The sequence below is a fragment of the Serratia sp. HNCC26DJ244 genome, from assembly GCF_057180565.1.
This window is the reverse complement of sequence record NZ_JBXUGO010000017.1, coordinates 57,672-105,083: the sequence shown is the minus strand read 5'-3', so window position 1 is coordinate 105,083 and position 47,412 is coordinate 57,672. Positions and strand designations below refer to the sequence as shown.

Sequence of the window (47,412 nt, the reverse complement as noted above, 5' to 3'; positions counted from 1 at the left end):
GCTTTCTATCACTTTTCATGCTGAATATGGCTGAATTCCTGGGTAAAACGATCAACTTGCTGCCAGTCGGTATATTCTACTTCTTTACTAGTATCCGTTTCCCCACCCGTGATTTTCATAATAAGACGAATCATCACTCGATCTAACCAGCGGTAACGCGGATAACGCAAAGCACCGGCAAACACCGCGCACTGCTTAGGTTGCCACGGTGAGGAAAGCAAAAACTTGCGGGTATAGGCATTCGTTTGTGGTGACCGTTTCTCTGGCTTACGTGCTGTCAGATTAGTAGCAAAGAATGCACTGGGTATGTGGTTCAACTGCGTTGCATTGCGCTTAACAAACTTTTTCAGTGCCGGATGGAAACGCCCATAACGCACCGAAGCACCGATCAATATCTGTTGGTACTGCGTCAAATCAATATCGTCGGCCTGTTGCAGCGAGATAACGTCACAATTCAGCGTGTCCTGCAGTTTGTTAGCAATATAGAAAGCAATCGCTTGTGTTTGTCCATCACGGCTCGAATAAAGAATCAGTGCCTTCATGGCGATCCCCTTTGAATAATGTTAGTCACGCCAAAATGTCGGTGTGAAAAGAACCAGCAACGTAAAAACCTCTAAGCGGCCAAACAACATATTCAAAATCAAAATCCACTTTGAGGCTGGCGGCATAGTGGTAAAATTGTCAGCAACGACACCCAGTCCAGGCCCTAGGTTGTTAAGGGTAGCAGTAACAGCAGCAAAAGCTGAGAACTCATCCACCCCCGTTGCAATAATAGCCAACATGCTAACGATAAACACCAGCGCATAGGCCGAAAAGAACCCCCATATTGCTTCGAGGATACGTTCCGGCAACGCACGGTTACCTAACTTGATGGTATACACGGCATTCGGATGCACTAGCCGCTTCAGTTCGCGCGAGCCTTGTAGATATAACAATAAGATGCGGATCACTTTGAGCCCGCCCCCCGTTGACCCCGCACAACCCCCAATAAATGAGGCACACAATAGCAATATTGGCAAAAACAGCGGCCATTGTGAAAAGCTATCGGTGGTGAAGCCTGCGGTACCTGCCATGGAAACCACTTGAAAGAATGCCTGATTAATAGTTTCCATGCCGGTTTTATAGACGCCATGCCACCACAATATAACAATGCACAGAAAAATCAGCGTGAACTGCACCGCAATATACATGCGGAACTCCAAATCTCGCCAATAGATTTTCAAGCTACGTCCAGTTAACAGCGCAAAATGCAGGCCGAAGTTGCAGCCAGATATTAATAGGAAGATACCTATAATGGTATTAATGGTTGGGCTGGCGAAGTAGCCAATACTGGCATCGTGGGTAGAGAAACCACCAATTGCAATCGTCGAAAAGCTATGGCCGATGGCATCAAACGCTGACATGCCCGCCGCCCACAAGGCAAGGGCACAAACAACGGTCAGTAATAGATAGATCAGCCATAAGGTTTTAGCGGTTTCAGCAATCCGCGGCCGCATCTTGTTGTCTTTCAGTGGGCCCGGCATTTCAGCACGATATAGTTGCATACCACCAACCCCCAGAATAGGCAGTATGGCTACAGCCAGTACAATAATCCCCATCCCCCCCAGCCACTGCAGCATTTGGCGATAAAACAGAATCGCCTTAGGCAAGGAATCCAAGCCAACCAACGTTGTCGCTCCCGTGGTGGTTAAACCAGAGAAGGATTCAAAAAACGCATCAGTCAACGTTAAATTGGGATATTCAGAAAATAGAAATGGCAATGCTCCAACGCTACCTAGCACGGTCCAGAACAACACCACTATCAAAAAACCTTCACGCTGCTTGAGTTCGTGTTTCTGTTTACGATTTGGCCACCAGAGAACCAAGCCAATCGTCACTGCAACCACAAAGGTCTGGCTGAAAGCACGTCCTGCACCATCTCGGTATATCAATGACACCAAGCCCGGAATAAACATCGTTCCGGAAAACAGAATAACCAAGAGTCCCACGATACGGGTTATAGAGCGAAAATGCATTCCAGCACGATCCTTAACCATTTAGTTGACGGTAACTATTGCGAGATAGGGATTAAGTGCAAACTTCCGCGGCTAAGATCACGCAATTTATTCCCGAATATCTCAGTGACTGTGGCTGGTAATGTTATGTGTAGCACAACAGCAACACCATATTCCCCATGAATAATGTGTCCTTCACTGTGCTGAATAAGATTTTCAACCAATGCCAACTGGGCATAATCGCACTGCAAAGTATAGGCAATCTGTGGGATCTTGTAGCTGACAACCAGTTGTTTTAGTGCCTGTTGTACTCCACTGCCATAAGCTCTCACCAAGCCACCCGTACCTAATTTAACCCCACCGTAGTAGCGCACGACGACGGCGGTAATTTCACCAATACCGCTCCCCATCAATTGAGCCAGGATAGGTTTACCCGCCGTACCAGAAGGTTCGCCATCATCCGAAAAACCCAATTGCTGCGAATCATTGGGGGCACCAGCAACAAAAGCCCAGCAGTGATGCCGGGCGGTGGGGTGTTCTGCACGAACCTGCTGGATGAAAGCTTTCGCTGCATCTACCCCACAAGTTGGTGCCAGCAAGGTGATAAAGCGGCTCTTTTTTATCTCTTCACTGACGCTGATAGCCGCATCGGGGATCAAGTAAGGTTCCATCAAGACAGATGAAGGTCTCGTGTCATATTCTCGATACACTTGTCATGAATCACAATATTGTCCTCAATACGAATGCCACCAAAAGGTTTCAGGGCATCAATACGATCCCAAGCAAAATGTTTGCTAAATGCACCGTTACGCCATGGTGCCAACAGTGATTCAATAAAGTACAACCCGGGTTCGATAGTCAACACCATACCTGGCTGTAATACGCGCGTACAACGCAAGAAAGGATGTTTAGCCGGTGCTGCGAGTTGAGTGCCCTCCTCATCTTGCATAAATCCCGCCACATCATGTACCTGCAACCCAAGCGGATGGCCTAAGCCATGTGGCAGGAACGGGCTGGTAATCTCTTGCTCTACCATGGCCTCTTCACTAAGACCATTCACCAGCTTATGGTTTTTCAGTAGTTTGGCAATTCGCTGATGCATCTGCAGATGATAGTCGGTATAGCGTACCCCGGCTTTCATAGTATCAATTAAAGCCAATTGTTCACTATTAAGGTCTTTCACCAATCTGGCGAAAGCATTATCACTCTGCCCAGCATAAGTACGAGTCAGATCGGCAGCATAGCCGTTATATTCAGCACCCGCATCAATCAAAAAGCTGCGTAACTCGGCAGGGGGCTGTTGCTCCAGTTTGGTGTAATGCAACACGGCGGCATGCTCATTGAGAGCCACTATATTATCGTAGGGTACGTCGGTATCACGGTGCCCTGTTGCCGTCAGATAAGCCTGATTTATATCAAACTCACTCAGACCAGATTGAAATGCCTCATAAGCCGCACGATGGCCTATGACCGCCATCTTCTGCGCTTCACGCATACAGGCCAACTCATAAGCCGTTTTGCACGAACGATGAAAATCAAGGTAATTCAACACTGCTTGTGGATTGATATTTTCCTCGGCAATACCCAGGGAAAGTGCGCGCTGTGGTGCATAACCGATATAGCCTACACGCCCGCGCTGTGGTGGCAGTTGGCTGCCGATGTCATCCGCCTTAACCAGCGGCAGTAATTCAACGGATTGGGTCCAGAAACTGTTCGGTAATGGCTCAACGCTATGCCAATAATCCACTGGGGAATAAAACCAAAGCTTGGGTTTGTTAACACCATCAACCCATAACCAACAATTCGGTACGGAAGTCACTGGCACCCAGGCTTTAAAGTGGGCGTTCACTTTAAACGGATAGTATTGGTCATCCAGAAATACCCGTTGTAGTTCCCCGGAATGAATCAGCAACGCATCCAGCTTGTTACGTGCTAATACCTCACAAGCCCGTTTTTGCAGTGCTACCAGGTGGTCGTTATACAAAGCAGCCAGTGTTTCCATCGCAATACCTTTATCCCCTCAGAACGGAAGAGAGCATCTTAACATACTGATCCTGTGCGCCAACCCCATCACCTTGTGCCTATGGTATGTTCACCAAACCACCATCACCCCGTGACATAAGGCAATGAAAACCGCTCCGAAACCAACACAATTTCCAATGGCATTGCTTGCACAACCATAAAAAACACCATATATCAGTAAATTATACATTTTTCCTGTGATCAGGTTTGCAAATATCCACTCTGTAATTTGCATATTTTTAACATAAAAACCACACTTCTTATTATCTGGTCGTACCAGATAACACCTGCAGACTCAGGAGAAAGACATGCTCTACCAAGGCGAAACATTGCAAGTACAGTGGCTCGACAACGGCATTGCCGAGTTAGTATTCAACGCGCCAGGCTTGGTCAACAAGCTCGATACCGGCACGGTGGCCAGTCTCGGGGCTGCACTTGATGTGCTGGAACAACAGACCGAGCTGAAAGGGCTACTGCTGCGCTCCTCCAAAGCCGCCTTTATTGTTGGGGCTGATATCAACGAATTTCTCTCACTGTTTGCGGCTCCAGCTGAACAACTTCATCAGTGGCTGCGGTTTGCCAATGCCATCTTTAATCGCCTGGAAGACTTGCCGGTACCGACTATCGCTGCCATTAACGGCTACGCCTTGGGGGGCGGCTGTGAATGTGTTCTGGCGACAGATTTTCGTATCGCTTCGCCAGATGTGCGTATCGGTCTGCCGGAAACCAAGCTGGGTATTATGCCGGGATTTGGCGGTTCCGTGCGTTTACCTCGTCTGTTAGGCAATGACAGCGCACTGGAAATCATTACCGCCGGCAAAGATATTGATGCTCAAGAAGCCCTTAAAGTCGGTCTGATCGATGCGGTGGTCGCTAACGAGAGATTGCCTGAAGCGGCGCTAAAAATGCTACAACTGGCGATTAATGGTCAGCTTGACTGGCGTGCTCGCCGCCAACCGAAACTGGAACCGCTAAAACTTAATGCGACCGAAGCAGCAATGAGCTTCACCACAGCCAAAGGGCTGGTGTTGCAGCATGCGGGGACGCATTACCCAGCCCCCATGGTGGCCGTAAAAACGATTGAAGCCGCCGCCAAGCTGGGCCGTGATGAAGCACTAGAATTGGAAACCGCCAGCTTTGTGCCTTTAGCCGGCTCTAGCGAAGCCCGTGCTTTAGTGGGCATTTTCCTCAATGAGCAGTTCGTCAAAGGCAAAGCCAAGAAACTGGCGAAAAACATTGAAGCACCACAGCAAGCGGCGGTATTAGGGGCCGGGATTATGGGGGGCGGAATCGCCTATCAATCGGCACTGAAAGGTGTGCCGGTCATAATGAAAGACATCAATGACAAATCCTTGGCGCTTGGCATGAGTGAAGCCGCCAAGCTCCTGAACAAGCAACTGGCTCGTGGCAAATTGGATGGTCTGAAGATGGCGCAAGTGTTATCAACCATTCAGCCCCGTCTTGATTACGCCGGTATTGAACGTGCACAACTGATTGTTGAAGCTGTAGTCGAAAACCCGAAAGTGAAAGCCGCCGTGCTGTCAGAAGTAGAAGCGTTGGTTGGTGAAGAGACTATTCTGGCTTCTAACACCTCAACCATCCCGATTAGTCAGTTGGCAAAATCATTGCAGCGGCCACAGAATTTCTGCGGTATGCACTTTTTTAATCCCGTGCCTCGCATGCCTTTGGTAGAAATTATTCGTGGTGAACAGAGCAGTGACCACACGATTGCCGCCGTTGTCGCTTACGCCATCCGCATGGGCAAAACACCGATAGTGGTCAACGATTGCCCAGGGTTCTTCGTTAACCGCGTGTTGTTCCCCTATTTTTCCGGTTTTAGCCTGCTACTGCGCGATGGGGGGAATTTCCGCCAGATCGACAACGTGATGGAAAAACAGTTTGGCTGGCCAATGGGCCCGGCTTACCTGTTAGACGTTGTCGGCATTGATACCGCCCACCATGCGCAGGCCGTCATGGCCAGCGGTTTCCCTGAGCGTATGAGCAAGAATTACCGTGATGCCATCGACGTTATGTTTGATCACCAACGTTACGGTCAAAAAAACCAGTTGGGCTTCTACCGTTACAGCCAGGACAGCAAAGGAGCACCACGTAAAGAGTACGACCAGCAAACCGATACGCTGTTGGCTGCAACCAGCCAATCCGCTCAGGACTTCAGCAGTGACGAGATCATCGCTCGGATGATGATCCCCATGATTAACGAAGTGGTTCGTTGCCTGGAGGAAGGTATCGTCGCCAGCCCGGCTGAGGCAGATATGGCACTGGTTTATGGCATTGGGTTCCCTCCGTTTCATGGTGGTGCATTCCGCTATCTGGATACGATCGGTACCGCTAATTATGTCAAAATGGCACAGCATTACGCTTATCTGGGGCCTCAGTACCAGGTTCCAGCCGGTCTGCTCACCAAAGCAGAACGTAACGAAAGCTACTACCCGGTGGTGACAGCGGCGCTGTCTGACTTTTCCACTGGCCAACCGGCATAAGGTCATAACGATGGAAAATGTAGTCATTATTGATGCAGTGCGGACCCCAATGGGCCGCTCAAAAGGGGGCGCTTTCCGTCAGGTCCGTGCTGAAGCGCTTTCTGCTCACCTGATGCGTGCCCTGTTGAGCCGTAATCCTGCGGTTAACGCCGCTGAAATTGATGATATTTACTGGGGCTGTGTACAACAAACGTTGGAACAGGGCTTTAATATCGCCCGTAACGCCTCGCTGTTAGCGGAGATCCCGCATAGTGTCCCGGCTGTGACGGTGAACCGTTTATGCGGTTCCTCCATGCAAGCTTTACATGACGCAGCTCGCATGATCATGGTCGGTGACGCGCATATCAGTCTGATTGGCGGTGTAGAGCATATGGGCCATGTCCCCATGAACCATGGTGTGGATTTCAACCCAAATTTAAGCCGCAACGTAGCAAAAGCCGCCGGAATGATGGGCCTAACCGCAGAACTATTAGCCAAAATGCACCACATCAGCCGAGAGATGCAGGATCAATTTGCCGCTCGCTCCCACCAACGGGCTTATGCCGCAACGCAATCAGGCTATTTTAAACATGAAATTGTGCCCACCCTCGGCCACGATGCTAACGGTGTCATGATAGCTTATGACTATGATGAAGTTATCCGCCCGGAAACCACGGTTGCCAATCTAGCCGCGCTCCCCACTGTGTTCGATCCAGTAAACGGTACGGTAACGGCGGGGAGCTCTTCAGCCCTGTCTGATGGGGCGTCAGCCATGCTTGTCATGAGTGAGTCGCGCGCTAAAATGCTCGGTTTGAAAGCCCGTGCACGTATCCGCTCAATGGCGGTCGTTGGCTGCGATCCGTCAATGATGGGTTATGGCCCGGTCCCCGCCAGTAAGCTGGCATTAAAACGCGCGGGGCTGAATGTTCAGGATATTGATCTATTTGAATTGAATGAAGCTTTTGCTGCCCAGTCACTGCCCTGTATTAAAGATCTGGGGCTGCTGGAATGCCTAGACGACAAGGTTAACCTGAACGGCGGTGCCATTGCACTTGGCCATCCATTAGGCTGTTCTGGGGCTCGCATCTCGACCACCTTGCTGAACAATATGGAACGATGTGATGCACAGTTCGGGCTGGCCACGATGTGTATTGGTCTAGGTCAGGGCATTACCACGATATTTGAACGCGTCTGAGAGGAGCCCCAAGCGGGCATCTTGACGGTTTGCTTACCTTCCCCGCTAGTCAGCGGGGATTTTTCAGCCTGCAGTTTGAATGGTGCCGGGTATATACCCAAGTTCATTCAAGTTGCAGGTAGGCGGCAACTGAGTGAGTCCCCAGGAGCTTACTCAAGTAAGTGACTGGGGTGAGTGAAAGCAGCCAACAACCCTGCAGTTTGAATGGTGCCGGGTATATTAGATAAACGAAAAAGCATCACCATACATATGCGCTTCCAATGCACCACGTTCAGCGCAAAAAAGCTCACGGGCGATTTTCGCCATCTCAAAACGACCTGCGATATAGATGTCATGCTCCGCCAATGAACCGAAATCCTGCATGACAGCACTTAATACGGTACCACTGCGACCATGCCAGCCAGCATCTGACTGCTCGACCACCGGAATCACCTTCAGGTTCGGGTACTGTTGTGAGAGCGCTTCCAACTCACTCAGATCATAAAGATGCTTCAGCTCACGCCCTCCCCAATAAATGGAGATATCACGGTCAGGTTGCTGTTCAAGGGCGGTCAGTAGAATGGAGCGCACGTAAGAGAATCCGGTGCCACCAGCAATCAGCACCAACGGGCGTTGACTCTCTTCACGCAACCAGGCATCACCATGGGGAATATCAACCGTAATCGCTTGCTCTTTCAGCACCCGGTCCATGACCGCCATCGCATACAAATTAAGCTCTGAAGCACCAATGTGCAGCTCAATGTACTCTTGTTGCTGCGGAGTAGAGGCCACAGAGAACGGACGTTTGTCACGCTCGTCCATCACAACCATCAAGTATTGCCCGGCTTTGAACGAAAACGGGGTTTCTGGTACTAAACGTACCCGGTACACGGTATCAGTAATGGCCTCGACGGAGGTCACTTTGCAGTTCAATATTGTCATGAGTTCCCTCTGTGGGTCATCAATACCAGACAGCGAACAGAGCCTAATGCTAAAGCGTCGGTTCGTTGTCACTGAATATGGCAAGCTCATCCCAGATTTCATCAATGCGCGCACGCACTTTCTCATCCATCTGAATCGGACGGCCCCACTCACGCTGAGTTTCTCCCGGCCATTTATTGGTGGCATCCAGGCCCATCTTCGACCCCAGACCGGAAACCGGCGAGGCAAAATCCAGATAATCGATCGGTGTATTCTCTAGCAATACCGTATCTCTTGCAGGATCCATCCTCGTGGTGATCGCCCAAATCACATCATTCCAATCACGAGCATTTACGTCATCGTCACATACAATAACAAACTTGGTGTACATAAACTGACGCAGGAACGACCATACTCCCATCATGACGCGTTTAGCATGCCCGGCGTACTGTTTTTTGATGGTCACCACCGCCAAGCGATAGGAACAACCTTCCGGCGGCAGGTAAAAATCAACAATCTCCGGAAACTGTTTTTGCAGTATCGGCACAAACACTTCATTCAAGGCGACACCCATCACTGCGGGCTCATCCGGTGGGCGGCCGGTATAAGTTGAATGATAAATAGCATTACGCCGCTGGGTTATATGAGTCACGGTCAATACCGGGAAGTGATCGACTTCGTTATAGTAACCAGTATGGTCACCATAAGGGCCTTCTGCCGCCATTTCCCCGGGCTCGATATAACCTTCCAGCACAATTTCCGCACTGGCCGGGACTTCGAGATCATTAGAAAGGCATTTGACCACTTCCGTCCGATTACCGCGCAGTAAACCAGCGAACGCATATTCAGACAGATTATCTGGCACCGGTGTCACCGCCCCAAGAATCGTGGCGGGGTCAGCCCCCAGAGCAACCGCAACGGGGAAACGCTCCCCCGGGTGCGCTTGGCACCACTCCTGATAATCCAGTGCACCACCACGGTGGGAGAGCCAGCGCATAATCAGCTTATTCTTGCCTAGTACCTGCTGACGATAGATGCCCAGATTCTGGCGCTCTTTGTGCGGCCCACGCGTTACCGTCAGCCCCCAGGTGACCAAAGGTGCGACGTCTTCCGGCCAACAATGCATCACAGGAATACGGGCAAGATCAACTTCTTCACCCTGCCAAACCTGCTCCTGGCACGGGGCAGAACCCAGTACCTTGGTGGGCATATTCAACACTTGCTTGTATTTCGGCACTTTCTCGTAGAAGTCACGGAAACCTTTAGGTGGTTCTGGCTCTTTGAGAAACGCCAATAACTGGCCCACTTCACGCAGTGCGCTGACGTCTTCCTGTCCCATCCCCATCGCAACCCGCTTTGGCGTACCAAATAGATTGCACAATACTGGCATGTCGTAACCCTTCGGATTTTCAAACAACAATGCCGGGCCGCCCGCACGCAACGTGCGGTCAGCAATTTCTGTCATTTCCAGATAGGGATCAATCGGCTGGCTAATGCGTTTTAGCTCCCCTCTCTTTTCCAGCAATGAGAGGAAGTCGCGTAAATCTCGGTATTTCATGCTGAACTTTATCATGACCTGTGAGAGAGGCATTATAAGGCCTCTTCTCAGTTACTGCTGCAATTTTGTTAAACAAAAGTCAACATGTTAGTAGCAAGTGAATGGCACCAACGATCGCAAGGCCGAGGTATCGGCATATTCCTGCGTTTCTACCCCGTGACGGAAGACTTTGAAACCCTGCTCTCTGGCACTGAAATAATGCAAATCGTTACCACAAACCTGTAACAGGCTCCCTTCGCGCAGCGCTATCACCGACTCACTGGGGTTAATCGCACAAAACTCTGCCAGACGCTCATCTCGCGTCTCACCCAAATGGCCGCTGATATGGGCATCAATATAGTGTGGGTTAATCTGTACCGGGAACAACCCCAACGCCGGTAAAACCACACTGTTGCGCACCGGCATATCGTTGGTGGTACGGATACTCGGCGTCGCCACGTTACAACCCGCACTCCAACCCACATAAGGGACATGGCGTTCACGCACCGCTCGTTGGATTGGCACAATCAAACCATTTTCATGCAGCATCTGGTTGAGTATCCAGGTATTTCCCCCACTAACCAGAATACATTCAGCCTGGGCTATCGCCTCTGCCGGTGACTCAGCGTGATTAATGTTATCCACTTTGATACCCAGCGTATTGGCCAACTCTTGAGCACGCTGATGTTGGTCACCACGGACCATGGCATAAGGAATAAATACCGCAGAAGTGATATGACGGCGAGCAATCATTGCTAACAGTTGGTTTTTGGCATAACCGAGCAACTCCGCTTCAGCGGAAAGCTTGCCATTACTCAGCAAAAAAAGTTCCATATTCCCTCTCGATTCAAGAACGCGAATAACGTCACATTGGGCATCGGGTACGCTTGCCATACGGTGACAACCACAAATTTAAAGCCTAGTGTTATACCTGAACTGAGCAAACAAATATGTGACTTTCCGCTGACTCCCCCATAAACTCGCTATCCCCACCGTCATTCAAGCAACGACTATACTGTAGATATTGCACTTCGGTCATGAAATAAAAAAACAATAATATCAAATAGAAATGCTACAAGGCGGGGAGCCCTGTTTAAATCCGCTTATTTTTTCACCTACAAATCAGGTGAAATAAGGAGTTATCTGAATTTTCATCCGACCCTCAGGTTATTTAGGTATCCCGAGTGGATTTTGGTATGCTTAGCCGTTGGCAGAAAGGCGTGTGAAACTATGAAATCTTGGTATTTACTTTATTGTAAACGCGGCCAATTGTTACGGGCGCAGGAACATCTGGTACGACAACTCGTTGGCTGCTTTAGCCCGATTATCAAGTTGGAGAAAATTATTCGCGGCAAACGTACTGTTGTCAGCGAACCGTTATTTCCCAATTATCTGTTTGTGGAGTTCGATCCGGAAATCATTCACACCACCACCATCAGCGCCACCCGTGGCGTAAGCCATTTTGTGCGTTTTGGTGCCTTACCCGTTCAGATACCCGTGCAAGTGGTCGAGGAACTACAGGCATATAGCGGCGAACACTTTATTGACCCGCAGACACCACAGCCAGGCGACGCAGTGGTGATTACCAATGGTATGTTTGAGGGCCTATACGCCATTTATAGTGAACCCGATGGTGAGGCGCGCTCCATGCTGCTACTGAATCTGGTCAATAAGCAAATTAACCAGAGTATTGATAACCGGCAATTTCAAAAATTATAACGTTTCAAAAGCTATAACGTTTCAAAAACACTAACGCCTTCAAGCAAGAAAATCTCACCGGCGCCATCCACCCGGTAGCGGATGAATGACGGCCGAGATATTCCCTGCTTAACGTTAACGATTAACGACGCATCGCATCGTCATGCAACCATTGTGCGACACGTTTAGCAAAATAAGTGAGTACGCCATCGGCACCTGCCCGCTTGAAGCACAACAGCGACTCCATGATCGCCGGTTGCTCCTGTAGCCAACCATTCTGGATCGCGGCCATATGCATCGCGTATTCACCAGAAACCTGATAGGCAAAGGTCGGTACTCCGAAGGTCTCTTTTACCCGATGAACCACATCAAGATAAGGCATTCCAGGTTTTACCATCACCATGTCTGCGCCTTCTTGCAGATCCTGAGCAATTTCCTGTAGCGCTTCGTCACTGTTAGCCGGGTCCATCTGATAAGTCTTTTTATTACCGCCCTTGAGGTTACCACTCGAGCCCAGCGCATCACGGAAGGGGCCGTAATAGCATGAAGCATATTTGGCTGAATAGGCCATAATCTGGGTATTCACCAAACCTTGTAATTCCAGTTGGTCACGAATAGCCCCAATGCGGCCATCCATCATATCGCTCGGGGCAACAATCTCTGCGCCTGCCTCCGCATGCGAGAGTGCCTGGCGTACTAGAATGTCTTTACTGATATCGTTGATCACATAGCCATGTTCGTCGATCACCCCATCCTGCCCATGAGTGGTATAGGGATCGAGGGCAACATCGGTCAGTATGCCCAACTCAGGAACAGCCTCTTTCAATGCTCGCACTGTGCGCTGTACCAGACCTTGCGGGTTATAGGCTTCCTCTGCCTGCAGTGACTTCAAGCTCGGTTCAATCACTGGGAACAAGGAGAGTACCGGCACCCCCAGTTTAACCAAGGCTTCCGCTTCTTTGAGCAAGAGATCGATAGTCATGCGTGAAACACCTGGCATTGAGGCAACCGCCTCTTGGCGATTGGTCCCTTCCATCACGAATACCGGGTAAATCAGATCATTAACCGTTAACTGATTTTCTGCCATCAGGCGGCGGCTGAAATCATAACGGCGCATACGGCGCATACGGCGACCAGGAAAGGCACCCGGAAATGCATAACTCATACTTTTCTCCTCACTTAGCCCAGCCGGAATACTCGGCGGGCGTTCTCATCCGTTTTCTTGCCTAACCACGTTGGATCCTCACCACGCCAAGCAGCAACCTGCTGAACAATATGGGGTAAAAAACCCGGTTCGTTGCGGCGGGATGCGGGTTTAGGCTTTAGATCCCGCGGCAGTAAATAAGGTGCATCTGTTTCCAGTAACAAACATTCAGCGGGAATAAGCGGCAACAAGGCACGCAATTCAAGCCCTCGACGCTCATCACAGACCCACCCCGTAATGCCTATCGACAGACCCAACGCTAAACAGCTGCGCAATTCTTCGGCGCTACCAGTAAAGCAGTGCACCACTGCGGCAGGCAGTTTATCTAACCAAGGCTCCAGCAACGCAACAAAACGTGCGTGTGCCTCACGGCAATGCAGGAATACCGGTAAGTTGAGCTCGGCCGCCAATGCTAACTGGGCACTGAATGCCGCTTCCTGTTGCGCCGGGGTAGAAAAGTTGCGATTAAAATCCAGCCCACACTCGCCTATTGCCACAACTTCAGGCTGCTCGGCCAGTTGGCAAATTTGCCGTGCCACCTCAGGGTTCCATGTACTGGCATCATGGGGATGCACACCAGCAGTAGACCAACAATAGCCAGGGTATAGCTGCGCCATCAGGCTGGCTTTAGCACTTTGCGGTGCATTGGTCCCGGTAATCAGCATACCGGTAACCCCCGCACTGCGGGCATCTTCAACCACCTGTGGAGCATCTTTGGCAAATTGTGAACTGGTAAGATTAACACCAATATCAAACATGATTTTTCCAAAGCAAAACCGCCCATCAGGGCGGCTCAGATATCAGGCTGCTGGCGGTTCTTCGCCTTCATCTTCTTCTGCGGGGTTACGCCGTTTCCCGACATAAAAGCGGGCACAGAACACACCAACCTCAAATAGCAGATACATTGGGATAGCCAGCAAGGTTTGCGAAAACACATCCGGTGGCGTCAATAGCATACCAACGACGAAAGCACCGACCAGCACATACGGCCGTTTTTTTCTCAGGTCTTCAGGTGTGGTCACGCCACTCCAACACAGCAGAATAATCGCGACCGGCACTTCAAAGGCGATGCCAAAGGCCATAAACAGCGCCATGACAAAACTAAGGTAATTACTGATATCGGTGGCAATCAAAACGCCAGCGGGAGCGGTCTTGGCAAAGAAGCCAAACGCCAGCGGGAAGACGATAAAATAGGCGAATGCCATTCCCAAATAAAATAACAAGCTGCTGGATACCAATAACGGCATCATCATACGACGTTCATGCTGATACAAGGCGGGGGCTATAAACGCCCAGACCTGATACAGAATGATTGGCGCGGCGAAAATAACCGAAACCATCATCGTCAACTTGATTGGGGTAAAAAACGGTGACGCCACATCAGTGGCAATCATACTCGCCCCAGCAGGCATTTGCTTAATCAGGGGTGCAGACACCAACTGGTAAATGTCGTTGGCAAAAAACACCAACACCAGAAAGACCACCAGAACGCTGATGATCGAATTCAACAATCGCTTACGCAGTTCGATCAAATGACTGATCAACGGTTGAGTATCTTCAACGGTCATGTTTTAACGTTCGCCACGAGGTTGTTGAGAGGCAGGGGGGGTATCAGCCACCGGCTGCTGAATGGCCTGCATTGCAGGGCCTTCCGACGGAACGGCTGAGGGGGCTGTCTCTGTTGACGTCACTCCCTCCACCGGTGTTGCTGTCGAAGAGGCCTTGACCCCTTCGGCTAAATTCACACCATCATGGATGGCCTCAGGATCGACTGCCTGCGGGTTATGAATGGTATGCGGTGCTTCATTGTTATCAGTGTGGTAAGAGCGTTGAAGCGATTCTGCCGCCTCTTTCAATTCTTCCATCGACGCTTTAAGTTCCGGCGTCAAATTCTGCAAGCCTGCCTTCTCTACTTTCTTGAGACTGTCCTGCAACTCCTGCAGTTTCAATTCTTGCGAAAGCTCATTCTGCACTGAGGCGGCCAGAGAGCGTAACGCACGGATCCAACCCGCAACGGTTTTAACCGCCACAGGTAAGCGTTCAGGACCCAATACCACCAGACCAATGATCAGTACCAGCAGCAGTTCACTAAACCCAATGTCAAACACGGTTTATACCTGCTCTTTATTCTTCGACTCTTCAGCTTTCACTTCCGGCTGCTTATCAGTGATCGGCTTGGCCGTAAAGTCAGCATCATGGCTGTCTTTTTCAGTTGTATTGGCAGGCGGTGTTGTATCGTCACCAATCGCTTTTTTAAAGCCTTTGATTGATGCACCGAGGTCGGAACCGAGAGTCCGGAGTTTATTGGTACCAAACAACAGCACCACGATCACCGCGATGATCAACAATTGCCAAATACTAATACCACCCATCGTCATTACCTCAAGATAAAAAGAGTTATACCCGTCGCCATTCAAACCGCAGCGGTGTTGGCTGTTCTCGTTCACCCGAATCACTTACCCATGTAAGCTCATCGGGGCTCTCTCGTTTGCCGCCTACCTGCAACTTGAATGAACTTAGGGTATATACCCGTCGCCATTCAAACTGCAGCGGTGTTGGCTGCAACACTCATTACTGAGAGCGTAAAGCTATTTTCGTTAGGTTATCGGGTTCGTTTCCAACCGATAACCCAGGCGACAACACCCGAAGCCATCAGCCAGGGCGGAAAGACCTCAACGCCCCCCAACAATAAAATCGTACCACTGATTAGCAGTGTAGCGCCAACACCAAATAAATAACGTGATTGACCTTGGCGAACCCGATGAGCCTGCAACTGGCCTGCAAGCTGCTCAACACTTTGTTGTAACCGTTTATGTTGCTGTAGTCCATCATAGAACAATTCAGGTAGCTCCGGCAGTTTCTCAGCCCAGAATGGGGCCTTTTCTTTCAACGCCCGCAGTATGGCTGGAATACCGACCTGGTCCCGCATCCAACTTTCCAGAAATGGCTTGGCGGTGGTCCACAGGTCCAACTGAGGATAAAGCTGGCGACCCAGGCCCTCAACATACAACAGGGTCTTTTGTAACAACACCAGTTGCGGTTGCACTTCCATATTGAAGCGGCGCGCGGTATTGAATAAATTCAGCAGCACATTACCGAATGAGATCTCCGACAAAGGCTTTTCAAAAATCGGCTCGCAGACCGTACGGATAGCAAACTCAAAATCTTCCACATTGGTCTCATGGGGCACCCAACCGGAATCAACATGCAACTCGGCAACCTTGCGATAATCACGGTTAAAGAAGGCGATAAAGTTCTCTGCCAAATAACGTTTATCCTCCTTGTTCAAGGAACCGACAATGCCAAAGTCGATACCAATGTAGAGCGGATCTTCCGGATGTTCATGGCTGACAAAAATATTGCCCGGATGCATATCGGCATGAAAGAAACTGTCGCGAAATACTTGAGTAAAGAATACCTGCACCCCACGTTCTGCCAGCAGTTTCATATTGGTGTTCTGCTGTTCAAGGGCCGCAATATCTGACACTGGGATACCGTAAATCCGCTCCATCACCAAGACGCTTTCACGGCAGTAATCCGCGTAGACTTCGGGGATATACAGCATCGGGCTACCATCAAAATTACGGCGTAATTGAATGGCGTTTGCCGCTTCGCGCATCAGGTTCAATTCGTCCAGCAAAGTCTTTTCATATTCGCGTACCACCTCACGTGGGCGCAGGCGGCGACCATCGGACAGCAGTATCGGCACCCAATCCGCCAGTCGATACATCAGGCGCACATCGGCGTTGATAATCGGCCTGATATCAGGACGGATCACTTTCAACACCACCTCTTTCCCGGTACTTTTCAAGCGCGCGGTGTGCACTTGCGCAATGGAAGCAGAGGCCAACGCTTGTTGGTCAAAATCATCAAACCAGGTTTCCAGGGGGCCGCCCATCGCCTGTTCGATATATTGTCGCGCCAAATTGCCATCAAAAGGTGCGACGCGATCCTGCAATAGGGTCAGTTGATCAGCAATATGGGGTGGGAACAGATCACGACGCGTCGACATCATCTGACCAAACTTGATCCACACCGGGCCCAGCTCTTGTAAAGCCAAACGCAAGCGTTCACCCAACGTTTTATCTTTATGGCGGTTTGGCATCCAGAACAGCAGGCGGCGCCCTATACGCAACGGCAGTGTTAAACGTATTTTGGGGATCAACTCATCCAGACCATAGCTAAGAAAAACGCTGACGATCAGGTAAAGGCGGCAGATTTCGCCAGGCGTCATCGCTTACCCTCCAACTTATCTATACGAGCAATCAGTGCATCCACATGGCGGGCCACCGTATCAACCTCTTCATTAAACCACACCACTTCAAGTGCTCCTGGGGCAATGCGCCACTCTTCCGTCAGAGTTTGTGCCACATAGGCTTGCTGGTTATGCCAGCCTGATTTGAGTAAACCGGCCACTTTACTGACCGCTTGGCCAAGGCTCTCTGCTGCAATGTCCCCCACATAGGGTGCCAGCCACTCCGCTGGGTCCCATTCAGCCAGATCGAGCAACCCCACCAGTTGCTGCACCACCTGAATGTCACCGTCGACAATCAGTTCACCACTGCGTATCAGCGGGGAAAGTTGTTGGCGATCACGCAGTTTCATCAACACCGGTATGCTGGTTTTCAGCGTACAGTCAGCAACCTCTTCCGATTCGCCCAATACATCCACACACTGCTCGCTAAATACCAGCACCAAGGGTGAAGAGAGTTGTTGTAACTCAATACGTAATACTTTACCCACCAGCCGCTGGCGAGCCGCTTTCATGCTGCGGTCGCGAAACAACAAACTATTGAGCGACGTTTCCAATAGTCCGGTCAGTAGCGGGGTGAGCAACATCAGCATTTCCATATCAGAACTTGTATCCCCGATGTAACGCAACAATCCCACCGGTCAAGTTGAAATAGGTCACGTTGTCGAAACCGGCGTCGCTCATCATTCCCTTTAACGTTTCCTGATCCGGATGCATACGAATCGACTCTGCCAAATAACGGTAACTCTCTGGATCTTTCACCACCAGCTCACCAATTTTCGGCAGGATATGGAATGAATAGGCATCGTAGACTTTACTCAAGGGTTCCAACAGCGGCTTGGAGAACTCCAATACCAACAAGCGGCCACCCGGCTTGAGTACGCGAAACATGGAACGCAACGCCTTGTCTTTATCAGTGACATTACGCAAGCCAAAAGAGATGGTAATACAGTCGAAATAATTATCGGGGAAAGGGAGTGCTTCCGCATTGGCCTGTACATAGCTGATATTACCGACGATACCCTGGTCACGCAGTTTTTCGCGCCCCATCTTAAGCATCGAGTCGTTGATATCAGCCAGAATCACCTGCCCCTGTTCCCCCACCATGCGGGAAAACTTAGCGGCCAGATCACCGGTGCCCCCGGCCAGATCCAACACCCGCTGACCACGGCGTACGCCGCTACAATCAATGGTAAAACGCTTCCAGACACGGTGGATACCGAACGACATTAAGTCGTTCATCACATCATACTTTGCTGCTACCGAATGAAAAACCTTGGCCACCATGGCCTGTTTTTCAGCTCTGGCGACAGTATGAAAGCCAAAGTCGGTGGTTTCCTGCGTTTGATCTACCATTGTCTTGCCTGCTATTACGTCAATTTAGTGTCGAGAGTGTACCAGAAAGCCACGCAATACCCCACTTTCTCACCGCATCACCCTGCCGATGAGCCAGGTTGTTCTGCCCGGTGTTCACCCTCTTTAACCACCGATAATTCAGCCATATTCTCTTCTGACTCGGCGGGAGGATCCTCATACTGGGCATGGGCCCGTTGGGCCAATTGCGGGTTAATGGGCCGTTTGACCTCCACCCCCAGAGCTCGGAAGCTCTCTATCTGGCCGATAAGATTACCACGCCCCGAACTCAGTTTATTCATCGCCTGATGATAACTACTTTGCGCTTTATCCAGGCTTTGCCCCAGCGCCGACATATCATCAACAAACAGACGCATCTTGTCGTACAACCGAGCTGCGCGATCGGCGATACGCTGGGCATTCTGGCTTTGGTGTTCATAACGCCACAGGTTGGTAATGGTTCGCAATGCCACCAGCAACGTGGTTGGGCTAACCAACATAATATTGTGCTTCAAGGCTTCGCTAATCAATTCCGGTTCACGATCAATAGCCAACAGGAATGCGGGCTCCAATGGGATAAACATCAGCACATAATCCAGTGAGCGCAAGCCAGGTAGTTGCTGGTAGTCCTTGTGCCCCAATTGACGAATATGCCCGCGCAGAGAAGCAATATGTTCGCTCAATGCGACTTCCCGTTCGCTATCATCATCGCTATTGAAGTACCGCTCATAAGCCACCAGTGACATCTTGGCATCAATCACCACATCTTTACCTTGCGGCAAACGCACAATGACGTCGGGCTGCAGACGGCTTTGGTGATCCAAGCGCACATTGACCTGAGTTTGATACTCATGCCCTTCACGCAATCCGGAGGCTTCCAGCACCCGGCCCAAGACCACTTCCCCCCAGTTACCCTGAATTTTGTTATCCCCCTTCAGTGCCTTGGTCAGGTTGATCGCTTCACGCGCCATCTGCGCATTCAATTGCTGTAGATTACGTATTTCATGGGTCAATGTATGACGCTCGCGAGCTTCCTGGCCGAAACTATCTTGTACCTGGCGGCGAAAACCATCCAACTGTTCGCGTAACGGTAACAGCAGACGATCCAGACTTTGCCGGTTTTGTTCATCGACCTTACGACCACTGCTTTCAAAGATACGATTGGCCAGGTTTTCAAATTGCGTCGTCAACCGCTGTTCACTGCTGATTAATAACCGCTGTTTCTCTTCTGCAGCAATACGTGTCTCTTCCCAACGAACCGTCGCTTCACGCAGTTTCGCCTCTTGTGTACTATTGATTTCACGTTGGGCGCGCAACGCCTGATCTAATTGTTCACATTGATTACGCCAGTGATTGAGGTGCTGCAACCTTTCCTGCCCGGCGGCCAATTGGCTATGTAGTGCACGCAGTTCCAGATCATTTTGCCGTAATTGCTGTTCATAGCGCCGCACTGTCTCTTGGCTAGAGGTGGTTTCAAGCTGCGCTTGCTGCAAGGATTGCTCCAACAATCGCCTATCAGTTTCATGCAACGCTCGCTGCTGTTGCCCACGCCAACTCGCGATCACCCCCCCGATCAGTAGGCCAAAAACAACGCCACCCATAGCGTAAACCAACGTGATTTCCAACTTGCCCCCTTTTATATCGCGGGTGATACCCAGATTCATTCAAGCGGCGAAAGCACCTGGCTATAACTTAAATAAACCAAGGTATAGCGCCTTCGCACTGATTACCCGCCACGTTAAAGGGAGACTGTATGGATGTCCAGTCAGTTTTCATTAATCCTCGTCCCCACGCAAGTGAGGGTATTATTGACGGTTATTGAATGAGTTGCGGACACCTGCTTAGAGGAGCGCGCGGTAACCTGCTCAGTCACCGCGCTAATTAAGATGGGTTAGAACAGTTTGAAACGATACTCGGCGATAAATTGCGCCCCTAGTGAGTGGGATGTCTGATACTGACCATCGGATATCACCGGTGTTTTACTGCGATTTTTATAGGACCACCCCGGCCCCACCATCGCAAACACCGTCAAGTTCTTCAGCGTGGGATGAGAAGGATCCCAGCGACCAAAGACGTTGATTTCCCCGGTGCGCACCGCAACGCCTTGGTAGCTGAACTGAGCGGCGTTACCCGTCAAACCCGCCGTCAACTCCGGGGTGATTCGGTACTCAGCCCAGGCTGCCAGCATAGTTTCACCATCTCGCATATAGTCTTCACCAGAATAAGCCATGGAGGTAAAGTTTCCTCGTGAGTCCCTGGTCATATGTCGCGGATAAGACCCAAGCTCCCCCCCACCTTTAGGTGCACGGGTGTGAGAAACACCCAGCTTAAGACTCCAAAGTGGCTCCTGCCATTTAGCATCAAAGGCATAGTGGTTGGCATTATTGTCGAAATTACGCCGGTTCAGTGCCATAGATTTATAATCATCCAGCGCCTGAGTGGTATAAATCTGACTACCCAGGCTAAGTTTCTCAACCGGGTTAAAGGCGACTTTCAGGATCTGGCGGCGCAAATAATTCTGCGACTCACCATAAGCCAGTTGACCGTTAAACGGTTGACTCTTATAGCCCAATTCACCAGTGGCGAGATGATTGATATAGCGGCCCTCGTTGGTTTGTAACCGCAGACTATCAGGGGAATTACGCGCCATGGTGCGTTCCACATAAGCCCCGCGCAAGGAGAACCCGCCGCCTTCCATCCCACCCGACCACCCCAGATAGCTGGTAGGAGATAACCGGGTCGAGTTAGTGATAACGCCATAGTTACGTAGCGTTTGCCAGCCCCCTTGAGCATTCAGCGCCACACCAACGACGTCTCCTTTCAGCTTGATATAACGCTGACCAAATTTGCTAAAGCCCGTCGCATTATCTTTGTTATTACCTGAGCCATTGTTGTATAACACCCCTCGGGAATCAAAATAATCGCTAGCCCCCAGTTTTACCGCGCCGTAATAATCAACATTGATACCGATCATATCGGCCCAATAGCCGGATTGATAACCCAGTGCGAAACCTTGCCCCCAAGCACTATGGACTTTCTTCTGGTCGGTGGCATCTTCCTTGAGATATCTAAACTCATTTCTCAATGATAATTGCGCCTGACTATCAGTAAAAAATGGCGAAGTAAAAAGTGGTGATGTGAGGGCATTTTCATTTTTTGCCTGCACATGATTTGATAATAGTGATATAGCAATAGAACAACATAAAGTATATTTCTTCATTTTTTCATCCACTGAAATAGTATCGTTCCCCCTTCAGAGGGGGACTCTCATTTTCATTCAAACTGCGGTGGTGTTGGCGTTTTTTGGTTCTGCTCGTCATTATTCAAGTGGTTTGAATTATTTAGAGCATGAATAGTTCACCCTGAACTCCGCCGCTATCGGAGTCATTGTCAGTAGCATTCAAATTATTCCCCTGTAACCTGCAGATAAAGCCATTGAAAGTATAATTATTTTTTATTTATGATCTCTTTCCCTTTAGCGACATAACTCATATCACCAATATCAACCACAGTATATTTACCATCCTTATAGGTTATTTTTACTACTGCAGCATTTTTCAACGGTTTATTTTTGTTTGGACTGTCGGTCATATCAGAAAGCATCATCAGCATGGATAGCCCTGATGAGACCGAGAGAATATTTTTATCCTCATTCTTTAAAGCATTCTGTACCATGGTATCCATTGCACCTTTCATACGTGTTTTCACCTGCAATGCACTCTCTGCTTCTTTTTTTTCATCACTTTGGCTGATGACATTAACCATCGTGACAAGATCGACTTTCCCCTCAGCAATTTGTTTAAACAAAACCTCAGAGGAGGCCATACCGGCACGTTTAGCCGCAAAATCCCACATATATTTATTCGGCGTGCCCTCAAAACCACCAAAGAACATCTCACGCAAGCCGGGGAGTTCCGTGACCTTAACCGCTGACTTACCCGTCTCTTGCAGGATCACCTGCATCGTTTCCCGCTGGCGCCCTGCATCACTGGTGTAATAGCTGTCAAAGGGGATCCCTTTCAACCCGGCGCCCAAATAACGGGCAGTTTCAACACCGTCTGATGTCAACGGTGAGTCTGACCACCCTTGTACTTTATCGTAGGTATTCAGAATGGTTTTACCATGACGCGCAAAATAGATATTTATACTGTCATTTTCTGTTGCCAAAACAGGGAATGCCGAGAAAGAAGAGAGAGAAAGCATTGAAGCCAACAACCAGGTTTTAAATTTCATTTCATATTCCTTTTTGAAAGTTATCACGCAAAACAATAAGTTTCATATATACAAATACAAGAATTATATTTATGTCGATAATCTATTAATAACATCAAAACAATTCACCAGCGGTGGATTACCCCTTTTTTTGGGCAATAAAAAACCCAAACCCATAACAGTTAACTGCCATCGGGTTTGGGTTTTGCCTGTTTATACTCTGCATATTTCAAGTAGTCTGGGCGTTAGATGCATTTATTCGCACCCGTCACCTGCTGACACTTAAATAATGAGATGTAAAATAACAGTGACAATCCACTTATAAGAAAACTAACATCACCAAAGAAATAAATAAATAGAAATCAGCAAGGAAATACCAAAACGTGATCAAATCCGCACTCTATCGTCAATGATTACCGAATAGCTTAAAGTGCCCCTGTAATATAAAAGCTGACTTCTACTCAAAACAACTCAAATTGATTAAAAAGCACTCATTGAGAAAGAGAGCAGGCCTGTTAGACCCACTCTCTTTTTCTCGTTATTTCTGGTTGTTATTTCTGCTTGTTATTTCTGCTTGCTTAAATCTCTCTCTAGTTATTGTCAGGCGCGGTCTCGATAGGTGTCGGAAGCTGCTGGCGGCGTACCCCCCAGATGATGAGTGCCAACACCAACAGCGGCAAGACGGGGTCAAGCCAGGTACCGCCTGAGCCGAACAGCAGATTAAGCAGCGCCACGCTAGTGCCACCAATAGCCCAAGCGATAGTCGTGGGGATGGACCAAACCACCATCTGCTGCTTGACGTCAGAGATCCCCATCATGCGATTAACTACCCAGAACAGGCTGTCATTAAAGTAGCCGAAGAAGAGCGAGCCCATGGTGGCAGCCTGGGCAGCCAGCAGCATATTGACCCCTGGGATCTGAGCCAAGATAGGTGCCGAGATAGAGGCAGCGGTCACCATGGCCACAGTGCCCGACCCCTGGATAAGGCGTACCAGGGTCGAGACGATGAAGGGAATAAGGATCGGTGAGATGGGCAGTAGGGCGATCTGCTCGGCCAACTGCTTGCCCGCACCACTGTCACGCAGTACGGCACCCAAGGCACCACCAGCACCGGTAACCAGGAGTATGATACCGGCCGATTGCAGCCCCTCTTCCAGACGCGCGGCAGTGGTGTGGCGATCCATATGCGGTACCAGCGTATAGATAGCCAGCAGCACACTGATGGCAAGCGCAATAATAGGGTTGCCGATAAAGGTGATAACCTGAACCACCGGGTTTGACGCTAAATCACCCATCCACCCCAATTTGCCCAACGTGATACAGATGGCATTAAGAAATATGAGCCCGATCGGCAGCAATATCGGCAGCAGTGACAGGCTCAGGCTCGGTAATGGCTTGTTCTCTTTCTCCTTGAGATATTGATCAAAGGTAGCTTGCAGCTCATCCGGCTCTTTTTGCATCTGCTGACCAAATTCCGGATACTTCTTGTCGAGCCACTGAGCATATAAAACAATACCGAGCACACAGGGCACCGCCAAGGCCATACCCATCAACAACATAGAACCGATATTCACGTCAAACAGACCCGCGACGCCAAGAGGCCCGGGGGTAGGTGGTACCGTATGGTGAGTCACCACCAGCCCCCCCGCCAACGCCACCCCGAGGGTGAGCAGGGAGCGTTTACCGCTTTTTGCCAACGCTTTGGCCACCGGATAAAGGATAACGAAAGCGGAATCCACGAAGATGGGGATGCTGACAATGTAGCCAGTAATGGCCAGAGCCCACTCCTCGCGTCGTTTACCAAGCCACTTGATGAAGCTGTAGGCGATCTGCTCGGCAGCACCCGATACCTCCAGCAGACGCCCCATCATCACCCCGAGGCCAATAACCAGACCAATACTGCCTAGGGTAGAACCAAAGCCCGCAGTGATGACAGAGAGCGTCTTGTCGACACTCATGCCCCCGGTAAGGCCGGCGATGCAAGCCGCGATCAACATAGCGATCAGCGCATGGACTCGGGTGCGAACTACCAAGAATACCAAGACAAAGACCGCAATGATCAGTCCGATGATAGGCGTTGGAATAGAGCTCATGATGCCTCCTGCATGTCGTGGGTCATGAAACTGTCGATGATCCCAGCAAACGTCTTGTCTGCGATGAAACCAGCCTCGAGTGCTCGGTGGTTATCTATGCGCCCAGGCCAACTGGCAACGATGCGTTCAATGGCTGGGTCTGGAGAAAAGCTGACCCGATCACCGGCTGCCTGCCCTCCGGCCTGAGTCAACGCAGTCAGCATGTCACCGACAGTGACGCTGATACCCGGCAGGTTGATGCTACGACCATCTCCTTTGGGCAGTGTGGCCGCCAACAGGAAGTTGTGCACCACGGTGGCGGGGCTTGAGAGCCAGAGACGCAGTTCCTGGCTCACTGGGCAGATCGCTTGCTCCCCCTGTAGAGGCTCGCGGATGATGCTACTGACAAACGACGAGGCAGCCCGGTTTGGTTTGCCCGGCCGCACGCAGATGGTGGGTAAACGAAGCACCAGCCCATCGACAAATCCCTTGCGGCTGTAATCGTTGACCAAAAGCTCTCCCATCGCCTTTTGCGTGCCATAAGAGGAAGTGGGCGTGAGCGCCGTGCTGTCGTTGACCACTTCAGGCAACGGTCCACCGTAAACAGCAAGGGAACTGGTAAAGACAAAGCGAATACCCGTTCGTGCATGACGACATGCTTCAAGCAGGCTGCGGGTAGTGTCCAGATTAACCCGCCAGCCAAGGTCAAAATCCTGTTCAGCGTGGCTGCTAACGATAGCCGCCAGGTGATAAACAATGCTGGTGCGTTCGCTGATCAGCGAATCCGCTACCCCCGGCGCGGTGAGATCCGCCTGTAAGCAACGCACACGAGGATCGGCTAGAGCCTGCGGTGCCTGGATGTCTACCAACAGCAATTCGCTGAAAGGGAGAGAACTGTGCAATAGGGCATGGGCGAGTTTCTGTCCCAGAAAACCGCCTCCGCCAGTAATGATGATCTGCATCTTGCTATCCTCGGAATCGTGCGTGTGTAGGGTGGTTATTGCTGTCTCAGCCAGGACAGACCTTCTTGGGTATTGCCTCTGGGGTTATATTCACAACCGATCCAGTCGTGGTAGCCCACCTGCGCCAGTACCTTGAACAAGTGCGGATAGGCTATCTCCCCCTCGTCCGGTTCATGACGATCAGGCACTGAGGCTATCTGAACATGGCCAATAGCCGGCCCCAACTTGCCAATGAGGCGAGTCAAGTCACCGTCCATGATCTGCGCGTGATAGAGATCAAGCTGCACGGCCACGTTGGGCCGGTCTATCTCCTGCACCAGCGCTAAGGCATCAAGTTGGTGGGACAGAAAATAGCCAGGTACGTCCCTATCGTTGAGTGGCTCAAGCAACACTTTGATGCCGTCTTCCGCCAGAAAATCGGCCGCAAAACGGATGTTGTCGATCAAGGTCTGCCGGTGAGCTGCCAGGTTGTAGGCTGTATCGACGATGCCACTCATGGCATGCACCTTGGTACAACCTAAGGCACGGGCGTAGTCGCGCACGGTCGGTAAGTGGGCACGAAATTCCGCTTCCCGCCCTGGGATGGCGGCCATGCCGCGCTCCCCTGCCGCCCAGTCACCCGGAGGCATATTGAACAGCGCTTGGCTAAGGCCGTACTGCTGCAACTGCTGGGCTAATTCGGCGGCTGGCCACTGATAGGGAAACAGAAACTCAACTGCGTCGAAGCCAGCTTGGCGGGCGGCGGCAAAACGCTCCAGAAAAGGCAGTTCGGTAAATAACATGGTCAGATTGGCGGCAAACTTGCTCATGGTTTCAGCTTCCTCAATTCATTGATCTCAGGCTCACTCAAATAACGGATCTGCTGGCCTTGCAGCAGTAGAGAGAGGCGGGCCGTCTCCTCCAACTCCTCCATGTTGTTAACTGCATCAATCAAATTTTTGCCGGTTACCACCGGGCCGTGGTTCGCCAGCAAGAAGGCGTTGCCATCAGCGGCACGGCGCCCTAGCTCCTCGGCGATACGGGCATCCCCCGGTTTGTAGTAGGGGATGAGTGGCAACTGGCCGACCCGCATCACGTAATAAGGCGTGAAGGGGCGGATCACGTTAGCTGGGTCCAATCCCTCTAGGCAGGAGATGGCGGTCAGATAGGTGCTATGGAGATGAACCACTGCTTGGCAAGCGGGGTTGTTATGATAGATGGCCAGGTGGAAGGACACCTCTTTGGAGGGACGATCGCCGCCCAAGTGCTCACCACTCATGCTCACTGTCGAGAGGCGTGTCGGATCGAGTCGACCGAGGCAAGAGCCAGTCGGCGTGGCGAGCAAGGTGCCATCGGGTAATTTGGCCGAGAGGTTACCCGCACCGCCAGTCGCATAACCACGCTCAAAGAGGGATGCGCCTAGCATCACCATCGTGTCGCGCAAGGCCTGTTCAGTCATGAAAAAACTCCTGTGCTCGGCTGAAGAACGTCTCATCACCAAAATTGCCTGATTTAAGGGCCAGTGACAGAGGGGCATCAGTCGCCCTCACCCATGGAACACCAGGGGCTATCTGGGGGCCAATATGGAAAGCGGCGATGCCAAGCGCCTGAGTGATCCGGCTCGATGTTTCGCCGCCAGCGATGATAAAGCTATCCACACCGGCATCTCGCAGCAGCACGGCCACTTGGGCAAAACAGTGTTCTACCGCCTCACTCGCCGCCTCTCGTCCATAACGAGCCTGAATGGCAGCAAGTTCGGACGGGCTAGTGGTGGCGTGGATCATCGGTGCCGGAGTCACTGACTGGCTCAATACCCAACCAGCCAACTCAGCGGGGTAATCGGAGCGATGCAGGCAGGCCGATACATCAAGGGCCAATGACGGTGCCGTTGCCCGATAACAAGCGACCTGGCGGTTAGTCATTTCGGAGCAAGAACCGGACAGTACTACAGCCCGTTTACCAAGCGGACGACCCGCCTGACGCGCTGCGGCCTGGTTGCCGCTACTCAACAACCGCGCCAAACCAATAGCCAGCCCAGAACCGCCGGTCACCAATGGCATGTCGATGGCGGCGGCGGCAATATCCAGTAGGTGCTGTTCGGTGAGAGTATCAACCACCGCGTAGCGCACCCCTTCAGCAGCCAACTGCTCAAAAGCCTGTTCAATGGCCTGAGGCCCCTGAGCGATGGTAGTAAAGGGAACCAGACCAGCTCGCCCTTGAGTTTGAGCCTCCATCAATCTCAGCAGGTTGCTGTCAGTCATGGGGGTGATGGGGTGATGGCGCATGCCGGACTCGGACAATGGCTGGCTGCCGACAAACAGGTTGCCCTGATAAACAGTACGGCCGTTAACCGGCAGTGCTGGGCAGATCAGAGTAAACTGACAGTCCAGTGCATCCAATAAGGCATCAGTGACTGGGCCGATGTTGCCAGCCGCCGTGCTGTCGAAGGTGGAACAATATTTCTGATAGATGCGTGGGCAACCCCGCGCCTTGAGCCACTCGAGGGCAGCCAAGGAGTCGTGTACCGCCTCGTGGGCTGGACAGGAACGACTCTTGAGGCTGATCACCACCGCATCAACGCCTGTCAGATCGGCTTCTGCTGGGATGCCAGAAAACTGAATCGTCGCCAAGCCGTTTTCTACCAGAAAACCGGCGATGTCTGTGGCTCCGGTGAAATCATCTGCAATTACGCCCAGTTTCATGCGGTGCCCTCGCTGTTTGGCAAGGTAATACCATCAAAAATCTTGATGACCGCGCTATCGTCTTCTTTGCCGTAACCGGCGTTGCTGGCGGCGAGGAACATGTTAAGTGCCGTACTCGCCAGCGGCAGCGGAAAATGCAGATCCCGTGCAGTATCGGCCACCAGATTGAGATCCTTGACGAAAATGTCAACCGCAGAGCGGGCCTGATAGTCACCTGTCAGTACTCGTGCCATACGGTTTTCGAACATCCAAGAGTTACCAGCAGCGTGAGTCACCACGTCATACATCAAATCGAGAGAGATATCTGCTCGGCTTGCCAGCGCCATGGCTTCAGCGGCCACCGCAATGTGCACCCCAGCCAGCAATTGATGGATGATCTTCACCGTGCTCCCTTGTCCCGGCTCACTGCCGACTCGATAGACCTTACCAGCCACGGCATCAAGCACCGGCTGCAAGCGTTCGAAGGCTTCATCGCAGCCAGCCGCCATAACCGTCATTTCACCGGACTCGGCCTTAACTGCACCACCAGAAACGGGAGCATCCAGCATCAGCAGACCCAAGGCGGTTAGTTCACGGGCCAAAGCAGCTGCGTCGTCGGCGGCAATGGTGGAAGAGATCATGACGCCGGTTCCTGGTTTGAGGTGAGTAGCCAGGCCATTGTCACCAAATAGGATCTGGCGTACCTGAGCGGCGTTGACCACCAGCAGCAGGACTGCATCCAGCGTCTCCGCCAAGGGGCGGGCATCATCCACGACCGCTGTCGCACCGGCACTTTGCAACTGTTCACGGGCTTTCGCCGAAAGATCAACGCCATAAGTGGCAAGCCCGGCCCGCAGGCAGGAGCGAGCGGCTCCCATACCCATGGCCCCTAAGCCGATGACGGCTACGTGGTAAGGTCTATTCATCTGTCTATTCCTCAATTCCAACGAATGTGTCGATAGTAAGGTTTTACTGTAGCGAAATATCAAGCGGAGATCACATTTTTTAACTGCCTACATGTTAAATTTTGTGATAATTGCGGTTTTGATAGAGAAATGATGGCTTAAATAGCCTATGACTGTGAATTTACGTGAATCACAAACAGAAATACGGTTTTTTATCAAAATTTCCCGTCCTGATGGGATAATATGAGATATCGTTTTATCGTTACGGATTGCCCATGATCCCCGTAGAAAGACAACAACAGATCCTGCACCTGCTGGCCGAACGTGGTGCTATCAGCATCACGGAGTTGACTGAGCGGCTGGAGGTCTCCCACATGACCATCAGACGCGATATCCAGAAACTGGAAGAAAAAGGGCGAGTTCTCTCCGTCTCAGGAGGCGTTAGTCTCTCCCAGCGCATCAAGAGCGAACCCACCCATGCGGATAAACGTGGCTTGATGCAAGAGGCCAAGCTGGCTATTGCACGTAGCGCCGCCGCCCAAGTTGCCGAAGGCCGTACCATCTATCTTGACGCCGGCACCACCTCTCTCGAACTGGCCCGTGAACTGGCAGCGCGGGAAGATCTGATGATAGTGACCAATGACTTCATGGTCTGTGCTTATCTCATCGATCACTTTCGCGGGCGTCTTTACCATACAGGTGGCCAAGTCATTCGGGAGAACCAGTCCTGCGTCGGCGAGGCGACAGCCCATTTCTTGCGCAACCTGCATCTCGATATCGCATTTCTGTCCTCTTCCTCTTGGGATGTTATGGGAATCTCCACCCCCAGTGAGCAGAAGGTGCCGGTCAAACGTGCCGTGGTGGAGGCAGCCGCCACACGCATTCTTATCTGCGACTCCTCGAAATATGGCAAAGTGGGGACCTTCAAGGTTGTTGGCTGGGAGGTGATCGATCAGGTAATCACCGATGGGCAGCTACCTGAAAGTGCCCGTGACATGCTAGCCCAGCACGGCGTTAAGCTCACGCTGGTACCCTGAACGCTTAACTAGAGGATAATGGGGAGTTCTTAGGCTTTCTCTACTTGTCATCAATCAGGCCGTAGGCGGTTAGCGACGCTCGTGATCCTGCGTGACAAGGTTGTCGTTACTCAAGTTCAATGAAATTGCAGGGCAAAACAACAGTGGGGTAGTTCAGTGACACAGCATCAGTAGCATGGTCAGGGTAACGTATCTTACCCCATCCACTGGCTGAGCCACTTTATGCCAAATGCGCCCGGAGCCAGGATACCAAATGCCCAAATTAACGCCGAAGTGATATTGGCAATCTGAAACAAGGTTTGTGGCATGGCACAGATCCCACCCACCAGTGGCACCACCGAGCGCAACGGACCGAAGAAACGGCCAAAAAAGATGCCCAATACGCCCCAACGTTCAAAAAACGCATGCCCTCGCACCAATAATTGCGGATTACGCGACAATGGCCACATCTGAGCCACCCGATCCTGATAGTGATAGCCCACCCAGTAGGAAAGCCAATCACCGAAAAAAGCCCCGGCAACAGCAGCAGTCCAGATTGGCCAGAAGGCGATACCACTTTCGCCAATCAGCGCCCCTAAAGCCAATAAAATGACAGTGGCAGGTAACAATAAAGAGAGGAAAGCCAGCGACTCACCAAATGCCAAAACAAAGACAATCGGCACCGCCCAGCCTTGGTGCTGGCGCACCACTTCACTCACCCAGTCAATAATGTCATAGAGGTTCAAGAGTATCCTCCTTTAGAAAGTAACTGTTTCATTTCCCACCGTTAAACCTAAACAGCACGTTATTCCAGATAGAACGCCTGCACACTTTCCCGCTGGCTTGGCCCCAAGCCATATTCTGCCTGCAACCAGTGGTCCGTTGAGCCATATTGCTCACGAATACACCCCAGAGCTGCCGCCAGAAACTCTTCTTTCGCACTGAGTACATAAGCAAACTGCGCCAGGGCAGGGGCATTCAAACGCGTAGCAAGTTGAGCCAGCATCTGTTCGCGCACCACCGCCAAGGTGGTTTCCGTCAACAGATAATCTTCCATCACGGTGGCTTCATCCGCCCCTAACGCCAGTAATACCAGCGCGGCCCCCACCCCGGTACGGTCCTTACCCACTGCACAGTGCTGCACAATAGCCCCCCTTTCAGGTTGTACCAGCCATTGTGCCAGTTGATGATAGGCCGCATTGTTGAACGGTAAACGGCGATAAAGTTCTAGCATAAACGCCCGGGCATCAAACTCGGCAAGCAGCTCGCTGGTCAGTTTATCCAGATTGGCATTCACTTCATGGCTGAGGGGATTGGCTGGAATATTTTGGTAATCAACACATTGCCATAGTCTATCGGGTTTAGCCTGCACTTCATCCGCGTCACGGTAATCCAGTACCGCACATACCGGCACCTGGGTCAGGAAAGCACGGTCACTTTCACTCAAGCGATCCAAGGAACCCGAACGGAACAGCAGCCCACTTTTGATACGGCGGCCATCGGCCATACTGTTACCACCTAAATCGCGAAAATTGATACCACCATCAAGCGGTACCAGCGAAGGATGCAATAAAGTCTTAGGGGGCATAAACGGCCTCTCACTTATGGTTTGGGGATAGCGACTATCACAGCCAACAAGGCGTCAATCATCCGAAAAACGGACCGACAGTATGATCGCAATGAGGGTTACCGTAACAGATTAGCGTTGAATGGTGAACGGACTGGCGTGTTAGTGGCCCAAAGAAAACCGGCCCCACCAAGGTGAACCTCAATGATACCCCATCGCCATTCAAGCTACAGAACAAAAACGCCTCGCCTTTTTATCCTGCAACTTGAATCAACTTGGGTGTCGTATTACAGCAAACGGCGAGCGGCTTCCACCACGATTTTCACCGCCTGACTTTCAGTTTTTTGCATGGTTTGTGCATCCGGGATCTCCTGCTGGGTACGGTTGACAATCACACCGGCCACCATCCCTGCGCGCAATCCCTGGCTGGCACACATGGTCAGTAGGGTGGCGGATTCCATTTCGTAGTTCATCACCCCCATCGATTGCCACTCTGCCATAGAACCTTTGAAATGACTCACCACACGCCCCGAGTAGGTATCGTAACGCTCCTGCCCTGGGTAGAAGGTATCCGAAGAAGCCGTAATGCCGATATGGGTGGTTGCACCGCAGGCCTTGGCGGCGTCAACCAACGCAGTGGTACAGTCAAAATCCGCCACTGCCGGGAACTCCATCGGGGCAAAGTGCAGGCTGGCACCATCAAGGCGAACCGCTGCCGTGGTGACCAGCACATCGCCAACATTGATATTGGTTTGAATCGCTCCCGTAGTCCCGATACGCAAGAAAGTGCGAATACCCAATTGCGCCAACTCTTCAACCGCAATAGAGGTAGAGGGGCCACCAATACCGGTGGAACACACAATCACCGCCTTACCCTCCAGCTCGGCACGCCAGGAAGTAAATTCACGATGGGAAGCCAGATGTACTGCCTTGTCCATCAGCTTGGCAATTTTCTCCACGCGCTGCGGGTCACCAGGAACAATGGCCAGCGTCGCTCCTTGTAAATCATTTTTTGTCAGGCCAAGATGGAAAACATCAGATTGTGACATGGGTAGCTCCTTATAAAGTGGGCATAGGAGGAGGAAAAGCTCACTTTACTGAAAATCCTTTGAAAATTGAGTGATCATAATCACCATTAAACAAGAAACAAAAACCAATCTACATTATTACTGTGAAATTAATCACACCAAATGCCAAGTCTACCCATTGTGATGATTCAGTTGGTTTATTTTTTGGCTCATCTTGTTAACCCATCAACAACACAAAATACCCCCCATACCCATATAAGTGGTAACTTGGCCTATAGTTATAGCCAAAGTTAACACCAAAGTTATAGCCAAGTTGATTAATCCCCGTTGCGTTTTCCTCTCGATACCGCATGGAGCCTGCAATGAAAGCTGAACCTGAAATAACACTACAACCAGCCAAAGGGGGATTCCCCCCTGCGGTAGCGCCTTTAGCAACCTCAACCATCCTGAGCGATGATCACCAGATTCATGTTGGAGAGACCACCATTCCCTCACAAGAGGACCTCCTCCCTGCCTATATCGCTAAACCGGCCAATCACTCGGGTCCATTACCAGTCATTTTAGTGGTACAGGAGATCTTTGGAGTACATGAACATATTCAGGACCTGTGTCGCCGCCTGGCAAAACAGGGTTATCTGGCGATTGCACCAGAACTCTATTTCCGCCAAGGGGATACCCGACAGTACAGTGAAATCAGTGAGCTAATAGAGCAACTGGTGAGTCAAGTTCCGGACAGCCAAGTTCTGGCGGACCTGGATAACACCTTCAACTGGGCAATCCGTCATGGTGGCGATGCCAGTAAACAGGCAATCACCGGTTTCTGCTGGGGAGGGAGGATTACCTGGTTGTATGCGGCTCACAATCCTCAGTTAAAAGCTGCCGTGGCCTGGTATGGCAAGTTGGTGGGGGGAAAAACCGCACTTTCGCCGAAACACCCGGTTGATATCGCTACCCACCTTTCTGCACCGGTGCTTGGTCTGTACGGTGGTCAAGACAGCAGTATTCCACAAGATACCGTGGAAACTATGCGGCAGGCGATCCGCGCCGCCAATGCCGATGCTGAAATCGTGGTGTACCCGGAGGCCGGTCATGCCTTCCTGGCAGATTACCGCCTGAGCTATGACGCCGCCGCGGCAACCGACGGCTGGCAACGTATGCTGAAATGGTTTACCCAGCATGGGGTCGTCGGCGTCAAATAACCCACAGGGGCAAACTTGCCCCTGTATTTTTACGGTTATACTCGTCATCCTTCAAGCTGCTTGGGGGTTGGCTGCGACTCGAATTATTTAGTGTCTAGACCAAGGTCAATGAACCGAACGCCCCTTGCCAGTCGCACTCAAATTTTTCTACTGCGGCCTATCGTGCCGGTGCAGTGATAAATTTTAAATCTGCTGCTCACGCAAACGTCGAGCGGCCTGGACCATATTAGCTAACGACTGACGCGTTTCTGGCCAAGCACGGGTTTTTAAGCCGCAATCAGGATTAACCCACAAACGTTCTGCCGGAATATTCTGCGCCGCTTTACGCAACAGGGTTTCAATCCACTCTACGCTCGGTACATTCGGTGAATGAATATCATATACCCCTGGCCCGATCTCGTTCGGATAATCAAACTCTTTAAATACCTCGAGCAAATCCATATCAGAACGGGAGGTTTCGATGGTAATCACGTCCGCATCCAGTGCGGCAATCGCTTCCATAATGTCGTTAAACTCGCAATAACACATATGGGTGTGGATCTGGGTGTCATCTCGCGCCACCGCAGCATTCAGTTTAAAAGCATCCACCGCCCACTTCAGATACGCCGCCCAATCAGATTGACGCAGCGGTAAACCTTCACGTAATGCAGGCTCATCGATCTGAATAATACCGATCCCGGCTTTTTCCAAATCCGCCACCTCATCACGCAATGCCAGGGCAATCTGTTTGGCAATCACTTCGCGCGTCACATCTTCACGGGGGAATGACCAGCAAAGAATGGTCACCGGTCCGGTCAACATGCCTTTCACCGGTTTGTCAGTCAGCGACTGGGCAAATTTGGCCCACTCCACCGTAATGGCTTGTGGACGACTGATATCACCAATGATCACCGGCGGTTTCACACAGCGGGAACCGTAGCTTTGTACCCAACCGTTTTGGGTAAAAACAAAGCCATCAAGGTGTTCGCCGAAGTATTCCACCATATCGTTACGTTCAGCCTCACCATGCACCAACACATCCAGCCCCAAACGTTCCTGTTCAACGATGGCTTGTTTGATGTGTTCACCGATGCTGGTACGGTAATGTTTGCTATCCAGGCGCCCTTGTTTGAAATCCAGGCGCAAACTGCGAATTTCAGTGGTCTGAGGGAAGGAGCCGATGGTGGTGGTGGGCCAGGCAGGCAAGTTAAAACGATCACGCTGAGCCTGAGCACGTTGCACATAGGGGTGCTGGCGCTCACTATCTTTGCCGGTAATGGCGGCCAAGCGCTTTTCAACCTGAGCATTATGCACCCGGCTAGATTGGCGGCGAGCGCGGATTGGCGCACTGTAAGCCTCCAGTTCCACTTGCTGGCCTACTCCTGGTGCATTCAAGGCATGACTGAGCAATGCCAGCTCGGCACACTTTTGCAAGGCGAAAGCAAACCAGCTCTTTACCTCGCTATCCAAACGGCTTTCTACGCTTAAATCAATCGGGCTGTGCAACAGTGAGCAAGACGTACCTATCCACAACGGACGCGTGTTGAGCAACGGTTGCAGGCGTTCAAACCAGTGGCTCAAATCAGCCCGCCAAACGTTGCGACCATTAATTACCCCCAGTGAAAGCAACCACTCTTTCGGCAACTCATGATGTAGCTTAACGGGGTCATCATTTCCTGCCACCAGATCCACATGCAACCCTTGCACCGGCAGAGTACGCAGGGTTTCAAGGTTATGACTCACGCTATCAAAGTAAGTGGTCAATAGCAGTTTGACCGGCCCTTGCAAGGCGTCATAGGCCGGTTTAAAGGCTGCCAACCAATCCTGCGGCAACGCCAACACCAGCGCCGGTTCATCAATCTGCACCCATTCAATACCGCGTTTAGCCAGCTCAGCCAATACTTGCTGGTAAACCGGCAAAATATCCGTCAGCAATGACAGGCGATCAAACGGTTCACCCTTCACTTTGCCCAACCACAGATAGGTCAGCGGGCCCAACAAGACGGGTTTGATTTTATGCCCTAAAGCCAAGGCTTCATCCACCTCATCCAACAGTTGAGTCCAACCCAGTTTGAACTGCTGGCCTTGGGTAAACTCCGGCACGATGTAGTGATAGTTGGTGTTAAACCATTTGGTCATTTCTGCTGCGGCGGCGGGTTGACCGGTGGGCGCACGGCCACGAGCAATACGAAACAGGGTATCGAGATCGATGGAGCCATCGCTATTTTGGTGGCGAGATGGCACATTGCCCAAGAGTAAGCTGGTGGTCAACACATGGTCATACCAGGCAAAGTCCCCCACCGGTAGCAAATCCACCCCCGCCAATTTTTGCTGTTGCCAATGACGAGCACGCAGTTCGCGGCCAGTCGCCAGCAGCTCTTCCTGCGTGGCATTCCCTGCCCAGTAACTTTCTTGTGCTTTTTTGAGTTCACGGCGCAAACCAACGCGTGGAAAACCCAGTGTGTGATTCAGAATTGCCATTGTCATACCCTCATTTAGCCATCCAGATGTTTACACATCCATAATCTGCGGGTACTGTATTAACCACAAGCGCAATTTGCTCACTGTCATTGTGAAGGACTCTCATGATCGAACTGAAACACTTACGGACGTTACAAGCCCTACGTAACACCGGCTCACTGGCTGCGGCTGCTGCGCAACTCCATCAGACACAATCGGCACTGTCGCATCAGTTTAGCGATCTGGAACAACGTCTGGGCTTCAAACTGTTTGTTCGTAAAAGTCAGCCACTGCGCTTTACCCCACAAGGTGAGATCCTGTTGCAACTGGCAGAACAGGTGCTGCCGCAGATCCAGCAGGCGCTACAGGCCTGCCATGAGCCCCATCAAACCGCATTGCGCATTGCCATCGAATGCCATAGTTGTATTCAATGGTTGACCCCGGCGCTAGATAACTTCAGTAGCCGTTTCCCGCAGGTGATGATTGATTTCAAATCCGGTGTCACTTTTGATCCGCAACCAGCGCTGCAACAAGGTGAACTGGATGTGGTGTTAACTTCCGATATCCTGCCGCGTAGCGGGCTGCATTATTCACCGCTGTTTGATTTTGAAGTGCGCCTGATCTTGGCCCCCGACCATCCTTTGGCCAATAAACCCCATATCGAACCACAGGATCTCGGTGACGAAACACTGATGATCTATCCGGTACAGCGCCAACGGCTGGATATCTGGCGGCATTTTCTGCAACCGGCAGGCATTAGCCCAGCATTGAAGAACGTGGATAACACGCTGCTATTGATTCAGATGGTTTCAGCCCGTATGGGGATTGCCGCACTCCCACACTGGGTCGTGGAAAGTTTTGAACGCCAAGGCCTGGTGGTGACCAAAACCCTCGGCGAGGGTTTGTGGAGCCGATTATATGCCGCTACCCGCGATGGTGAGCAGCGCCAGGCAGTGACCGAAGCGTTTATTCGTTCAGCGGGGCAGCATGCCTGCGAGCATCTGCCCTTTGTGCGCAACGCCATCCATCCCGCTACCAGCCACCAGCAACGGAAATAATCACGGATATTATTTAACTTTGGGCACCACCCAACGGCGGTGTACCCAGAGCGAGGCCACCAGGATCGAAGCACCGACCAAAAAACTGGCCCAATGCAGTTGTTGTTCCCAGATCAATAAGTTGACTAACAAACCTGCCGGAACATGCATATTGTTCATAATGCCAAGGGTGCCCGCATCTACCTGTGTTGCCCCGTAGTTCCACATAAAATAGCCCACCCCAGAAGCCACTACCCCCAACCACAGCAAAATACCCCATTGCAGTGAGGTGGTTGGCAATTGATTGGGGTTACCCCACAAGAACCAGGCCACCACTGACACTGCCACCGCTCCCAGATAAAACCAGGAGAACGCCACAGACTGCGGTAACGGATGCACTTCCATCAGGCGTTTGTAACCCACCAGACCGATGGCAAAGCTGATGTTTGCCGCTTGCACTAATAGCAACCCCCACCAGAAATGATCACTCAGTTGGTGATAGCGAATAATGGCCGCGCCCAGTACTGCCAGCAAGGCACTGAACAGATAACTCCAGCAGAGACGACGACGGCTGAGCAGGTCATAAATCAGCGTGATATACAGTGGCGTCAACACCGTAAACAGCAGGAACTCCGGCACTGTCAGGTAGATAAACGCCCTGAAGCTGATCAAGTACATAATGCCAAGCTGAAAAGCACCCACCAGCATATACAGCAAGATCACCTTTAACGGGATATTGCGCCAACGCAGGAATGGCAAAAAGACCACGGCTGCCAAGCCAACACGCATCAATACTGAAAACCAACTATCAACCTGGCCTGCCAAATATTCGCCGATCAGGCTAAAAGAGAAAGCCCATAAAATGGTGGTAATAACCAGAAGTAACACAACAAATTCACTCTAAAGGATGGAATAAAGCGATTGTAACGGAAGGCAGCAAGCAAAGCGCTAGAATATGGGTTTACATATGTATATACCCAATTAACTCGAAGATACTTGCCCAAGCCTGTTATTAGGGAAAGCGTGCTGAAGGGGTCGTAGCGGCACCAGCCGCCGACAAATTTGCCAGGAGCAAATTTCCGTCGGCCCGAAGGGTGGGATACAGGGAAGTATCCCATGATAGCCCCTCAGTACGATTGTCCCGAGTATCTCGTATTCAACAAGTATTTCAAGCAACTTGAAATATCACGGGTATATATAGCAACCAATTATGACGCAACGGCTCTACTGTTTGAAATGCGACGGGTAGAAAGCACCATTGGAAGGAAGCTAAATACCTAAAATAAGCAAATCGACAGCGGCTACAATGTCATCACGTAGATAAGCAGCGTCAGCAACGCATTCCTCTGCCCGTAAGTTACTGACATTTGTGGTAGTTAACATACTCGTCAGCACCACATAATCCACCTGACTGATCGTAAGTACAGGGGTCAATAGTTTAACCTGTGAGTTCATGGTATTTTTACGCACCAACGGCATCACCAAACGTGTACTAAGATGTTCAAGCTGCTCAGATTGGATATCGATAAAATAGGGATATCTCTGGTTGTTTTTTCCTGTGTTCTTATAGACAGAGAACTGTTTCATTACAGTACCCCAAACCTGTCGTCATCCGAGAAAAGTCCATTGTCTTCAACGAAGTGATTTAAAGCTTCCAAACCTGCACGGTTCTCCTCCACCCAACGCTCACGCTGGCGTGTTTTGACGGCGACTTCAAGCGCTCGGTTTAACGTTGCCGAAAGATTCAGTTCCAGTGCTTTGGCCTGCTCTAACAAGTCAGCACTTAAGTAGACGTTAGTATTGCGTTTTTTTTCGATGCCGTGGGATCGCATAGTCATTTCTCCACATAATTCATGCGCATAAATATAGCGCATGAATTATAACAATACCAGCAACGACCACTCTCTGTTGCTAGACCAGCACCCTTCTAGCAACAGAGAGTGCTGGCAACAGCGGATAAACTAAGGCGTAAATCAGTAAAAGCCGTCGCCTTCCCTGGCGACTTCCCTTAGCGCTTTAAAAATTCGGGCCAATTAAATCTATCCGGTCGGTACAAATGCAATCTACCCCCCAGCTCAGCAATAAGCGCGCGCGTTCCGGGCTGTTGACGGTATACACCAGAATACGCAACCCGGCGGCTTTTAACGCGCTAACCCGTTCAGCAGTCAGTGCGTTATGGTTAATATGCAATGACACGCAACCCAGGAGTTGGGTCAGTTCAAGCCAGTTGTCATCCCATTGGTCCAGCAGCAGGCCTCGGGGTAATTCCGGTACGCTACGCTGCGCGGCAGCCAAGGCAGCGACCGAAAATGAAGAGAGCAGCGGAGCCGTTTGCCCTTGCCACAGTTGGCTGGCAGCCAATGCCACAACGCGACCGGTCTCTTCATCACAACCAGTAGTAGGTTTGATTTCAATGTTGACCATCATACCGTGCTGTTTACAACGTGCTGCGACCTGAGCCAGTAACGGTAAGCGCTCCCCTTTAAAGGCCGAGCTATACCAGTTGCCGGCATCCAACTGCACCAGTTTCTCCCATGGCAATTCACCCGCTACCCCCCAGCCATTGCTGGTGCGGTCAAGTGTGTCGTCATGCAGCAGGAAGATCTCCCCATCCAGCGCGAGCTTGGCGTCAAATTCAATCATGGTGTGACCGTAACGGGCCCCCACATCAATCGCTGCCAGCGTATTTTCTGGCGCCAGAGAACCACCGCCGCGATGGGCCGCAATAGGAGGATAAGGCCAGGTTATGCTATTCATTTCATTCGTAATCCACTGTCAGTATCAAAAAAGTGCAGTGCCGATGCAAACAATAGCACATAGTTGACGTATCAAATGAGGACACAATGAAGCTCGGCGGTGAGAGTGCACCCTACCGCCGTAGAAAGATTACAGCGAACGACGCAGACGCGCCACCGCCTCTTGCATCTGTGGTTCGGTAGCGGTGGCAAATGACAAGCGGAAGGTAGAACGGTCCGGCTTGTCACAGAAGAAGTACTCACCGGGAACAAACACTACCCCTTGTTGCAGCGTGGTGTTTAACCATTCCGTGGCATTGAACGGCTCACGGAAGCGCGCCCACAGGAACATGCCACCTTTTGGCCTATCGAAACTGATCACATCACCCAGCTCTTTTTCAACCAAGTCCGCCAGGATCTCGCCTTTGTGTTTATAGGCGGCACGGAGCTTTTCAATCTGCGCTGGCAGACGATCCAACCCCAGATAACATTCGACGATGCTCTGCGACAAGGCGCTGGCATGTAAATCGGCCGCTTGCTTGATAATAGCCACTTTGTGCAACAGGAAGGGTGGCAGGATCGCCCAACCCAGACGCAGGCCTGGGGCCAAGATCTTGGAGAAGGTAGAGGTGTAGATAATATTTTCCGTATGACCCAATACCTGCTGAGAAATCTGATACAAGGTGGCATTGCGCTCATCAGTGAAACGTAGCTCACCGTAAGGGTCATCTTCAACAATCAGGAAGTTATGTTCCGCGGCCAGTTTAACCAATTGCTCACGGCGTTCAGTACTCAGCGTCAGCCCACTGGGGTTGCCAAAGTTCGGCACCACATAAACCCCTTTGATTTTCTGGGTTTTCAGCAGTTCAGCCAGCTCATCAACCACCATACCTTCGCTGTCTGAAGAGACAGACATCACATGGGCTTCGGCCAACTCCAGCGTTTGCAGCGCGGCCAGATAGGTCGGGCGCTCAACGACAAACACATCTCCGGGGTTAATCAGCGCACGCATCACCAAATCCAGCGCCTGCTGAGACCCCGCAGTCACCAATATATCTTCTGGCTGAGCACGCACGCCACGCACCGCACATAGCTCACAAATACGTTCGCGCAGCAGGTAACTCCCTTCCGTCAATCCATACTGGAAAGCGCTTTTCGGTTGTTCGGTGATCGCCTGCTGAGTAGCCATGCTCAAGCCTTCGAAGTCAAACAGCGCATCAGAAGGGATGCCACCCGCCAGCGAGATCACATGCTCCATTTTACTGTGCTTGAGCAACTCACGGATTGCCGAGCTTTTTACATTTATGATGCGCTGTGCGAGTAATCCTTCAGTATTCATTATTTATTCTCGTCATCATTAAAAATGGGGCGATTGCTATGCCCCTGCCCTGTAAATACTATCTATTTAAGATATCGGGTAGTTAACCACCCAGATAGGCCGATCTCACTGCCTCGTTGGCTAACAATGCGGCACCCGTATCTTCCAACACCACACGACCATTTTCCAGCACATAACCACGATCCGCCAATTTTAACGCCTGATTGGCATTTTGCTCCACCAGAAAGATGGTCATGCCCTCTTCACGCAGCTGCTGGATAATATCGAAAATCTGCTGAATGATGATCGGCGCCAACCCGAGAGACGGCTCATCAAGTAGCAACAACTTCGGCTGACTCATTAACGCACGGCCAATCGCCAGCATCTGTTGCTCACCGCCAGACATAGTGCCTGAACGCTGGCTACGCCGCTCCAGCAAACGCGGGAACAGGCTAAAAACCCGCTCAATGCGCTGCTGATACTGATCCCGATTGGCAAAAAAACCGCCCATCGCCAGATTCTCTTCCACCGTCATACGGGAAAACACTCGCCGCCCTTCCGGCACAATCGCTACCGCTTCACGCATAATGCGCGCCGTCTGCCAATGGGTAATATCCTGGTCTAGCAGCGTGATTGTGCCAGCACTGGCCCGAGGTTCACCACATAAGGTGCCGAGCAAGGTGGTTTTACCCGCTCCGTTGGCGCCGATCAGTGTAACGATCTCCCCCTGCTGGATGTTCAAACTCACCTGATGCAGAGCCTGGATTTTACCGTAATGAGCGGATACCTGATTAAATGACAACATAATATTTACCCACTATTCGCCCAGATAGGCCCGGATCACATCCGGGTTATTGCGGATTTCGTCCGGTGTGCCTTGTGCCAACGGCGTACCCTGATTCATCACATAGATACGATCAGAAATCCCCATCACCAGTTTCATATCATGCTCAATCAACAGCACCGAAACCTGATGCTGATTGCGCAGTTCGACAATCAGGTGATCCAGTTCGTCGGTTTCTTTCGGGTTCAAACCTGCAGCAGGCTCATCCAGCATCAGTAATTCTGGGCGTGTCACCATGCAACGGGCAATTTCCAACCGCCGCTGTTGACCATAAGCCAGATTACCCGCCGAACGGTTAGCCAACTCCAGCAAACCTACGCGCTCCAGCCACACCGCAGCACGTTCCAGAGCATCGGCTTCCGCCCGGCGGAATGCTGGGGTTTTCAGCAAACCAGCAAATAGACCGGTTTTCAAATGCTGATGCTGAGCCACCAGCAGGTTTTCAATCACCGTCATTTCACGGAACAGCCGCACATGCTGGAAAGTACGTACCACGCCCATGCGAGCAATAGTCTGACCGGCCAGCCCTTCCAAATGATGGTCACGCAACTTGATGATACCGCTGGTCGGGCGATAAAACCCGGTAAGGCAGTTGAACACCGTGGTTTTGCCGGCACCATTCGGGCCAATCAGTGAGACTATCTCTCCTTGATGCAATTCCAGGCCGACATTGTTTACCGCCAACAAACCACCGAAACGCATTGAAAGCCCGGATACCGACAATAAAGGTTGAGCACTCATACCTGCGGCTCCTTCGCGGTGTCCGTTTCCGCCACGTTTAGTTTCAACTGCGGGCGTTTCATCGGCAACAACCCTTGTGGCCGCCAAATCATCATTAATACCATCAGCGCCCCCAGCAATAACATGCTGTATTCATTCAGGTCACGCATCAGCTCACGGGAAACCACCAATAACACCGCCGCCAGGATCACCGCAAATTGTGAACCCATCCCCCCCAGCACCACGATGGCCAAGACAAAGGCTGACTCAACAAAGGTAAAGGATTCCGGGCTGATAAAGCCCTGACGCGCGGCAAACAGCGTACCGGCAAAGCCGGCAAAGGCCGCACTGATAGTGAAGGCGGTCAATTTTATCTTGGTAGGACTGAGCCCCAGCGAACGACAAGCGATCTCATCTTCGCGCAGTGCCTCCCAAGCCCGGCCGAGTGGCATCCGCAACAGGCGGTTAATCACAAACAGCGTTAATATCACCAGCAACAGCGCAACCAGATAGAGGAACACAATACGGTCACCCGCTTCGTACTGCAGACCAAAAAAGTTATGGAATGTATCCCAGCCGCCATCGCGCGCACTGCGGTTAAACTCCAGGCCGAAGAAGGTAGGTTTGGGGATCTGGCTGATACCATTCGGCCCACCGGTGATCTCGGTGTTATTGAGCAACAGGATACGGACAATTTCACCAAAGCCCAGGGTGACAATCGCCAAGTAGTCTCCCCGCAGGCGTAATACCGGGAAGCCCAGCAGGAAACCAAAAATAGCGGTGACAAACCCAGCCAGTGGCAAGCTTTCCCAAAAACCCAGACCATAGTAATGATTGAGCAATGCATAGGTGTAGGCACCGATGGCGTAAAAACCCGCGTAACCCAGTACCAACAAACCGGAAAGGCCAACCACAATATTCAGCCCCAGGCCCAGCATCACGTAAATCAACGTCATGGTGGCGATATCCACCGTGCCGCGTGAAACCAGAAACGGCCAGACAACGGCGGCAATGATGATCACCGCAGCCAGCAATTTCTGGCGAGTAGTGGTGCCATCAAAACTGGGCAAAACAAAGGATGGACCGGTAATTTTTTTCAGCCCATGTTGCATCAAGGGACGTAACAGTTGGAAGAAAAACACCACTGCACAGCCGATCCCAATCCACATCCAACGTACTTGCGCCGCACCATGCACCACCAGTTTGGTGCCATCCAGGCTCAATTGCATCCCCATCAGGAATGACGCCATAACAAACAGCACTACCGTAGCAATGCAGGCGTTAAGCAGACCGTGCTTCATACTTTCTCAACCTCCGGACGGCCAAGAATGCCCGTTGGCATCACCAGCAACACCACGATCAACAGCGCAAAAGAGACCACATCTTTGTATTCAGTACTCAGGTAAGCGGAAGTGAGTGCTTCTGCCACGCCCAAGACTAATCCGCCAATCATCGCACCAGGTATGCTACCAATCCCCCCCAATACCGCGGCAGTAAAGGCTTTCATCCCCGCCATAAAACCGATATAGGGGTTGATCACACCATAGAACTGCCCAAGCAGTACACCCGCTACGGCAGCCATTACCGCGCCGATAACGAAAGTGAGCGATATCACCCGATCAGTATTGATCCCCAACAGACTGGCCATTTTAAGATCTTCCGCACAGGCTCGGCAGGCGCGGCCCATACGGGAATAACGAATAAACAATGTCAGCGCCAGCATCGCCAAAAAGGTGACAACCCAGATGGTCAACTGCATGGTGGTGATGGTGGCAGCAAAGCCGTTGCTTTCCCCCAAGACCCATTGGCCGGTCACCAGGCTCGGCAACGCAAGATCACGTGAACCTTGCGTCAGGCTGACGTAGTTTTGCAGAAATATCGACATCCCAATGGCGGAAATCAGCGCGATCAGGCGCTTGGAATTGCGGACCGGCTTATAGGCTACCCGTTCAATGCTCCAGCCATAGGCGCTGGCGATGACGATAGACACCAGGAATGCCGAACCGATCAACAACCAACCAACGTCGATCCCCATCATCATCAGGGCGGCAATAACAATAAATGAGACATAACTGCCGATCATATACACTTCACCATGGGCGAAGTTGATCATGCCGATAATGCCGTAAACCATGGTGTAACCAATGGCAATCAATGCATAGGTACTGCCCAACGTAAGGCCGTTGAACATCTGCTGCAAAAAATAGAGAAACTGCTCTGACATACTCTGACCTTCTAAGGTGTTGCCACGGCCATAAAACAGTGGCCTAACAGCCCGCCGATAGCACAGGCTCCGGGGATCCCGGTTTAGACCCGTCATTCTTCAAATTGCGTGGATGGTTGGCTATGCTCTGTCACCCCTGTCACATCATTAGCGATGCGCCTGGGGAGTCACGCGCTTGCCGCCTACAAGCAAATCGAATTATCTTGGGTATATGCTCTTCATATTCCAAACTGCGGAGGTGTTGGCTGTTTACCACGCCAAGTGCGATTGGAAACACACCGCATGTTGTTCTGCAACTCAAAGGGAGTTGGGTATAGACTCGTCATCATCCCACTCCCTGTATGAATTTGCGGGGAATATACCACTTCAAGGGAAAAATACGAACTCAACAGGCGTGCAATACGCTTGAGTTTAACCCTCGCCATTCCCTCTTTGTTCAGGGAACCAGCGAGGGAATGTCACCGTCGTCATCCATTTTTACTATTACTTGAATGACGCCGGTTAGCCTACAAGGGGTTTATTTTAACGGCGTGGATGAACCATCCGCATGCCATTCAAATACACCAAACTCAAACCCTTTCAGATCGCCTTTTTCATCCCAGCTTAGTGGACCCATTACGGTTTCCACGGGTGCGCCGGTTTTCAGGTTTTTGACGATCTCTGCCGGATCCTGGCTGCCACTACGCTCCATCCCTGTTACCAGCGATTGCAGTGCCGCGTAGGTGGTCCAGATAAATGGCCCTGTCGGATCCAGTTTTTTGGCTTTCAACGCGTCCACTACCGGTTGGTTGGCAGGTACCTGATCGTAGCGTTTTGGTAATGTTACCAGCATACCTTCAGAAGCCGCACCCGCGATATTGGACAGTGAAGAGTTACCCACCCCTTCCGGCCCCATAAAACGGGTAGTCAAACCGGCCTGCTTGGCTTGACGCAGAATCTGCCCCATCTCTGGGTAGTAGCCACCGAAGTAAACGAAGTCAACGTTCTCTTTCTTCAGACGTGCCACCAAGGTAGAGAAATCTTTGTCGCCCGCAGTGACCCCTTCAAACATGACCACGTCAGTGCCTTGCGCTTTCAAGCTATCACGCACTGAACGCGCCAGACCTTCGCCATACTGCTGCTTGTCGTGCACCACTGCAATGCGTTTAGGTTTAACGTTATTAAGAATATATTTAGCCGCTGTTGGCCCCTGATCGGAATCCAGCCCGGTGGTACGCATCAGCATTTTGTAACCACGGGTGGTCAGGTCAGCATTGGTCGCCGCTGGGGTAATCATGATCACCCCTTCATCTTCGTAAATATCAGAAGCAGGCTGGGTGGAAGAAGAACACAAATGACCGATGACATACTGAATGCCGTCATTAATCACCTTGTTGGCCACCGCGACCGCTTGTTTTGGGTCACAAGCATCGTCGTACTCCACCAGCACCAGCTTATCGCCCTTGATACCGCCCTTAGCGTTAATGTCGGCAATAACCTGACGCGCCCCAGTGAATTCCATATCGCCATACTGCGCCACCGGACCGGACATCGCGCCCACCACGGCAACCTTGATATCTTTCGCTATGGCAGCATGTCCCATGGCCATGGCGATACAGCCAGCCAGCAGCACGTTACTCTTGATAAATTTCATCCGCATAATCCCCATGTGTCGTTGTGAGTTTGCTTGTTGTGTTTGCCGTGCCTAGCCATTATTGCTATTCAGAGTCGCTGCCTACCCGCCACCGGAGTGAGCCTGGCTAGAACAGTAAAACTGCTTTTATCCATAAGTAATAATGGGTTAGGTGAATTCACGGCAAATTTTTCTAATAAGACTTTACTTATCATGCTATTAAACAG

At 51.2% G+C, this 47,412-nt stretch carries 44 protein-coding genes; 6 read left to right on the top strand and 38 right to left on the bottom strand.

The genetic code is table 11. From position 1 onward, the window contains the following. Positions 1-8: 8 nt before the first annotated feature. Genes hemG through pepQ form a run of 4 tightly spaced genes read right to left on the bottom strand, consistent with a single transcriptional unit; the run spans position 9 to position 3,996 of the window. A complete protein-coding gene (hemG, locus tag AC2A06_RS14030; RefSeq protein WP_023491992.1) occupies positions 9-542 on the bottom strand; it encodes a menaquinone-dependent protoporphyrinogen IX dehydrogenase in 534 nt (177 codons plus the stop codon). A 21-nt stretch (positions 543-563) separates the two neighbouring features. Then, positions 564-2,015, bottom strand: a complete 1,452-nt coding sequence (gene trkH / locus AC2A06_RS14025) for a Trk system potassium transporter TrkH (RefSeq protein WP_023491993.1) — start codon at positions 2,013-2,015, stop codon at positions 564-566. A gap of 35 nt (positions 2,016-2,050) precedes the next feature. After that, positions 2,051-2,665, bottom strand: coding sequence for an IMPACT family protein (locus AC2A06_RS14020; protein ID WP_484380692.1), 615 nt, complete (start codon positions 2,663-2,665; stop codon positions 2,051-2,053). Beyond that, entirely contained in the window at positions 2,665-3,996 is a 1,332-nt protein-coding gene (pepQ, locus tag AC2A06_RS14015) for a Xaa-Pro dipeptidase (RefSeq protein ID WP_484380691.1), read from the bottom strand. Before pepQ ends, AC2A06_RS14020 begins: the two co-directional genes overlap by 1 nt. A 328-nt stretch (positions 3,997-4,324) precedes the next feature. Between pepQ and fadB the strand changes: the two genes are divergently transcribed. Both fadB and fadA read left to right on the top strand, forming a co-directional pair. Beyond that, positions 4,325-6,517 carry a fatty acid oxidation complex subunit alpha FadB gene (fadB, locus tag AC2A06_RS14010; RefSeq protein ID WP_484380690.1) on the top strand — a complete coding sequence of 731 codons (2,193 nt, stop codon included), beginning with the start codon at positions 4,325-4,327 and terminating at the stop codon, positions 6,515-6,517. Between the two features lie 10 nt (positions 6,518-6,527). Further along, the gene (gene fadA / locus AC2A06_RS14005; RefSeq protein ID WP_484380689.1) at positions 6,528-7,691 is read left to right on the top strand and encodes an acetyl-CoA C-acyltransferase FadA; all 1,164 of its coding nucleotides are present in this window, start codon (positions 6,528-6,530) and stop codon (positions 7,689-7,691) included. A 219-nt stretch (positions 7,692-7,910) separates the two neighbouring features. Here the strand turns inward: fadA and fre are convergent, their stop codons facing one another. Genes fre through pepE form a run of 3 tightly spaced genes read right to left on the bottom strand, consistent with a single transcriptional unit; the run spans position 7,911 to position 10,962 of the window. Further along, positions 7,911-8,612 carry an NAD(P)H-flavin reductase gene (fre, locus tag AC2A06_RS14000; RefSeq protein WP_484380688.1) on the bottom strand — a complete coding sequence of 234 codons (702 nt, stop codon included), beginning with the start codon at positions 8,610-8,612 and terminating at the stop codon, positions 7,911-7,913. Between the two features lie 49 nt (positions 8,613-8,661). After that, positions 8,662-10,182 carry a 4-hydroxy-3-polyprenylbenzoate decarboxylase gene (gene ubiD, locus AC2A06_RS13995; RefSeq protein WP_484380687.1) on the bottom strand — a complete coding sequence of 507 codons (1,521 nt, stop codon included), beginning with the start codon at positions 10,180-10,182 and terminating at the stop codon, positions 8,662-8,664. A gap of 54 nt (positions 10,183-10,236) precedes the next feature. Next, positions 10,237-10,962, bottom strand: a complete 726-nt coding sequence (gene pepE / locus AC2A06_RS13990) for a dipeptidase PepE (RefSeq protein ID WP_473196215.1) — start codon at positions 10,960-10,962, stop codon at positions 10,237-10,239. A 396-nt stretch (positions 10,963-11,358) separates the two neighbouring features. Between pepE and rfaH the strand changes: the two genes are divergently transcribed. Continuing rightward, entirely contained in the window at positions 11,359-11,847 is a 489-nt protein-coding gene (rfaH, locus tag AC2A06_RS13985) for a transcription/translation regulatory transformer protein RfaH (protein WP_023490759.1), read from the top strand. 121 nt (positions 11,848-11,968) lie between these two features. Here the strand turns inward: rfaH and hemB are convergent, their stop codons facing one another. The 17 genes from hemB to ltnD all read right to left on the bottom strand — a co-directional run bounded on the left by hemB (position 11,969) and on the right by ltnD (position 29,467). Further along, entirely contained in the window at positions 11,969-12,991 is a 1,023-nt protein-coding gene (gene hemB / locus AC2A06_RS13980; RefSeq protein ID WP_473196216.1) for a porphobilinogen synthase, read from the bottom strand. A 14-nt stretch (positions 12,992-13,005) separates the two neighbouring features. Continuing rightward, on the bottom strand, positions 13,006-13,788 hold the full coding sequence (tatD, locus tag AC2A06_RS13975) for a 3'-5' ssDNA/RNA exonuclease TatD (protein ID WP_484380686.1): 783 nt from the start codon (positions 13,786-13,788) through the stop codon (positions 13,006-13,008). Positions 13,789-13,830: 42 nt separating this feature from the next. Next, positions 13,831-14,598 (bottom strand): Sec-independent protein translocase subunit TatC, encoded by a 768-nt coding sequence (gene tatC / locus AC2A06_RS13970; protein ID WP_484380685.1) that lies wholly within the window; start codon positions 14,596-14,598, stop codon positions 13,831-13,833. 3 nt (positions 14,599-14,601) lie between these two features. Further along, entirely contained in the window at positions 14,602-15,138 is a 537-nt protein-coding gene (tatB, locus tag AC2A06_RS13965; RefSeq protein WP_484380684.1) for a Sec-independent protein translocase protein TatB, read from the bottom strand. Between the two features lie 3 nt (positions 15,139-15,141). Continuing rightward, positions 15,142-15,402, bottom strand: a complete 261-nt coding sequence (tatA, locus tag AC2A06_RS13960; RefSeq protein ID WP_473198053.1) for a Sec-independent protein translocase subunit TatA — start codon at positions 15,400-15,402, stop codon at positions 15,142-15,144. A gap of 230 nt (positions 15,403-15,632) precedes the next feature. Continuing rightward, positions 15,633-17,264 carry a ubiquinone biosynthesis regulatory protein kinase UbiB gene (ubiB, locus tag AC2A06_RS13955; RefSeq protein WP_023490765.1) on the bottom strand — a complete coding sequence of 544 codons (1,632 nt, stop codon included), beginning with the start codon at positions 17,262-17,264 and terminating at the stop codon, positions 15,633-15,635. After that, positions 17,261-17,869: a ubiquinone biosynthesis protein UbiJ gene (gene ubiJ / locus AC2A06_RS13950; protein WP_484380683.1), complete on the bottom strand. Its 609-nt coding sequence runs from the start codon at positions 17,867-17,869 to the stop codon at positions 17,261-17,263. The genes ubiB and ubiJ overlap by 4 nt, the downstream gene beginning before the upstream one ends. A gap of 13 nt (positions 17,870-17,882) precedes the next feature. Further along, positions 17,883-18,638, bottom strand: a complete 756-nt coding sequence (ubiE, locus tag AC2A06_RS13945; protein ID WP_023490767.1) for a bifunctional demethylmenaquinone methyltransferase/2-methoxy-6-polyprenyl-1,4-benzoquinol methylase UbiE — start codon at positions 18,636-18,638, stop codon at positions 17,883-17,885. Positions 18,639-18,715: 77 nt separating this feature from the next. Further along, complete coding sequence (gene rmuC, locus AC2A06_RS13940) at positions 18,716-20,260, bottom strand: DNA recombination protein RmuC (RefSeq protein ID WP_484380695.1); 1,545 nt, start codon at positions 20,258-20,260, stop codon at positions 18,716-18,718. A 266-nt stretch (positions 20,261-20,526) separates the two neighbouring features. Continuing rightward, positions 20,527-21,855 (bottom strand): OprD family outer membrane porin, encoded by a 1,329-nt coding sequence (locus AC2A06_RS13935; RefSeq protein ID WP_484380682.1) that lies wholly within the window; start codon positions 21,853-21,855, stop codon positions 20,527-20,529. 227 nt (positions 21,856-22,082) lie between these two features. Then, entirely contained in the window at positions 22,083-22,868 is a 786-nt protein-coding gene (locus tag AC2A06_RS13930) for a histidine phosphatase family protein (protein WP_484380681.1), read from the bottom strand. A gap of 569 nt (positions 22,869-23,437) precedes the next feature. After that, on the bottom strand, positions 23,438-24,940 hold the full coding sequence (locus AC2A06_RS13925; RefSeq protein WP_484380680.1) for a GntP family permease: 1,503 nt from the start codon (positions 24,938-24,940) through the stop codon (positions 23,438-23,440). After that, positions 24,937-25,881, bottom strand: coding sequence for a D-erythronate dehydrogenase (gene denD / locus AC2A06_RS13920; RefSeq protein ID WP_023491154.1), 945 nt, complete (start codon positions 25,879-25,881; stop codon positions 24,937-24,939). The genes AC2A06_RS13925 and denD overlap by 4 nt, the downstream gene beginning before the upstream one ends. 35 nt (positions 25,882-25,916) lie before the next feature. Beyond that, positions 25,917-26,690, bottom strand: a complete 774-nt coding sequence (otnI, locus tag AC2A06_RS13915) for a 2-oxo-tetronate isomerase (protein WP_473196227.1) — start codon at positions 26,688-26,690, stop codon at positions 25,917-25,919. Further along, positions 26,687-27,319 carry a 3-oxo-tetronate 4-phosphate decarboxylase gene (otnC, locus tag AC2A06_RS13910; protein ID WP_484380679.1) on the bottom strand — a complete coding sequence of 211 codons (633 nt, stop codon included), beginning with the start codon at positions 27,317-27,319 and terminating at the stop codon, positions 26,687-26,689. Before otnC ends, otnI begins: the two co-directional genes overlap by 4 nt. Continuing rightward, positions 27,312-28,562 carry a 3-oxo-tetronate kinase gene (gene otnK / locus AC2A06_RS13905; RefSeq protein WP_484380678.1) on the bottom strand — a complete coding sequence of 417 codons (1,251 nt, stop codon included), beginning with the start codon at positions 28,560-28,562 and terminating at the stop codon, positions 27,312-27,314. The genes otnC and otnK overlap by 8 nt, the downstream gene beginning before the upstream one ends. After that, positions 28,559-29,467, bottom strand: coding sequence for an L-threonate dehydrogenase (gene ltnD, locus AC2A06_RS13900; protein WP_484380677.1), 909 nt, complete (start codon positions 29,465-29,467; stop codon positions 28,559-28,561). Before ltnD ends, otnK begins: the two co-directional genes overlap by 4 nt. 254 nt (positions 29,468-29,721) lie before the next feature. Between ltnD and AC2A06_RS13895 the strand changes: the two genes are divergently transcribed. After that, positions 29,722-30,483, top strand: coding sequence for a DeoR family transcriptional regulator (locus AC2A06_RS13895; protein WP_484380676.1), 762 nt, complete (start codon positions 29,722-29,724; stop codon positions 30,481-30,483). Positions 30,484-30,677: 194 nt separating this feature from the next. Here the strand turns inward: AC2A06_RS13895 and AC2A06_RS13890 are convergent, their stop codons facing one another. The 3 genes from AC2A06_RS13890 to udp form a co-directional block, all read right to left on the bottom strand. Then, positions 30,678-31,208: a DedA family protein gene (locus tag AC2A06_RS13890; RefSeq protein ID WP_023491162.1), complete on the bottom strand. Its 531-nt coding sequence runs from the start codon at positions 31,206-31,208 to the stop codon at positions 30,678-30,680. Positions 31,209-31,267: 59 nt separating this feature from the next. Then, positions 31,268-32,050, bottom strand: coding sequence for a tyrosine-protein phosphatase (locus tag AC2A06_RS13885; RefSeq protein WP_484380675.1), 783 nt, complete (start codon positions 32,048-32,050; stop codon positions 31,268-31,270). A gap of 266 nt (positions 32,051-32,316) precedes the next feature. Then, positions 32,317-33,078 carry a uridine phosphorylase gene (gene udp / locus AC2A06_RS13880; protein ID WP_023491164.1) on the bottom strand — a complete coding sequence of 254 codons (762 nt, stop codon included), beginning with the start codon at positions 33,076-33,078 and terminating at the stop codon, positions 32,317-32,319. Between the two features lie 341 nt (positions 33,079-33,419). Here udp and AC2A06_RS13875 point away from each other — a divergent pair, with 341 nt between their 5' ends. Further along, positions 33,420-34,256 carry a dienelactone hydrolase family protein gene (locus tag AC2A06_RS13875; protein WP_484380674.1) on the top strand — a complete coding sequence of 279 codons (837 nt, stop codon included), beginning with the start codon at positions 33,420-33,422 and terminating at the stop codon, positions 34,254-34,256. A 183-nt stretch (positions 34,257-34,439) separates the two neighbouring features. Here AC2A06_RS13875 and metE read toward each other — a convergent pair whose 3' ends face one another. After that, positions 34,440-36,716: a 5-methyltetrahydropteroyltriglutamate--homocysteine S-methyltransferase gene (gene metE / locus AC2A06_RS13870; protein ID WP_484380673.1), complete on the bottom strand. Its 2,277-nt coding sequence runs from the start codon at positions 36,714-36,716 to the stop codon at positions 34,440-34,442. Between the two features lie 104 nt (positions 36,717-36,820). Here metE and metR point away from each other — a divergent pair, with 104 nt between their 5' ends. After that, complete coding sequence (metR, locus tag AC2A06_RS13865; protein ID WP_023490482.1) at positions 36,821-37,753, top strand: HTH-type transcriptional regulator MetR; 933 nt, start codon at positions 36,821-36,823, stop codon at positions 37,751-37,753. Positions 37,754-37,762: 9 nt separating this feature from the next. Here the strand turns inward: metR and AC2A06_RS13860 are convergent, their stop codons facing one another. The 10 genes from AC2A06_RS13860 to AC2A06_RS13815 form a co-directional block, all read right to left on the bottom strand. Next, on the bottom strand, positions 37,763-38,620 hold the full coding sequence (locus AC2A06_RS13860; RefSeq protein WP_473196236.1) for a carboxylate/amino acid/amine transporter: 858 nt from the start codon (positions 38,618-38,620) through the stop codon (positions 37,763-37,765). A gap of 381 nt (positions 38,621-39,001) precedes the next feature. Then, on the bottom strand, positions 39,002-39,319 hold the full coding sequence (locus tag AC2A06_RS13855) for a CcdB family protein (protein WP_484380672.1): 318 nt from the start codon (positions 39,317-39,319) through the stop codon (positions 39,002-39,004). After that, positions 39,319-39,564 carry a type II toxin-antitoxin system CcdA family antitoxin gene (locus AC2A06_RS13850; protein ID WP_484380671.1) on the bottom strand — a complete coding sequence of 82 codons (246 nt, stop codon included), beginning with the start codon at positions 39,562-39,564 and terminating at the stop codon, positions 39,319-39,321. Before AC2A06_RS13850 ends, AC2A06_RS13855 begins: the two co-directional genes overlap by 1 nt. Positions 39,565-39,748: 184 nt before the next feature. Next, positions 39,749-40,489 carry a glycerophosphodiester phosphodiesterase gene (ugpQ, locus tag AC2A06_RS13845; RefSeq protein WP_484380670.1) on the bottom strand — a complete coding sequence of 247 codons (741 nt, stop codon included), beginning with the start codon at positions 40,487-40,489 and terminating at the stop codon, positions 39,749-39,751. Between the two features lie 129 nt (positions 40,490-40,618). Continuing rightward, positions 40,619-41,806 (bottom strand): aminotransferase-like domain-containing protein, encoded by a 1,188-nt coding sequence (locus AC2A06_RS13840; RefSeq protein WP_484380669.1) that lies wholly within the window; start codon positions 41,804-41,806, stop codon positions 40,619-40,621. Positions 41,807-41,888: 82 nt separating this feature from the next. Beyond that, a complete protein-coding gene (livF, locus tag AC2A06_RS13835) occupies positions 41,889-42,590 on the bottom strand; it encodes a high-affinity branched-chain amino acid ABC transporter ATP-binding protein LivF (protein WP_023489785.1) in 702 nt (233 codons plus the stop codon). 12 nt (positions 42,591-42,602) lie between these two features. Continuing rightward, positions 42,603-43,370, bottom strand: coding sequence for a high-affinity branched-chain amino acid ABC transporter ATP-binding protein LivG (gene livG, locus AC2A06_RS13830; protein WP_023489786.1), 768 nt, complete (start codon positions 43,368-43,370; stop codon positions 42,603-42,605). After that, a complete protein-coding gene (locus AC2A06_RS13825) occupies positions 43,367-44,650 on the bottom strand; it encodes a high-affinity branched-chain amino acid ABC transporter permease LivM (RefSeq protein ID WP_484380668.1) in 1,284 nt (427 codons plus the stop codon). The genes livG and AC2A06_RS13825 overlap by 4 nt, the downstream gene beginning before the upstream one ends. Next, positions 44,647-45,573 (bottom strand): high-affinity branched-chain amino acid ABC transporter permease LivH, encoded by a 927-nt coding sequence (gene livH / locus AC2A06_RS13820; RefSeq protein WP_037385041.1) that lies wholly within the window; start codon positions 45,571-45,573, stop codon positions 44,647-44,649. Before livH ends, AC2A06_RS13825 begins: the two co-directional genes overlap by 4 nt. A gap of 517 nt (positions 45,574-46,090) precedes the next feature. After that, the gene (locus AC2A06_RS13815) at positions 46,091-47,206 is read right to left on the bottom strand and encodes a branched-chain amino acid ABC transporter substrate-binding protein (protein WP_484380667.1); all 1,116 of its coding nucleotides are present in this window, start codon (positions 47,204-47,206) and stop codon (positions 46,091-46,093) included. Positions 47,207-47,412 lie beyond the last annotated feature (206 nt).

Bases quoted from the DNA above. Each gene is read 5' to 3' on its own strand.
- AC2A06_RS13895 (WP_484380676.1), top strand. From the start codon at position 29,722: ATGATCCCCGTAGAAAGACAACAACAGATCCTGCACCTGCTGGCCGAA.
- AC2A06_RS13925 (WP_484380680.1), bottom strand. From the start codon at position 24,940: ATGAGCTCTATTCCAACGCCTATCATCGGACTGATCATTGCGGTCTTT.
- udp (WP_023491164.1), bottom strand. From the start codon at position 33,078: ATGTCACAATCTGATGTTTTCCATCTTGGCCTGACAAAAAATGATTTA.
- rfaH (WP_023490759.1), top strand. From the start codon at position 11,359: ATGAAATCTTGGTATTTACTTTATTGTAAACGCGGCCAATTGTTACGG.
- ubiE (WP_023490767.1), bottom strand. From the start codon at position 18,638: ATGGTAGATCAAACGCAGGAAACCACCGACTTTGGCTTTCATACTGTC.
- tatC (WP_484380685.1), bottom strand. From the start codon at position 14,598: ATGACCGTTGAAGATACTCAACCGTTGATCAGTCATTTGATCGAACTG.
- livH (WP_037385041.1), bottom strand. From the start codon at position 45,573: ATGTCAGAGCAGTTTCTCTATTTTTTGCAGCAGATGTTCAACGGCCTT.
- metR (WP_023490482.1), top strand. From the start codon at position 36,821: ATGATCGAACTGAAACACTTACGGACGTTACAAGCCCTACGTAACACC.
- otnK (WP_484380678.1), bottom strand. From the start codon at position 28,562: ATGAAACTGGGCGTAATTGCAGATGATTTCACCGGAGCCACAGACATC.
- AC2A06_RS13885 (WP_484380675.1), bottom strand. From the start codon at position 32,050: ATGCCCCCTAAGACTTTATTGCATCCTTCGCTGGTACCGCTTGATGGT.
- pepQ (WP_484380691.1), bottom strand. From the start codon at position 3,996: ATGGAAACACTGGCTGCTTTGTATAACGACCACCTGGTAGCACTGCAA.
- AC2A06_RS13850 (WP_484380671.1), bottom strand. From the start codon at position 39,564: ATGCGATCCCACGGCATCGAAAAAAAACGCAATACTAACGTCTACTTA.
- AC2A06_RS13855 (WP_484380672.1), bottom strand. From the start codon at position 39,319: ATGAAACAGTTCTCTGTCTATAAGAACACAGGAAAAAACAACCAGAGA.
- hemB (WP_473196216.1), bottom strand. From the start codon at position 12,991: ATGAGTTATGCATTTCCGGGTGCCTTTCCTGGTCGCCGTATGCGCCGT.
- otnI (WP_473196227.1), bottom strand. From the start codon at position 26,690: ATGAGCAAGTTTGCCGCCAATCTGACCATGTTATTTACCGAACTGCCT.
- tatD (WP_484380686.1), bottom strand. From the start codon at position 13,788: ATGTTTGATATTGGTGTTAATCTTACCAGTTCACAATTTGCCAAAGAT.
- ltnD (WP_484380677.1), bottom strand. From the start codon at position 29,467: ATGAATAGACCTTACCACGTAGCCGTCATCGGCTTAGGGGCCATGGGT.
- AC2A06_RS13930 (WP_484380681.1), bottom strand. From the start codon at position 22,868: ATGAAATTTAAAACCTGGTTGTTGGCTTCAATGCTTTCTCTCTCTTCT.
- AC2A06_RS13935 (WP_484380682.1), bottom strand. From the start codon at position 21,855: ATGAAGAAATATACTTTATGTTGTTCTATTGCTATATCACTATTATCA.
- otnC (WP_484380679.1), bottom strand. From the start codon at position 27,319: ATGACTGAACAGGCCTTGCGCGACACGATGGTGATGCTAGGCGCATCC.
- ubiB (WP_023490765.1), bottom strand. From the start codon at position 17,264: ATGACGCCTGGCGAAATCTGCCGCCTTTACCTGATCGTCAGCGTTTTT.
- AC2A06_RS13840 (WP_484380669.1), bottom strand. From the start codon at position 41,806: ATGAATACTGAAGGATTACTCGCACAGCGCATCATAAATGTAAAAAGC.
- AC2A06_RS13875 (WP_484380674.1), top strand. From the start codon at position 33,420: ATGAAAGCTGAACCTGAAATAACACTACAACCAGCCAAAGGGGGATTC.
- ubiD (WP_484380687.1), bottom strand. From the start codon at position 10,182: ATGCCTCTCTCACAGGTCATGATAAAGTTCAGCATGAAATACCGAGAT.
- fadA (WP_484380689.1), top strand. From the start codon at position 6,528: ATGGAAAATGTAGTCATTATTGATGCAGTGCGGACCCCAATGGGCCGC.
- fre (WP_484380688.1), bottom strand. From the start codon at position 8,612: ATGACAATATTGAACTGCAAAGTGACCTCCGTCGAGGCCATTACTGAT.
- metE (WP_484380673.1), bottom strand. From the start codon at position 36,716: ATGGCAATTCTGAATCACACACTGGGTTTTCCACGCGTTGGTTTGCGC.
- fadB (WP_484380690.1), top strand. From the start codon at position 4,325: ATGCTCTACCAAGGCGAAACATTGCAAGTACAGTGGCTCGACAACGGC.
- livG (WP_023489786.1), bottom strand. From the start codon at position 43,370: ATGAGTGCTCAACCTTTATTGTCGGTATCCGGGCTTTCAATGCGTTTC.
- livF (WP_023489785.1), bottom strand. From the start codon at position 42,590: ATGTTGTCATTTAATCAGGTATCCGCTCATTACGGTAAAATCCAGGCT.
- ugpQ (WP_484380670.1), bottom strand. From the start codon at position 40,489: ATGAATAGCATAACCTGGCCTTATCCTCCTATTGCGGCCCATCGCGGC.
- tatA (WP_473198053.1), bottom strand. From the start codon at position 15,402: ATGGGTGGTATTAGTATTTGGCAATTGTTGATCATCGCGGTGATCGTG.
- AC2A06_RS14020 (WP_484380692.1), bottom strand. From the start codon at position 2,665: ATGGAACCTTACTTGATCCCCGATGCGGCTATCAGCGTCAGTGAAGAG.
- trkH (WP_023491993.1), bottom strand. From the start codon at position 2,015: ATGCATTTTCGCTCTATAACCCGTATCGTGGGACTCTTGGTTATTCTG.
- denD (WP_023491154.1), bottom strand. From the start codon at position 25,881: ATGCAGATCATCATTACTGGCGGAGGCGGTTTTCTGGGACAGAAACTC.
- ubiJ (WP_484380683.1), bottom strand. From the start codon at position 17,869: ATGTTGCTCACCCCGCTACTGACCGGACTATTGGAAACGTCGCTCAAT.
- hemG (WP_023491992.1), bottom strand. From the start codon at position 542: ATGAAGGCACTGATTCTTTATTCGAGCCGTGATGGACAAACACAAGCG.
- pepE (WP_473196215.1), bottom strand. From the start codon at position 10,962: ATGGAACTTTTTTTGCTGAGTAATGGCAAGCTTTCCGCTGAAGCGGAG.
- AC2A06_RS13815 (WP_484380667.1), bottom strand. From the start codon at position 47,206: ATGAAATTTATCAAGAGTAACGTGCTGCTGGCTGGCTGTATCGCCATG.
- AC2A06_RS13825 (WP_484380668.1), bottom strand. From the start codon at position 44,650: ATGAAGCACGGTCTGCTTAACGCCTGCATTGCTACGGTAGTGCTGTTT.